This is a genomic window from Chitinimonas sp. (assembly GCF_036568685.1).
Taxonomy (GTDB): domain Bacteria; phylum Pseudomonadota; class Gammaproteobacteria; order Burkholderiales; family Chitinimonadaceae; genus Chitinimonas.
The window spans coordinates 1-46,189 of record NZ_DATCSC010000141.1; the positions used below are offsets into that span (position 1 = coordinate 1).

Here is a 46,189-nt window from a genome sequence, read left to right on the forward strand (position 1 = left end):
CCTGCCGGTACAAGCGAGGGTACTGTCACAGGCCGTCACCGACTTGCGCGGCTGCCTGCCCGCCCTGCCGGTCTACAGTAGCCCGGCGCGCCGTTGCCTGGCCTTGGCACGCCGGCTGCACCCACGCCCTACCGTGCTGACCGAACTCCAGGAGCTGGACTTCGGCCGCTGGGAAGGCCTGCCCTGGGACACAGTCCCCCGCGCCGAGCTGGACGCCTGGGCGCAGGACCTGTGGCACTATCGGCCCGGCGGTGGCGAATCGGCCGCCCTCTTGCGCGAGCGCTGGCATAGGGCGCTACGGCAACTGCGCCAGCAGGCCCCGCAGGGCGCGATCGTCGTAAGCCACGCCGGACTGATCCGGCTGGCCCTGGTCGAAGCCGGCCAGCTCGCGGAGGCCGAACGCTGGTCCGCCCCCATCGCCTACGCCACGCCCTACTCCCTAAACCTGAGCCAGGACTAAGCCCATGCCCACCTTGATGATCCAGGGCTGCACCTCGGACGCCGGCAAAAGCACCCTGGTGGCGGCCCTCGCCCGCCTCTTGTACCGTCGCGGCCTCAAGGTCGCGCCTTTCAAGCCGCAGAATATGGCGCTCAACAGCGCAGTGACCGAGGACGGCGGCGAAATAGGCCGGGCCCAGGCGGTACAGGCAGTCGCCTGCGGCATTCCCCCGCATACCGACCACAACCCGGTGCTGCTCAAGCCCAGCAGCGACTGCCGCGCCCAGGTCATCATCCAGGGTCGTGCCATCGGCAATCTCGACGCGGTCGACTACCACGCCTACAAGCAAGTGGCCCGGCAGGCGGTGTTCGAATCCTGGCGCCGCTTGGCCAGCCTGTACCAATGGGTGGTGGTAGAAGGCGCCGGCAGCCCGGCCGAGGTCAATCTGCGCGCCAACGACATCGCCAATATGGGCTTTGCCGAGGAAGCCGACTGCCCGGTCTGGCTGGTGGCCGATATCGACCGTGGCGGCGTATTCGCCCATATCGTCGGCACCCTGGCCTGCCTCTCGCAAAGCGAGCAAGCCCGGATAAAAGGTTTCATCATCAACCGCTTCCGCGGTGACCTCAGCCTTCTGCAGCCCGGGCTGGACTGGCTGGAAGCGCAGACCGGCAAGCCGGTACTGGCGGTACTGCCCTATCTGCACGGCCTCGATATCGCCGCCGAAGACGCCCTACCGCGCAACGCCGGCCAGGGCGGTGCCTACCGGGTAGTGATCCTGACCCTGCCGCATATTTCCAACCATACCGACTTCGACCCACTACGCCGGCTACCCGAGCTCGACTGCCGCTACGCCAACCCCAACCAGCCACTGCCGCCGGCCGAGCTCTATATCCTGCCCGGCAGCAAGAACACCCGCGGCGACCTGGCCTGGCTGCGCCAGCAGGGCTGGGATCAGCAGCTCGCCCGCCATCTGCGCTACGGCGGCAAAGTGATCGGCGTCTGTGGCGGCTACCAGATGCTGGGCGCCAGCATCGCCGACCCCTTGGGGCTGGAGGGTGCAGCCGGTGTAAGCGAGGGCCTGGGCTATCTGCCGGTGCATACCGAGCTGGCGGCGGAAAAGCAGCTGCTGCAGGTCAGCGGCAGCCTGGCGCTCGGTGGAGGCGTGCCGATACGCGGCTACGAGATCCACCATGGCAGCAGCACGGTCACGGACCCGGAGGTGGCTACCCTGCTGCATTTCGAGGACGGTAGAACAGACGGCCTGAGTTCGCGCGACGAGCAGGTGCTGGGCTGCTATCTGCACGGCCTCTTTGACGAACCGCAGGCGCTCAAGGCCCTGCTGGCCTGGGCCGGCTGCGAAGTCGGCAGCACCGCGCCCGATACCACCACCCTGCTGGAGCAGGAACTGGACCGGCTGACCGACGCGCTGGAGGCGGCACTGGATTGGGACAAGGCTGCCCAGGCCGGGTTGGTACTGCCATGACCCGGCTATGGCTGGCCATCCAGTTCCTGACCCGGCTACCCACGCCGGCCACGCCGGACTTCCGCCCCGAGCTGCTGGTCGAATCGGCCCGCTGGTTCCCCTTGGTGGGGTTGATTATCGGCGCCCTGCTGACGACACTGGCCTGGCCGGCCTGCCGGCTCGACCCCTGGCTGGCCGCCTGGCTGGCGCTGCTGCTGTGGGTATGGGTAACCGGCGGCCTGCACCTCGACGGCCTCGCCGACCTCGCCGACGGGCTGGGTGCGGCCCACCGCGACCGCGAGCGCTTGCTGGCGGTGATGCGCGACCCGCACCTGGGCAGCTTTGGCGTGCTGAGCCTTATTCTGCAGTGCGGTGGCAAGCTGGTGCTGCTGATGCTGTTGGCCCGCGCACAGGCCTGGTGGGCGCTGCTGTTGGTACCGGCCTGGGCACGGCTCGGGGTCCTGTACTGGCAGAGCCTGCCCGCACTCAGCACCGGCATGGCCGAAGCCTTCACCTGGCAACTACCCCGCCGCGCCCGCCTCGCCTGGCTGCTGGCACTGCTGGCCACCTCCGCCTGGTTCGCCCCCGCACTCCTACTCGCCCCCCTATGCATCTGGGCCTACCGGCACTGGCTGCAGCACACCCTCGGGGGTGTGAGCGGCGATTGCCTGGGGGCGGGGGTAGAAGTGTGCGAGCTGGCTTTGCTGCTGCTCTGCAGCATATCCCTGCTATTGCCACCCTGGCTCATCTGAGCAGCAAACCTACGGCCATGAGCTGACGAGCGTCAGCGAGGCTCCCTCGCTAGCGGCGAGGGCGGGGGGAGTGGGTGATATGAAAACAAAAGCGCGCAAGAACATCGAGTGCCTGTTAGCACCCGGCTGAGCGAAGTCGTTGCCACCTTTAGGTGGCTTACTACTTCGGCCTCCTCCTTGCGGGGACAGCCGGGTGGAGTGATGAGACTCCGAATACGCCACACGTTATCGTGTTCAACGGCGCGGGGCGCCTTATGGACGCCCCGCGCGCTGGGTCCGGGGCGGGGTGGATCACCTCCCGCCCAGACCTATCTCCATCCGGTGCTACTCGTAAGCCGTCAGCCGCAGCCGCTCCTGCGCGTCGAACTGTGCCTGCCGCAGTTGTTCAATGGCCGCCAGGCGTTCCGTCTCGCTCAGGCCTGCCTTGGCCTTGAGCGCCGCGAGATCGGCCTGGTAGCGCTGTATGCGCCCCTGCCAGGCCGCTTCCTCCCTATCCAGCGCGGCCAGCCGCTCGGCCGCCTCGGGGCCGACCGTCTCGGCCCGCAGCCGGTAGACGGCTGTATCGTCCGCCCCCTTGGCCCGCGCCGCCGCCACGCTGTCGGCCAAGGCCAGGTGCTGGACCGGTGCCTGGCGCGCGGCCAGGATCTCGGGCGGGGCCAGCCTATCCAGCTCGGCCAGGCGCTGGCGCTTCTGCCCGGCGCTGAGCGTTGCATCGGTCTGCACCATGCGGCGGGCCAGCGCGTCGTCGTCGTAGCGGTCCTGCCAGCCAAACAGGGCGGCTGCCTCTTGCGTACTGAAGTAGCGGCTGCGTAGCTGGCGTACCGCCGTGAGCCTCGCCTGCAGCGCAGCCATCGCATCACCGCTCAGGCGCGGGTCCTGTTCCAGCGCCTGCAGCGCGGTCTTGAATTCAAGATAACGCTTGAGCAGCCGCTTGGCCGCCAGCGCGGCCTTGGGTGGCAGCTGCTTGTCCAACTCGGCCTCAATATTGGTCACAACCTGCGACAGAGGCAGCTCACCTACCGCAGCCAGGTGGTAGTCGAACATGCGGCGCAGGCCTTCATCCAGCACCAGCTCGCCATCCTGGCTCAGGCTGCTGCCGTCGCCCGCGGTACCGGCAAACGAAGTCGGGGCTGCTGGCCGTGCCGCTTCGGCCGGTTTGGCCTGGGGTGAGCCACCCAAAAACAGCCAGGCCACCAGAGCAGATAGCACGAGCATGGCCGGCCACAAATAAGGTTTGATCTTGCTGGGGTACACACCTGCTCCTTGCAGGGACACCGTCCACCGTCGCACGGTGGACGGTGTGGCCTTACAGACCGGCGTTCTTCAGGCGGTTGGCCTGTTGCCGGTAGAGGGTGACCGGGTCGGTCTCGAACAGATTCACCAGGCCGAAGAAATGGTTGATCTCGTCGACATGGTTCATCTTGTAGTTGTCGCGAATCACCTGACCCAGGTGGCTGGAGCAGGTACCCACCAAGCCGTCGCTGGGCCCGCCATAAGCAAGGCCGGTCAGCGCCATGGCGGCATCGGACGCATCGAGGATGTTGGTGACGGTGCTGCTACCGCTCCAGGAGTAGTAGCGCACACCGTTGGCTACATAAGCCCCCTCGCCGCAATCGCTGGTCGGCACGCCACCCGGGAAGCGGGCGTTGAACTTGGCCATATTGGCGGTGGTCAGCGCATCGAGCGCAGCGATCGGGTCCTGTGGCAACTGGCTGCCGCCCGAAGCGACCGAGATCAGGGCTGCGAGACCCTTGGCCACCGAAGCGGCCAGGCTTTCCGAGACCGAACCCGGCGGTAGGGCACCGCGGGTGATATCGGCAATGCGCGAGCCCTTGTTCACCCCGCCCACGCTGGTGACCGAGGCCACCAGTTGCGGCGCTACGCCAGCCACATAACGCACGGTCGGGCCGCCATGGCTATGGCCGATCAGGTTGACCTTGGTCGCGCCGGTGATGGCCAGCACATTCTTGACCTGGGCCAAGAGCTGCTCGCCGCGCGCCTCGGTACTGTTGGTGGCCGACACCTGGGCGATAAACACCCGGGCGCCGTCCTTTTGCAGCTCGGCAGGGATGCGATAGAAGTAGTCCACCCCCAAGGCCTGATCGAAGCCAAACAGGCCGTGTACCAGCACGATGGGGTAGCGGGTCTGGGTATAGCCGCTAGATGCGGCCATTGCCGGCGCGGCGGGAGCAAACAGCAGCCCCAGCGCTGCCAGCCATGCAGCGTAACGTTTCATCGATGTTGTCTCCGTTTGTTAAGTGCTTGATCCGCCTCATAGCCGGGCGGTAACAACACCGTAGACAAGCACCGCTGAAAAATCTAGAGCAATCGCTCGATAGACTAAAAAGCCACAGTCGGAAATGAACAACCCCGCGGCGGGCGCGGGGTCGTGAATCGAGAAAGAATGGCTATTGCCGGCACGATCGAGCGCAGCGAGCTTCCCCGCCGGCGGAGCGGCTGCCAGAGTTCTTGGTGAGCTTGCGAACCTAGAACCTGTGCGTGCAAGGCTGCGAGAGGGGCAGGGGGTAAAACAGGGGAGAGCCCTTGCTTCAGGTATCTTGAAAGTCCAGCCCCCGGGTCCCCCAGGTGCCAGCGCAGAACTTTGTCATGGTGCACGGCTTACCAAGTACACCGGCTCTCACAGATTACATTTGACCCACTTCTGCCACTGAGCGAACAGACCGGGATTGAGCGCCGCCACCACCGAGCGCTGCCAGACGTCGTCCGCCCAGTAGTCCTCGTGGTAGAGGCTGGTCATGCTGCCTCCGGCCTCGGTCAGGATCAGGCAACCGGCGGCGTAGTCCCACAGCCGCTGGCCACCGTGCACATAGAGGTCGAAGCGGCCGGCGGCCAGATAGCACCAGTCCAAGGTGGAGGCTCCAAAGTTGCGCTGGCTGCCAAAGGGCGGCAGCGCCGCCAGCCGTTGCGGCAGCTTGCCGCTCAGCCATTTCACCTCCACCCCGGCAATCGCCTCGGGCATGGTGGGCACGTGCTGCTTGAGCGGCAGGCGCTGGCCGTTGAGGTAGGCCCCCTGACCCAGCAAGGCAGTAAAGAGTTCGTCCGTGACCGGGTTGTAAACCAGGCCCAGTATCGGCCGGCCAGCCTCCATCAGGGCGATGGAGATCGCGAAATAGGGCAGGCCGTGAAAGAAGTTGGTAGTGCCGTCGATGGGGTCGATCACCCACAGCCGCTCGTGGCCTTCCCACAACGCCTCCTGCTCGGCCACGCTCATTTCCTCGCCCAGCACTGGGCAGGGCACGATGGTCGGCAAGGCTTCCACCAAGGCGCGCTGGGTCTCGACGTCGGCCTCGGTGAACAGGGTGCCATCCTCCTTGCGGCTGCCCTTGCCCAGGCGCAAAAAGCGCGGCATCACTTCGGTGGCGGCAACGTGGCGCACGGTGGTGATCAGCTGTTCTAGGGTGGCGGTATCCGGCATGGGCGGGCTTGCTTCAGGCTACGGCTTAAAGCAGCCATTCTAACGGAGCACCCGCCGTAGAAGCAGCGCCGTCTACCCTAATAGGCCATGCTGTGGCGCACAAACCGCGCTGCCGCTCAGTCCCGCTCCGGCGGGCTGGGGCTGGGGCGCTTGCCCAGCTTGCGCTGCAAGGTGCGGCGGTGCATGTTGAGCGCGCGGGCGGTGGCGCTGATATTGCCTTCATGCTCAGCCAGCACCTTCTGGATATGCTCCCATTCCAGCCGGTCCACGCTCAGCGGCCGCGCCTCCAAGGGCAAGGCAGCATCGCCATCCAGCCGGCCAAAGGCGGCCACGATCTCCTCCATGCCGGCCGGCTTGGCCAGGTAGTGCACCGCACCCAGCTTGATCGCCTCGATGGCGGTGGCAATGCTGGCGTAGCCGGTCAGCATGACGATGCGGCAGTCGGGCAGGAGGGCATGCAGTTCGGCGATCAGCCGCAGGCCGGACTCCTCCCCCAGCTTGAGATCGACCAGGGCGTAGCCCGGCGGGGCGAGCCGCGCTTCGCGCAAGGCATCGGCCGTGTTGGCCGCCAGCCGTGCCTGCCAGCCCTGCCGGGCAAAGGCGCGCAGCAGCACCGCCCCCAGCGCTGCGTCGTCGTCGACGATCAGGATCTGCTTCATGCTGCCCTCAGCCTGACCTCGGCGCAGGTCCCACCCGCAGCACGCTTGAGCCAGTTCAGCTGGCCACCGGCGCGCTCCAGCGCCGATACCGCCAGGGTCACGCCCATACCCAAGCCCTGGGTCTCCAGCACCTGGCCGTCAAAGCCCGGGCCGGCATCTTCTATCCTTACCCGCACCAGGCTGCCTTGCCAGTCCAGTACCAGCCTTTGCCAGTCGGGGCTGGCGTCGGCGGCGTTGTCGAGCAGGTTCATCAACGCCTGCCGTAGCGCAAAGGGCAGCACCAGCTGCGGTGGCGTACCCTCACCCAGCACCGCGTACTCCACCCGCGCCTGTGGCCGCACCAGCCGCCAGTCGTCCAGTACCGTCAGCATGGCCGCATCGGCCGGTTGTGGTGGCGGTGTATCCGGGTCGGCACGCAGCCGGCCCAGCTCCGCTCGGCAGGCCTGCAGTTGCTGCTGCATCAGGCGCAGGTCGGCGGTCAAAGCCGCATCGCCGGCTCGCTCGGCCAAGAGTTCGTCCACCAGCAGGGTGAGGGTGGAGAGCGGCGTGCCCAAGCGGTGCGCCGCACCGGCCGCCTGGATAGCCAGACCCACCACCTGCTGCTGCCGCAAGCCGCCTTCGCGCGCCGCTGCCAACGCCCGCTCGCTGCTGCGCAACTGCAGGCCGATATGCGCCACCAGCACCGCCACGATCAGCGCAGCGGCCACAAAGGCCAGCCACATGCCCAGGGTGTGCAGGAAAAAGGCCTGCGCCAGGCTCGCCTCCGAGATGGGCAGTGGCTGGTACCAGGCCAGGAGCACGGTGTAGCAGACCAGCGTCAGCGTGGTCAGTGGCCACACAAAGCGGCCGGGCAGGCTGGCCGCAGCAATGATCAGCGGCAAAAGAAATAGCGCGGTAAAGGGGTTGGTGGCGCCACCGAGGAAGAACAGCCACAAGGCATGACCGATGATGTCCACGGCCAACTGACGGGCGATCTCGGCCGGGGGGATCTGGACGCCACGCTGACCCAATCTCAGGCGCAACAGCGAGAGACCGTTATAGGCCAGCAGCAAGAGGCAGATAAAGCCCAGGGTGAACCAGGGCACCGGCCAGTGGAAGACAAACAGCGCGCACAAGGTCGCAACCACATAGGCGCCGACGGTCAAGAGGCGCAGTTGCAGCAGGCGTTCGAGGATGGCGAGGCGGGCGGTGGGTAGCATGGCGGCATTGTAGCGCCGCCACTCCAGCGCTCAGTGCGACCGCTTGCCGCAGCTACCAGGCAAAGTAACGACCGCCTTCACGCTTGAGCCAGTCGCGCTTGTCCTTCCAGTCCGGACAGACCGAGGCGACCAGCGCCCAGAAGCGCGGCGAATGGTTGAGCTCCACCAGGTGGCAGAGTTCATGGATGACCACGTAGTCCAGTACCGGCAACGGTGCCTGCATCAACCGCCAGTTGAGGCGGATCGCCCCTTGTGAGGTACAGCTTCCCCAGCGCGTACCGGCGCTGGAGAGCTTGAATTCGCTATAACGCAGACCCAGCCGCTCGGCCCAGAGCGCCAGCCGCTCGCCCAGGAACAAGCGGGCCTCGCGTCGCATCAGCTTCTCCAGCGCCAGCGGCGTGGCGGCCGGGTCGTGGGTGGCCAGGCGCAGCTCGTCGGCAGTCACGCTGCCACGGCCATGGCCCAGGCTCAAGAGATGCGGCTCGCCCAACCAGTCGATCGCGGAACCCTCGCCCAGCGGCCCCGCTTGTGGGCGGCTGGCCACCTCGTCGAGCTTGGCAATGATCCAGCCAGCCTTCTGCCGCAGGATGCCGTCCAGCTCGGAGAGAGGGAAGCGATTGGGTACGACCACCGTCAGGCCTTCGCCGCTGATGCGCAGACCTACGCTGGCACGGGCGGAGCGCTTGAGCGCCACCGCCACCTCGCGGCCGGCGACGGTATAGATGCGGCGGGTTTCAGGCAGCGAGCGGGCCATGTACCTGTTGGGGTTCGGTGTTGTGCGGCCAGCAGGGGCCGACGCCGCTGATGCGGACCATCTCGGCCTCGATCCAGCCTTCCACCTCGGCACGCACCTGCTCCACCGTCTTGCCGGCGGTAGGGATGGCCGGGCCGATGGAGACCGTGGCGGTACCGGGATGCTTGAGGAAGCCATTGCGCGGCCAGAATTCGCCCGAGTTCACGGCAACGGGCACCACCGGCACCCCGAGTGCCGAAGCAAGACGGGCTCCGCCCTGCTTGTACTTGCCGCGCTTGCCGGCGGCAATACGGCTGCCCTCAGGGAAGATCACGATCCAGGCGCCGGACTTGAGCCGGGCACTGCCCTGTTCGATCAGCTGGCGGCCAGCTTCTGCCCGGTTGCTGCGGTTGATGGCGATGGGGCGCACGCTCCAGAGGCCCCAACCAAAGAAGGGTATCCACAGCAGCTCGCGCTTCACCACCCAGGCGGTAAAGGGCAAGAGGCGCTGCAAGGCCATGGTCTCCATGGCCGACTGGTGCTTGCTCATCACCACGGCAGCCTCCTTGGGGAGGTTCTCCGTGCCGATCACCTGGGTCTTGAGGCCGCAGGTGATCTCCAGCCAGCGCAGCGAAAAATCGCTCCAGTAGGTGACCAGCTTATAGCGGATACGGTAGGGCAAGGGCAGCGCAAACATGCAGGCAACCGCCACCAGCATGGTGTTGATTGCCCAGCCCAGCATGTACAAGGTCGAACGTAACCACAGCATCGGTGTCTGTCTCGCTTTCCAGTTTCAGCCACCCGGTAGGTGGCCGGCTCAGTCTTCTTCCTTGCCGATCAGGTAGAGGGCGGCATCCATCAGGTCGTAACAGACCCGGGTATGCTCGGGCAGGCCACCGGCGGCCAGGGTCTTCTCGCCCTTGCCGGTACGCACCAGGATGGGCTCGGCCCCCACCGCCTCGGCCGCCTGCAGGTCGCGCAAGCTGTCGCCCACCACCGGCGTGTCTTCCAGCCGGATATCAAAGCGCTGGGCAATATCGCGGTACATGCCCGGCTTGGGCTTGCGACAGTCGCACTTCATATCGGCCGTATGCGGGCAGAAGAAGATCGCATCCAGCCGCCCACCCACACCGGCCAAGAGCCGGTGCAGCTTGTCGTGCATGGCATTGAGTTCGGCCATGCCAAAGAAGCCGCGACCGATACCGGACTGGTTGGAGGCGATCACCACCCGCCAGCCGGCATGGTTGAGCAGGGCAATCGCTTCCAGACTGCCCTCGATGGGCACCCATTCGGCGGCCGACTTCACGAAGTCGTCCCTGTCGTGGTTGATCACACCGTCGCGGTCGAGGATGACGAGTTTCATGGCCAGGTCTTATTCCGCCAGCAGGGAAATATCCGCCACCCGGTTCATCAGGTCGCTCAGCGCGGCCAGGAGCGAGAGGCGGTTGTTACGCACTGCCACATCCTCGGCCATCACCATCACGCTGTCGAAAAAGGCATCGACCGGCGCTTGCAGGCTGGCCAGCTTCTTCAGCGCGGCCGTGTAGTCGCGTGCAGCCAGGGCACTTTCGACCGGACCTTGTACTTCTGCCAGGGCGCCGTGCAGCGCGCGCTCGGCCGCTTCTTGGAGCAGGCCGGCCGAGATCGCCGGCAGGCTGGTGCCTTCGGCCACGTTCTTCTTGAGAATGTTGCGGATACGCTTGTTGGCGGCGGCCAACGCGGCAGCCTCGGGCAAGGCCTTGAATTCGGCCACGGCGCTCAGGCGCGCGTTCAGCTCGTCGAAGCGGCTGGGCGCGTCGGCCAGCACGGCTTCGATATCGGCAGCCGGGAAGTCCGCAGCCAACAGGTTCTTGAGGCGCTCGAGCATAAAGCCGAACACGCCCTCCACCGTGCCCTCGGCCACCACGCCAACCGGGAAGGCGGCAGCGGTCTGGGCCAGCACGGTCTTCAGGTCCAGCGGCAAACGCTCCTCGACCAGCATGCGCAGCACGCCCAGGGCGGCGCGGCGCAGTGCATAGGGGTCCTTGTCGCCGGTCGGGATCAGGCCGATGCCCCAGATGCCGACCAGGGTCTCGAGCTTGTCGGCCAGCGACACCGCCTGGGCGATGGGGCCTTGTGGCAGGCTGTCGCCCGAGAAGCGCGGGTGGTAGTGGCCCTCAATGGCGTCGGCCACTTCGGCGGCTTCGCCGTCGAGGTGGGCGTAGTAGGTACCCATGATGCCTTGCAGCTCGGGGAACTCACCGACCATATCGCTCAAGAGGTCGGCCTTGGCCAGGTAGGCGGCACGGCTGGCGCGGGCCTGGTCGGCACCCAGGTCCGCAGCAATGGCGGCGGCGATGGTCTCGAGCCGGCCGACGCGCGCCAGCTGGCTGCCAATCTTGTTGTGGTAGACCACGTTCTCCAGCCGCGGCACGCGGCTGTCGAGGCGGTGCTTCTGGTCCTGCTCGTAGAAGAACTTGGCGTCCGAGAGACGGGCGCGCAGCACGCGGGCGTTACCGTTGATGATAAAGCTCGGGTCGGCCGTCTCGAGGTTGGAGACGATCAGGTAGTGGTTGGTCAGCTTGCCGGCAGCATCCAGCAGCGGGAAGTATTTCTGGTTCTGCTGCATGGTGAGGATCAGGCATTCCTGCGGCACCTTGAGGAACTCGGCCTCAAAGCTGCCCTCCAGCACCACGGGCCATTCCACCAGACCGGTCACTTCGTCGATCAGCGCGTCGCCACCGGCGATGGTGGCCTGGCGGGCGGCCGCCTTGGCGTTCAGCGCGGCGACGATGGCAGCGCGGCGCGCCTCGAAGCTGGCGATCACCTTGCCCTGCTCACGCAGGCTGGCGGCGTAGCTGTCAGCGTCGGCGATCTCGACTGCACCTTGCGACAGGAAGCGATGGCCACCGGTAGTACGGCCGGCGGAGAGGCCCAGCACCTCGGCCGGCACCACCTCGCTGCCATGCAGGGCCACGAGGCCATGCACCGGGCGGACGAATTGCACTTCGTTGCTGCCCCAGCGCATCAGCTTGGGGGCCGGCAGCTTGCGCAGGGCCTCGGTCAGGATGCCAGACAGCGCGGCAGCCAATTGGTCGCCGGCCACGCGCTGGGTCAGGAACAGGGCATCGGCCTTGCCGTCAGGCTTGCGCGTGAGGCTAGGGATGACGGCCTCGGTCAGACCCAGGCTCTCCAGCTTCTTCTTCAGCGGCACGGTGGGCCGACCGTCTGCGTCGAAGGCTACCGCCACCGACATCACCTTGCTTTCCACCTCACGCTCGGCCGCCTGGCCGAGCACGCCCTTGACCGCCACGCCCAGCCGGCGCGGCGAAGCAAAGACCTCGAAGTCCGGCTCGCCGGCCACAAGATGACGCTGCCGCAGCTCGGCGACGATGGTATTGGCAAACGAGGCGGCCAGCTTGGGCAGGGCCTTGGGGGGCAGTTCTTCGGTGAACAGTTCGATCAGCAGGGTTGGGCTCATGGCACTTCTTTGTTCATGTGTACTAAACGCAGGCGGCGCATATAGCGCTCGGGCCTGGCGCGGGTAAGGGGTGGCTATTCCTTCTTGCCGGCCGCTTTTTCGCGGGCAATCTTGCAGACCTGGGTGAAGAAGTCCTGCATATAGGCCTGCTTGGTGACCGAGTCGAACTCCCATTGGAAGCCGGCCAGGTCATGGCGCGAGACTTCGTCGCCATCCTTGTCGCGGAACTCGGCACCGATACCGGCCATCTCGCTCTTGGCGCAATCGAGCGCAAAGCGGCTGTATTCGGTCCGGTATTTGTCGCCTTCCTTGTTTTCCTGGTCCTTCTTGAAGCTGCGGCGCACCCAGACATAGACGTATTCGTCATGACCGCTGGGGTCGTCGTGGCCGATGGAGGCCCAGGAGACGTGGATATCGACGTCGGGCTGCTGGCCGTACAAGCGCCAGTCGGCCTCCTTGTCCGCAGGCACCGGCTCCGGCGGCTCGGTGTTCTTGGTGTCGAGGTAGCTGCCACCCCACTTACCACAGGCAGCCAGGGCAAGGGCCAGCAGCAGGATGGCAGCGCGCTTCATATCCGGTCCTCAGTCCTTCTTGAGCATGGGGAAGCCCAGCGCTTCACGGGCATCGTAGTAGGCCTGCGCCACACCGCGCGACAGGTTGCGAATACGGCCAATATAGGCGGCCCGCTCGGTCACCGAGATGGCGCCTCGTGCATCCAGCAGGTTGAAGCTGTGGCCGGCCTTGAGAATCATCTCGTAGGCAGGCAGCGGCAGGCTGGCTTCCAGCAGGCGCTTGGCCTCGCCCTCATAGTCGTTGAACTGCTTGAACAGCAGCTCGACGTTGCTGTGCTCGAAGGCGTAGCGCGACTGTTCCACCTCGTTCTGGAAGAACACATTGCCGTAGGTCACCGGAGTGCCGTCGGGCAGATAGGTCCAGACCAGCTCGTAGACGTTCTCGATGTTCTGCAGATACATCGCCAGCCGTTCAAGGCCATAGGTGATCTCGCCGAGCACCGGCTTGCAATCGAGGCCGCCAACCTGCTGGAAGTAGGTGAACTGGGTCACTTCCATGCCGTTGAGCCAGACTTCCCAGCCCAGACCCCAGGCGCCCAGAGTGGGGTTCTCCCAGTCGTCCTCGACAAAGCGGATGTCATGCACGGTGGGGTCCAGGCCCAGTTCCTTCAGCGAACCGAGGTAGAGCTCCTGGATATTGGGCGGGCTGGGCTTGAGCACGACCTGGAACTGGTGGTGCTGGAACAGCCGGTTGGGGTTCTCGCCGTAGCGGCCATCCTTGGGACGGCGGCTGGGCTGTACATAGGCGGCATTCCAGGGCTCGGGGCCGAGCGCGCGCAGGAAGGTGGCGGTATGGCTGGTGCCGGCACCGACTTCGGTGTCATACGGCTGCAACAGGGCGCAGCCCTGGCGGTTCCAGTAGTGCTGGAGGGTGAGGATGATTTGCTGGAAGGTCAGCATCGTGACGGCAACTCTGCGAAAGACAACGATATAAAGCGAGGATTCTACTTGAAGTTGGCGAATCCTCTAGCGAGCGGCTGCAACATATGCTTTTTCGCTGCATCCGGCGCAAATTGCCAGTATCGATAGGGAATTTAGCACCCTGGGCCCTGGAGGTATTAGCGGCTAATGCCGCGTATTCCGCGCAATGCGCGGTTTGGGGCGGGAGTGCGTCCTGCGGCCGCCTTCCTTTCTTTGCTTCGCCAAAGAAAGGAAGCAAAGAAAGGCGACCCCGGGTTCCCCGCCCCACTGCGCGGGGTTCCTTCCGCTTCTCGCCAGTCTCGGCCGGTGCGCGAAACTCGCCGGCTATGCCGGCTCAGACAACGCGCCCCGGACGGCCCCGATCCTGGCTGCGATGCTCAGCGGCTCTCACGGGGACCCCAAACCCCTCCGCAGCCAGCGTGGTGACAAACTGCACGATCCCCCTGCCGGCTCGGTATCATCGCGTCCGAACCCAACGCCGGACCCGCCTCGTGCTGCATCTCTACCAATCCAACCGGCTCGATACCCTGGCCACCCTCTTGCAGGGCGTGCTGTCGGTGCCGCCTGCCGACCCCTATGCGCGCGAGACCGTGATCGTGCAGGCACGCGGCATGGGGCGTTGGTTGAGCTTGCAGATCGCCGAGCGCTTCGGGGTCTGTGCCAATGTGGACTTCCCCCTGCCGGCCGGCTTTCTGTGGCGGCTGATCGAGACCGTGCTGGGTCCGCAACCGCGTAGCGGCCCTTTTGGCAGCGACGCGCTGTCCTGGCGCTTGCACGAGATGCTGCAGCACCCGCCCGAGGCGCTGGCGCCCTACCTGGCCGACGGCAATGAGCGCAAACGCTGGCGGCTGGCGAGCCGCATCGCCGACGTGTTCGACCAGTACCTCGTGTACCGGCCAGACTGGCTGGAGCAGTGGGAGGCCGGCCAGACCCTGAGCCTGGGCGCTGACGAAGCCTGGCAGGTCGAGCTCTGGCGCGCCTTGGCGCTTGATCGAAGCCATGCCCACCGGGCCGATCTGATGAAGGCCCTGATCCGCCGGCTGCAAGACCCGGCGCCGCTGCCCCTGCCCGAGCGGGTGGTACTGTTCGGCAGCAGCAGCCTGCCGCCCCTGCTATTGCAGATCCTGCAAGCCCTGTCGCAGCGTATCGACGTTGCCCTGTTCGCCCTCAACCCCAGCGCCGCGGCCTGGGGCGACATCAGCCAGCGCAGCGAGGCACAAGGCCCCGGTGAGCGGCTGCTGGCCGCCTGGGGCGCACAAGGCAGGGTGTTCTTTGACGAGTTGGCCGCGGCCGACGCGCTGACCGATCTGTTCGACGACACCGAACCGGCCGGGCGCCTGCTGGCACAGCTGCAGTACGACGTACTGACCCTGGCGCCACGCGAGCCGCTGACCTGGCGGCACGACGACAGCAGTCTTGCCATCCACGCCTGCCATAGCCCGCTGCGCCAGGTCGAGACACTCAAGGATGCCCTGCTGGCGCGCTTTGCCGCCGACCCCAGCCTGCAGCCGGCCGAGGTAGTGGTGCTGTGCCCGGATATCAACGGCTACGCGCCCTATATCGACGCCGTGTTCGGCCAGGGCGAACCGCATGTGCCCTACGCCGTGGCCGACCGTGGCGGCCTGGCCGCCTCACCCCTGCTGGCTGGCTGGCTGGAACTGCTGCGGGTGCCGGACGGCGAGTGGGAGGCCGACCGGTTGGCTGCCCTCCTGGACATACCGGCACTGGCCCAGCAGTTGGGACTGGAAGCGAGCGATCTACCACTGTTGCGCGACTGGATCGCCGCCGCCGGCATACGCCGCCTGCAGGAAGGTGACGCTTTCAGCTGGCAGGCAGGCATAGGCCGGGTACTGCTGGGTGTGGCCCTGCCGACCGAACACCCGCCCGAGCAGGGCCTGCCCCTCTTTGCCGGGCTGGTACCTCTGGGCGGGCTGGACCTACGCTTTGCCGCCCGTGCCGCCGGGCTGAGCCGCTTTGCCCGCCAGCTGGGCGAATGGCAGACCGCCTTGGCGGCACCGCGACCGCTGGCCGAGTGGGCCAGCACCCTGGCCAGCTGGCTGCCGCGCTGGTACGTCGAGAGCGAGGCCGACCAGGCCGCACTGGACAGTCTCTTGCACGCCTGCACCGAGCTGGCGAGCCTGGCCGAGCGCAGCGGCGTGGATCAGCCGGTAGGCCGGGTGGCAGTGCTGGAATGGTTCAGCCACCACCTGGAACAAGGTTCGGGCGCCGGTGGCTTTCTGACCGGCGGGGTGACCTTTGCCCAGCTCATGCCCATGCGCAACCTGCCCTTCCGGCTGGTGGCGGTGCTGGGCCTCGACGACGGCGCCTTCCCTCGCGACAGCCAGCCCGACGGCTTTGACCTGATCGCCCGCCACCCGCGCCGCGGCGACCGCGCCCGGGCCCTGGACGAGCGCTGGTTGTTCCTGGAAACCCTGCTGGCCGCGCGCGACGGCCTCTTGCTGTTCTATACCGGCCGCGATGCCCGCAATGATGGCGAGCTACCGCCCTCGACTGTGATCGCCGACCTGCTGGACGCCATAGACAGCGGCTGGGTCGACGAAGCCGGCCAGCCGCCCAGCCACAGCCTGCTGCAACACCATCCGTTGCAGCCCTTCTCGCCACAGCGCTTTGCCAGCGATGCGGCGCTACCGACCTTCGATGCCCGCTGGGCCGGCATTGCCCGGCTGGCCGGCCTGGGGCAGGCGCAGCCGCCGCACCTCGCCGGCCATGTATTGCCCGACGAGCGCCTGGACGAGGTGGCCCTGAGCGACCTGCTGGCCTTTGCCCGCGACCCGCATGGCTGGTTCCTGCAACGGCTGGGGGTGCGCTTCGAGCGTGGCATCGAGGCCCTGGCCCACCGCGAACTCTTTGGCCTGGAACGCGCCGACGAACGCGCCCTGCTGGCCCTAGCCGGCAGCCAGGCCGACGAGGCCGAGACCCTGGCCCTGCTGGGCAAGGGCGCGGCCCTGCTACCCGAAGGCCTGGCCGGCGAGATCTGGGCCGAGCGGGCGGCGCTACGCTTTGCCCCGGCGGTGACGCAATGGAATGCCCAGGGCAAGGATGAGCTGGCTGTCGACCTCAAGCTCGACGGTCTGCGCCTGCATGGCCTCTTGCGCGGCCTGGGGCCTGCTGGCCTGGGCCTGCGCCAGCCTGGCAAGCTGCGCGAGGGCGACCGGCTGGCGGCCTGGCTGCAGCACCTGGTGCTGTGCCTGCTGGCCCCCGGCGACTATCCGTCCCACACCCGGCTGGTGGGGCTGGAGCAGGCTGCCAGCTACGACGTGCCGCCGCAGGCAGCCGAACACCTGGCCGACTGGCTGGCCACCTACCGGCGCGCCCGGCGCCAGCCGCTGCCGCTCTTGCCGCGCAGCAGCCTGGCCTACGCCGAGGGCCTGATCGCCCGCAAGGACCCAGGCCCAGAGCGCGCCCTGGCCGCTGCGATCAAGGCCTGGGAAGGCAGCGAGCAGTATGCCGGGGAAGGTGCCTTCGACGGCGTACGCGCCATCTGGCGCGGCCAAGCACCTTTTCTGGGCCCGCTGGCAGAGGACTTCGCCGCCCTGGCCGAACAACTGCTGCTGCCCATGCTGGCGCACGAGAGTACGGAGAAGCTGCTATGAGCGCGGCCCGCGTATTCGACCCCCTGGGCGCGCCGCTCGATGCGCTCAACCTGATCGAGGCCAGTGCCGGTACCGGCAAGACCTGGACCATTGCCGCGCTCTACGCCCGGCTGGTGCTGGAGAAGCGGCTCAAGCCCGAAGACATCCTGGTGGTGACCTATACCAAGGCCGCCACCGCCGAACTGCGCGGCCGCATCCGCACCCGGGTGGCGCAACTGGCCGACGCCTTCGAGCGTGGCGAGAGCCAGGACCCTTTCGACGCCGAACTGCTGGCCGCCACCCCGCCCGAGCAGGTCTTTGAAGCGGCGCGCCACCTGCGGGCGGCGGTATCGGGCTTTGACGCGGCCGCCGTCTATACCATCCACGGCTTCTGCCAGCGCGCGCTGGGCGAGCATGCCCTCTTGGCCGGGCTGGAGCTGGAACGCGAATTCCTGGCCGACGAGGCCGAGCTGCTGCAAAAAGTGGCCGATGCCGCCTGGAAGGCCGAGCTGGCCAGCGCCAGCCCGGCCTGGCTCGGCTGGCTGCTGGCCAACCGGCAATCACCCGATGTCTGGCTGGCCGCATTACGCGGCTACCTGGCCCAACCGGGGCTGGAAGTGGCCACACCGGCCGACCCGCATACCGAGATGCTGGAAGCGCGCTACCGCGAGCGGCTGGATGCCCTGCGGCAGCGCTGGGCGCGGGAGGGCGAGGCGGCCCTCAGCTGGCTGTGGGCCCAGTCCGAAGCCGGCAATCTGAAGGGCTCGCACCGCAAGGATTGGCTGGCCGGCTCGGTTGCCTTCTGGCAGGACTGGTTACAGAGCCCGGCCCCGCCGGCCCTGGTGGAAGACGAAAAATCGCCCGGCCAGGCGGAGGGCAAGGTACGCCGGCTGTACGGGCGCGAACTCAGCGCTGCCCTGAAGGCCCCGCAGCCGGTACCTGAGGTGTATGCCCTGCTGGAGCCGCTGGTCGAGGCTGCCCTGCCCCTGCAACAGGCCTACGCCGCCCGGCTGGCGCGCACCCTGGGCCAGCTGGTGCCTGAACTGGCCGGCGACCTGGCCCGGCTCAAGGCCAGCCGGGCGGTGATGAGCTTTCATGACCTGCTGGTGGAACTGGACGCTGCCCTGGCCGGCGAACACGGCGCGGCCCTGGTGCAGGCGCTGCGACGGCGCTACCAGGCGGCGCTGATCGACGAATTCCAGGATACCGACCCGCTGCAGTTCCGCATCTTCAGCCAGCTGTTCGGCGACGGCAGCCAGCCGGCCTTCCTGGTCGGAGACCCCAAGCAGGCCATCTACGCCTTCCGTGGCGCCGAACTGCACGCCTACCTGGCCGCGCGCGAGCAGGTTGCGCCGGCGCGGCGCTACAGCCTGGCGACCAACCGCCGCAGCACCCCGGAACTGGTGGCCGCCGTCGGCCAGCTGTTCGGCCAGGCCGAGCGGCCCTTTCTGCTGGATGGGCTCAGCTATCCGCCTGTGGGTGCGCTGGACGACAAGCCACGCCTCTATCTCGACGGCCAGCCACAGCCTGCCTTGGGCTGGCAGTGGCTGGGCGAGGAAGCCCTGGGCAAGACCGCGGCGCGCCAGGCCGCCGTCGCCCTGGCCGCCCGCCAGATCGCCCTGCTGCTCTCCCCCGGCCGTGCCCGCCTGCAGGGCGGCACGACCGACCGGCCGCTGGCTGCAGGTGATATTGCCGTGCTGGCCGGCTCGCACGCCGAGCTGATGGCCATGCAGCAGGCGCTCGCCGCCGAGGGCGTGGCCAGTGTGCGTATCAGCCGGGAATCGGTCTTCCAGACCGAGGAGGCGCATGACCTCTTGCAGGTGCTCACCGCGCTGATCGAACCGAGCGAGCGCGCGGTACGCGCCGCCATGGCCACCACCTGCATGGGCCTCGACGCGGCGCAGCTGCATGGCCGGCTGGCTGACGAAACCGCTTGGGAGGCGACCCTGGCCGACTTCCGCCACTGGCAGACCCTGCTCCTGCAGCGTGGCGCCATGGCGGCACTGGAGGCCTGGCTGATCGACAGTGGCGCAGCCGAGCGCATGGCCGGCTGGCAGGATGGGGAGCGGCGGCTGACCAATCTCTTGCACCTGTTCGAGCTCCTGGAGTTGGCCCGCCGCGAACGCGCCGGCCTGGCCCCCTTGCTGGGCTGGTACCGACAGGCGCTGAGCGAAGCCGCCGGCGAGAGCGAGGAGCGGCTGATGCGGCTGGAAAGCGATGCCAGCCGGGTGCGGCTGGTGACCATCCACGCCGCCAAAGGCCTGGAGTACCCGGTGGTGTTCTGCCCCTTTCTGTGGGACGGCCAGCTGTTCCGTCAGAGCGAGCAGTGGGCGCTCTGCTACGAGGATGGCCGCACGGTGCTCGATCTGGGCTCACCGCGCTTCGAGGCCCGCCGCGCCCTGGCCAGAACCGAGAAGCTGGCCGAAAAGCTGCGCCTGCTCTATGTGGCCCTGACCCGGCCCTGCAGTGCGTGCTACCTCGCCTGGGGTGAGGTCAAGGACATGCAGAGCGCCGCCCTGGCCTGGCTGCTGGCCGGTGGGACCGAGCGCGTGCGCGCGGCAAGCGATTTGCACGCCGAGCTGGCCGACCTGATTGCGGCGGCCCCGGCCGGCAGCATGGCCTGGCAAGCACCGCCGTCGGCCGCCCAGGCCGCCGTGCAGCCAGCGCCGGCAGCACGCGAACCCAAGCTGGCCAAACTGCCGCGCCGGTTGAGCTGGCGCTGGCGCATGAGCAGCTTCTCGGCCCTGGTAGCCGGTGTGCATGCCGAGGCGCCCGACCATGACGCCAGCGTCAGCGCGCCGCTGAGCGCCTACGAACCGCTGCAGCCCGGCCCCTACGACAGCTTCCCCAGTGGTGCCCGCGCCGGCGTCTGCCTGCATGCCCTGTTCGAGAACTGGGAGTTCACCTCGCGTGACCGCGCTGCATTGGAGGCACTGGCCAGCCGCCAGCTGGCAGCGCATGGTTTCGATACCGCCTGGGCGGGCATGGCGGCCGACATGGTCGAGCAGACCGTGCAGGCGCCGCTGACCGCCTCGGGCGCAGCCCTGGTCGACGTCCCGGCCCAGCACCGGCTGGTGGAGCTGGAATTTACCTACCGCCTGCAGCCCTTTGCCTGGCGCCAGCTGGCTGCCCTCTTGGCCGACCCGGCCCACGGCCTGCCCGGCGTGTTTGCCGAGGCCGCGAGCGGTCTGCATGCCGAGGTCGCGGCCGGTTACCTCAAGGGTTATATCGACCTCAGCTGCCAGATAGACGGCCGTCACTACGTGGTGGACTGGAAGTCCAACCGCCTGGCCAGCTACACGCCGGACACCTTGCTGGCCACCATGAGCGAGGCACACTACTACCTGCAGGCCCTCGTCTATTGCGTGGCCCTGCATCGCTACCTGGCTTGGCGCAAGCCGGGCTATGACTACGAGCGCGACTTCGGCGGCGCCATCTACCTGTTCCTGCGCGGTATGCCGGCAAACGGCATCTGGTCCTACCGGCCACCGCGGGCCCTCCTGCAAGGGCTGGAAAACCTCTTGTGCGGACCATGATCAGCGTCAGCCCCCTGCTCCCTCCCTACGCTACCGAGCTGAGCCACTGGCTGGTGCAACGCTACCCGGCCGCGGCCGAGGCCGCCCTGCGCGCCGCCGGCCTGGTCGCCAGCCGCTTGGAGGAAGGCCATGTCTGCGTGCACCTGCCGAGCGAAGCCGGCCAGCACTGGCAAGGGCAGGCTTGGCCAGCCCTTGCCAACTGGCGGCAGGCCCTGCTGGACAGCGGATTTGTGTCTGAACCGGGCGGCTATACGCCGCTGGTGCTGGAGGGTGAACGGCTCTACCTCGCCCGGCTGCGCGATGACGAATACCAATTGGCAGCGTCCTTGCGCGAGCGCGCCGCGCCCAGCACGCTGGAGCCGGCCCGCATACGCAAGGTACTGGCGCCACTCTTCCAGGGCCAGGCCGAGGACGACGGGCAGCGGCTGGCGGCTGCCACCGCGCTCTTGAACCGGGTAGCCGTCATCTCGGGCGGACCGGGTACCGGCAAGACCACCACGGTGGCCAAGATCCTGGCGGCCCTCTTGCAGCTGGAACCGAACTGCCGCATCCGCCTGGCCGCCCCGACCGGCAAGGCTGCCGCGCGCATGGTGGAGGCGCTGGCCCAGGCCCGCCAGCGGCTGGACGTGGACCTGGTGACCCTGGCTGGCCTGCCGCAGGAGGCCACCACCTTGCACCGCCTGCTCGGCTATCGGCCGGACAGTGCCAAACCGCGCTACGGCCCTGATCAACCGCTGGCGCTGGACGTGTTGGTGGTGGACGAGGCCTCGATGATCGATCTGCCGCTGTTCAGCCGGCTGCTGCAAGCCCTGCCGGCACATGCCCGCCTGATCCTCCTGGGCGACCGCGACCAGTTGGCCTCAGTAGAGGCCGGCAATGCCTTTGCCGAGCTGGTGACCTTGGCGGCGCGCAGCCGTGCAGGCGCCAGCCGGCTCAGCCAGGCCACCGGCGCCAAGCTCGTGGCCGACCCGGTCGCCACGGCCCTGGGCGATGGCATCGCCCAACTGACCGTCAGCCACCGCTTCCACGGCGATAGCGGCATCGGCGAGCTGGCCCGCCGTAGCAACCACGGCGATGCCGAGGGCAGCCTGGCGCTGCTGCGCGAAGGCCGGCCTGACCTGAGCTGGGAGGCCGGCCGCCTGCGCGACTGGCTGCCCACGCTGCTGGCCCGCCTGGGCCCGGCGCTGCAGGACTACCGTACTGCGGTGGCCGAGAGCGATGTGGCTGCCGCCTTTGCCAGCTTCGACAAGCTGCGGCTGCTGTGCGCGCTACGCGATGGACCGGTCGGCGTGGACAGCATCAATCAGCTGATCGAAAGCCGGGTGTTCCGCCAGGACCCGCGCCGCCAACCCTGGTACCCCGGCCGGCCGGTCATCATCCGCAGCAATGACGCGGCCCTGGGCCTGGCCAATGGCGACGTGGGCCTGAGCCTGGCCGGGCCGGAGGGGCTGCGCGTCTACTTCCCGGCCGAGCGCGGCTGGCGTGCGCTGGCGCCGGCCCGGCTGCCAGCGCACGACACCGCCTTCGCCTTGACGGTGCACCAGTCGCAGGGCTCGGAGTTCGACACAGTCTGGTTGCTGCTGCCCGATGAGGATGCCGCCATCCTCAGCCGCAGCTTGATCTATACCGCAGTGACACGGGCCCGCAAGGCGGTGGCACTGTGGGGCTCGGGCAGCACCCTGGCCGCCGCAGTGGCGCGTGAAACACGCCGCGAAAGCGGTCTGGTCGCAAGGCTAAAGGCGGCCGAGCCCTTACCTTGAGCAGGTGGCGTCGTATTGCTGCGACAGTGCAAAGCATGCTGCCTCAATGCTTTGCTGCGCCGACCAACAGAAAGGCACGCCGGACATTCCCGCAAAGCCCGGCTGTCCCATAGACTGAGGGTAGGATTTCCGCCGACCAAGGGGCCACGATGTCCGGTAGTACACGCCGTCCATGCCATACCGCCCTCCGCCATGCCTTCAGCCTTGCGCTGGGTGTGGCGGCACTGTTTGCGCAGGCTGCCGGCAAAGAAAGCTGCCCCTTGCTGGTCGCCTCCGGCAACCCGGAATACCCGCCCTTTCTATGGCGCGACCCGGCCGACGATAAGCGATTGATCGGCGCCAATGCCGAACTGATGCAGAAACTGTCCGAGGCCATCGGTATCCCCATCTCAGTCCGCTACGTCGGCCCCTGGGGCCGGGTGCAGGAAGAGACCCGGCAAGGCAATGTGGACCTGATCGCCGGTGCCTTCTTCACCCTGCCGCGGCTGGAATACATGGACTACTTCCAGCCCCCCATCCACACCACCCGCACGGTGATCTGGACCCAGTCCAGCCGCAGCATCGACTACCGCAAGTGGGCCGACCTCAAGCCGCTCAAGGGTCTCACCGTCATCAACAACAGCTTTGGCGAAGCCTTTGACCGTTACGCCCAGCGCAATCTGCAGATCGACAAGGTCGCCAGCGTCGAGAGTGCGCTCAAGATGCTGGGCCTGGCACGCGCCGACTACGTGATCTACGAGGAAGCACCTGGCCTCGCCTATGCCGCCAAGCTCAATGTGAAGGGCCTCAAGGCCGCCTCGGTGCCGATCAGCAACGAAGACCTGTTCCTGACTATGTCGCACCGCTCGGCCTGTAACACCGGCAGCCTGCGCGGCAAGATCGCCCAGGTCATGCACCGCTTCCGCGAGGAGAAAGTCATGGAGGGGCTGGTCGAGAAATACATCCAGCTGTGGCGGAATTCGCCACGCTAGCGGCGGACTGCCATCCCGAATGGCACCGCACCGCCCTCGCTGGCGCTAGCAAATGAACTACTCAGCGCTCCCCAGGTTCCTGCGCTCGAATACATAGACCGCGGCGCCCAGCTCCGGCGGCAGCACCAACCGGCTCAGCTCAGGCCACTCGGCCCAATCAAAGCCGGTCTGCGCCCGGTAGTCTGTCCAGTTGCCGGTGATGAACTGGGAGCGGCTGCCGATCACGATATAGGTCTGCACGCTGCGGGTGCGGAAGACCTGTCGCTCGAAATGATTGTTCGACGGCGGCCAGCTGCACAGCACCACCTCGGGTGACTGCAGTTGCAAGGCTTCCTTGGCGTCCAGCCTCGCCACCTCGGCCGGGTAATCCACCGCACCTCGCCAGCTCCCGTCGTCGCTGGCGCTGACATTCACGCCCAGGTCGCGCAGAAAGCGGCTGAGGGTACCGTCACCGGCGGCGATCTCGCTGCAGCGGCGGCTGCCGATCAGCGCCGCCAGTGCCATCACCAGCTCACGGCTGTAGAAGCAGTAGATACCCCGCTTTTCCACCAAGGGCATCAGGTAACGGCGCTGCCAGAGCAGCGGCCAGACCAGCCGGAAGCGACGCAGGGATACCGGCTTGCGCACCAGGTCGCGCTCGAACAGGAGGCGCTGGGCCAGGAGGCCGTTGAAGAGATTGAAGCGCACCTTGCCCGCCGCCACGCCAGTAGCCTGGGCAAAGGCGTACTGGCGTATGGCCAGCTCGGTCATGCGGGCACGGACCTGCTGGGCGATGAATTGCTCGAAGGCCCTGCCCTCGCGCTCACCGCTGAGGAAGTTGGGCGTTACCTTGCTGCGCGCCGCACTTTTCTCGACCAGGCTCTTGAGCTCTCCGGCCTGGCGCCGCTCGAACACGCTGGCCAGCTCGGCCAGTACCTGCGCCCACTCAGCCGGATAGGCTGTACACAAGGCCGTCAACTTGGGGTTGCTCTGCAACCATTGCCAAATCTGCTGGGGGGTCTGGGCCGTCATGCGCTGAGCGTAACGAAGCCCGGACTGGGCAAGCAAGTCCGGGCTCCGGGGTCAGCCCGCAGTGTGGCTAGACCGCTTATTTACCCGCCGCCAAGCGTAGCGCCAGGGCGATGCCGCGTGCCGCCTGGCCGATCTCTTCCAACGAAGGGAAGCTCGGCGCAATACGGATATGGCGGTCTTGCGGGTCCTTGCCGTAGGGAAAGGAGGCACCGGCCGGGGTCAGGGTGATACCGGCCTCGCGCGCCAGCTCCACGGTGCGCTTGGCGCAGCCGGGCGGAGTCAGCAGATCGATGAAGTAGCCGCCCTCAGGGTGGGTCCAGCTCACGCCTTCGATGCCGCCGAGCACGGCCTGGAACTGCGCGTGCACCGCGTCGAACTTGGGCTTGAGCAGCTGGCGGTGTTGCTCCATCACGGCGGCCACACCGGCGGCATCCTTGAGGTAGCGCACATGGCGCAGCTGGTTGATCTTGTCCGGGCCGATGCTGCGCACCGAGCTGTGCTTCTGCCACCAGGCGACATTGGCCGGCGAGGAAGCCAGCGCCGCAATACCGGCACCGGCCAGGGTAATCTTGGAGGTGGAGGCAAATACGATGGCCCGGTCGGCATGGCCGGCCGCGGCGCAGGCAGCAACGATATTGGCCACCGTCAGCTTGCGCTCGCCCAGATGGTGGAAGCGATAGGCATCGTCCCAGAACAGGCGGAAGTCCGGTGCCGCGGTCTTCATGGCCGCCAGGCGACTCACCACCGCATCGCTATACACCACGCCACCCGGGTTGCTGTACTTGGGCACGCACCACATGCCCTTGATGCTGGCGTCCTCGGCTACCAGCCGTTCGACCAGGTCCATGTCCGGGCCGCCCTCGCCCATGGGTACATTCACCATCTTGATGCCCAGTGCTTCGCAGATGGCGAAGTGGCGGTCATAGCCCGGTACCGGGCAGAGGAAGGTGATGGGCTTGCCCACCCAGGGGGTGTGGCCGGGGGCACCATAGAGCAGGTTGAAGACAATGCTGTCGTGCATCAGCGCCAGGCTGGAAGCGCCGTCGACCACCACCTGTTCGGCCGGTAGCTCCAGCAGTTCGCCAAACAGCTTGCGTGCCTCAGGCAGGCCCACCGCACCGCCATAGTTGCGGGCATCGGTCCCGTCGGCCGCCTTGTAGCCATCCAATCGGGAGAGCAGATTCTCGGCCAGGTCCAGCTGGGCGGGGGACGGTTTGCCGCGCGACATGTCGAGCTTGAGCCCCAGCTGTTTGAAGGCTTGGTATTGGGCGGCGATATCGGCTTGGGTCATGGTGGCTACTCTTAGCAATGGAAAATTGGCTTGCAGCTCGGCGACACTCAGTTTGCGCAGTCAGCCGAGTACAGGGACTTGGCCAGAAAGAAATGGCTGATGCTACCGTCCTGCTCCTCCAGGCTGAACGATTCAGCCCGCGGGTTGCGTATACGATTGATATCCGGCGGCCAGGCCGCACCGCGATGGCCCTGCGGCAGCCAGACCATCTGTCCTTCGTGGACCCCCCAGGAGCCGGCATAGCGCTCCTGCCGGTTGCTGATGGCCAAGGGTTCGGCCTTGAATTCACCGTCCCCCTTGAGGGTGACGGCGTAGGCCGAAGCCCCGCGCAACGCCACCCAGACACCCAGGTAGCGACAGGGTGCATGCGGCAGGGCGTCGATCGCAGCCGTTCCGCCACGGCTACGCCAACGCTCCAGCCAGCCGTTGCGCTCACTCAGGCAGGCCGACAATTGCTTGGCTTCCGCCAGTGCGGTACGGCCTGGCGTGCTCGCCGCCATGACGTCGAGCTGACAATTGGCGACATTGCGCTCCAGCCGACTGCTACCGAATACCCCCACGACCAAGGCAAAGAGCAACAACATGATGCTGCCCCCTATCCATTGCGCCGTCAGCCGCCGCCCTCCCCGCATATTTTTCCATCCTGATCATATTGTTGTTTGATCTTGTGTATCCGGCCGGAACGCACGCCCCGGCCTCATTCCAACGCGCGGCCGCTCGCCGTGGTTTACAGCCGGGCAAAAACCCGTGCCGCGGCGGCCACCGTCTCGGCGATATCGGCATCGGTGTGCGCCGCCGAAACAAAGCCTGCTTCATACAGGGCCGGGGCGATATAGACCCCCTCGTCCAGGAGGCCGTGGAAGAAGGCGTTGAAGCGCGGCTTGTCGGTGGCCATCACCTCGGCATAGCTCTTGGGTGGCTCGGGTGTGAAGTAGACGCCGAACATGCCGCCGACCGCGTCGGCCGAGAAGGTCTGGCCGGCGGCGCGGCCGGCAGCCTGCAGGCCATCGGCCAGGGCACGGGTCTTGGCGCCCAAGGCGTCGAAGAAGCCCGGCTGGCGGATCAGCCCCAGGGTGGCGAGACCCGCAGCCACCGCGACCGGGTTGCCGGACAGCGTGCCGGCCTGGTAGACCGGGCCCAGCGGCGCGATCTTGGCCATCACGTCGGCCCGGCCGCCGAAGGCCGCCAGCGGCATGCCGCCCCCTACCACCTTGCCCAGCGTGGTCAGATCCGGGGTCACGCCATGCAGGCCCTGGGCACAACCGAGGCCAACGCGGAAGCCGGTCATCACCTCGTCATAGATCAAGAGCGCGCCATGGTGCTCGGTCAGGCTGCGCATGGCGGTGACGAACTCCTTGCTCGGTCGCACCAGGTTCATATTGCCGCAGAAGGGTTCGACGATGATGGCGGCGATCTGATCGCCCTGGGCGGCGAACACGGCCTCCAGCTGGGCCACGTCGTTATAGGGCAGCACCACGGTGTGCTCGGCCACCGCGGCCGGCACGCCGGCGCTGGAAGGGTTGCCGAAGGTCAACAGACCCGAGCCGGCCTTGACCAGCAGGCTGTCGGAGTGGCCGTGGTAACAGCCCTCGAACTTGATCAGTTTGTCGCGACCGGTATAGCCGCGGGCCAGCCGGATGGCGCTCATGGTGGCCTCGGTGCCGCTGGAAACCAGCCGCACCTGCTGCATGGAGGGCAAGAGCTCGCACAGCAGGTCGGCAAGGTCGATCTCTCGCTCGGTGGGCGCCCCGAAGCTCAGGCCGTCCACGGCCGCCTTTTGCACCGCCTCGATGACCTCGGGATGGGCATGGCCCAGGATCAGGGGCCCCCAGGAGCCCACATAGTCGGTATAGCGCTTGCCGTCGGCGTCCCAGACATAGGCACCGGCACCACGGGCAAAGAAGCGTGGCGTGCCGCCGACGGCGCCGAAGGCACGGACAGGCGAATTGACGCCGCCAGGGATATGGCGCTGGGCGCGTTGGAACAGGGCTTCGTTCTTGCTCATGATGTTTCCTGCTTGCGGTTTGCTATTGGGGCGGCGTAGGCCGCGATGGGTACCGGCGGCGGTGCGCTCATGCGCCGGCACACGGGCGATCAGCCGGGTGGGGGGCTCCGCCATTCAGGCGGCTCCCCAGCTCGGCCAGGGGTGTTTGCTCAGGTAGGCATTGGTGTAGCGCGGGTCCTCGGTGACCTCCACGCCCAGCCAGTCCGGCCGCTCATAGGCCTCGGCCTCGTCGCCGAGCTCGATCTCGGCCAGCACGAGGCCGGCGTTCTGGCCAAAGAACTCGTCCACTTCCCAGACATGCGGGCCACGTACGATGCGGTGGCGCTTCTTCTCCACCAACATGGGGCACATGGTGGCAAGTATGGTCTCGGCGTCGGCCAGCGGGATGGGGTATTCGAACTCATGCCGCGAGACATTGCTGATATTGGACTTGAGCGTCAGCCAGGCTTCATCGCCCTTGATCCGCACCCGCACCGTGCGCTCGCGCTCGACCGACAGATAGCCCTGCTTCAGCCATTCGCCCTCGGCGAGGCCGCGCCAGCTATCGTCCTTGAGGTGAAAACGCCGTTCTATTTCCTTGCCCACGACGGGCTCCTTCAACGTCAAAAGGGTTTGACCACCACCAGGATGACGATGGCGAACATGAGTAGCGTCGGAATCTCGTTGAACCCGCGGTACCAGACATGGCTATGCCGGTTCTGCCCGGCAGCAAAGGCCCGCACCAGCCGGGCGCAGTAGACGTGGTAGCCGACCAGCCCCAGCACCAGAGTGAGCTTGGCGTGCAGCCAGCCACCACCAAAGCCGTAGCCCAGCCATAGCCACAGGCCGAACAGTATGGCCAGGTGGGCGAGGCCGGTGGTGAAGCGCAACAGCTTGCGCTCCATCAGGCACAGCCGTTCATAGGTGGCGGCATCGCTGACGCTGGCATGGTTCACGAACAATCGTGGCAGATAAAAGAGCCCCGCCATCCAACTGATGACGAAGATGATATGAAAGGCTTTCACCCAGAGCATAGGACGTCTATCCGGTCATGCTGCCCGCCATGCCGGCGGGCAGCCGTTCAGCCCTTCTTGCGGGCGGTTTCGTAGAGAGGCAGGACCGTGGGCATCAAGGATTGCATATTGTTGATGCGGGTCTGGTTGGAGGGGTGGGTGGACAGGAATTGCGGCGGCTGGCCTTCGCTGGCCTCGCTCATCTTGTTCCACAGCGAGATCGCGGCACGCGGGTCGTAACCGGCACGGGCTGACAACTCCAAGCCGATCGCGTCGGCTTCGGATTCGTGCGTGCGACTGTGCGGCAAGGAGATGGCGATGGCACTGACCTGATCGGCCATGCCCATATATTGGTCGTACTTGCCCTTGGTGAAGGCAGACAGGAGCTGCAGGCCCATCTGCTTGGCGTAGGCCTCGCTCATCCGTTCGCGGCCATGTTCACGCAGCGCGTGCGCCATCTCGTGGCCCATGATGGCGGCGATCTCGTCGTCGCTGAGCTTGAGCTTCTCGATGATGCCGGTATAGAACATGATCTTGCCGCCCGGCGCACAATAGGCATTGAGCTCGGGGCTGGTTTCGACGTTCACTTCCCACTGCCAGCTGAGCGCATCGCGGCGGAACACCGCCACCTGCGGGATCAGCCGGTCAGCAATGGCGCGTACCCGCCGGGTGGCCTTGACGTCACTGTTGAGCCGGCCTTCCTTGCCCGCCTTGCTAATCGTATCGGCATAGCTCTGCGCCGCCATCTGGTTGACCTGCTCGTTGGAGAGCAGCGACACCATGGTCTGTTTGCGTTCCACACCGATCGCGCCACCGTCGGTGGTGCGTACCTGCTGGCAGGCCGCCAGCCCTGCCAACACCAGAAGTGCGGCAACCGACCGTTTGAACTTCATCTTGCTTCCCATCCTCATGCCTCAGCGGTTGTATTTTTCCATCGAGCTGATGCGTTCCATCTCATAGCTGCTCTTGGCAAGGTTGCGTGCCTCGTCATAGCGCTTCTCGCTCAAAAGCTTGCTCATCAGCACCTGCCGCTCACGTTCCATGCGCTGGCTATAAGCCTGCTGGTCGCGCTCGCGCTGGTAGTTCTGTTGCTGCTGCTCGCGGTCCTTTTCGTACTGGCGCTGTCGATCGCGGCGCTCGTCCTCATACTGCTGCTGGCGTTGCTCGGAGGCCACCTTGCGGTCCCAGTCGCGGTACTCGCGGTCCCGCTGGGCCTGCGCCCGCTCGGCCTCGTGTTCGGCCTGTTGCTGCTCCCAGCTCTGGCTGCCGGACCCGGCGGGTTGGGCTGCGGCGGCGTTGCCGACGTCATACTGCTGTACCGCTTCGTCACGCATCGCCATGGCGCGCGCCTGGGCACCGCGGAAGTCCTCCTGGTAGGCCTTCTCGGCAGCCTGCTGGCGCCAGATGGTGAACCCACCGGCGATGGCCACGATGCCCAGCACAATGAGCATGTTGTGGCGCATCCACTCCAGTACCGGCGAGGGTCCGTGGCTGGCGTGGTGCTCGGACTTACCCTTGTGCTTGCCAGCCGCAGGCGCGCCGACCTCGACCGTCTGGGCCGTGCCGGCACTGAGGCTGGCGTCGTAGACCGAGCGACGGACCGGATTGGATAACAGCTCATAGGCCTGGCTGAGCTGCTGCAAGCGTTGGGTGCTCATGGCACTGTCTATGCCGGCATGCGTCTTCTGCAAGGCACGGTAGGCCGCGTCAATCTGCGCCTGGGTCGCATCCTGCGGTAGTCCGAACAGGGCGTACAGCGTCTTGCCAGCGGGGCGGGTGGGCGTCGTCATCTCAGATTTCGACCATTTCAAAGTCTTCCTTGCGCGCGCCGCAGTCCGGACAGGTCCAGTTCATGGGCACGTCTTCCCAGCGGGTACCGGGCGCCAAGCCATCCTCGGGGCGGCCGGCAGCTTCGTCGTAGATGAAGCCACAGATCAGACACATATATTTTTTCATAACAGCGCAATCGGGTTAGCAGTAGGGATAGGCTAAAATTCTAACGCATCCGCCCTCACTCCATTCACTCCCCGCACAACCATGACCGACGCCCCCCCGATTATCCTGGTCTTCGCCGGCAACGACCCCTCCGCCGGTACCGGGCTGGCCGCCGACATCCTGACCCTGTCCTCGCTCGGCTGCCACCCCTTGCCGGTGGTCACCGCCATCATGGTGCAGGATACAGCCGGTGTGGAAGACACCCTGGTCATGGAAGCCGACTGGGTCTCCGACCAGGCCCGCTTCCTGCTGGAGGACATGCAGATCACCGCCATCAAGGCCGGCGTACTGGGCAGCCTGGAAAACCTGACCGTGCTGGCCGAGATTGCCGCCGACTATCCGGATATTCCGCTGATCCTTGACCCTTCCCTGCCGCAAGGCGGCAGTGACGAGTACGCCGACGAGGAAATGATCGGCGCCATGCGCGAGCTGCTCTTGCCGCACACCACGGTTCTGACCGCCAATGGCCTGGAGATCCGCCGCCTGGCGAGCGATGATCAGGACGAGCAGGACAGCATGACCATGGACGAGGCCGCCTTGCGCGTACGCCAGTTCGGCGTCGAGTACGTGCTGGTCAGCGGTACCCATGAGCACACCCCGAATGTGAGCAATGCCTTGTTCGGCCGCTCCGGCCGGATGCGGCTCGACAGCTGGGAACGTCTGCCAGGCAGTTACCACGGGGCCGGTGGTACCGTGAGTTCGGCGGTCGCCGCCTTTATGGCCAATGGCATGGAGGTATCGCAGGCAGTGCGCGAGGCACAGGAGTACACCTGGCACGCCCTCAAGAATGCCTACCGCCCCGGCATGGGCCAGTTCATCCCGGACCGGCTGTTCTGGGCCCGCGGCAAGGGCGAGGCCGGGCAGGAGCCGGCATGAGCCCCACGCTGCCGCGTGGCCTCTACGCCATTACCCCGGACTGGAACAACACCGAACAGCTGCTGGCAGCCGTGAGCGCGGTGCTGGATGGCGGCGCCAAGGTGCTGCAATACCGCAACAAGCGCGCCGACAAACACCTGCGGCGCGAGCAGGCCGGTGCCCTCCTGGCCCTATGCCGGCCACGCGGCGTGCCGCTGATCATCAACGACCATCTGGACCTCGCCGAGGCGATCGACGCCGACGGCCTGCACCTGGGTGGCGACGATGGCGCCCTGGCCGAGGCCCGCGCGGTACTCGGCCCCGCCAAGCACCTGGGCGCCTCCTGCTACAACCAGCTCTTGCTGGCCGAAACCGCGCTGGCCGAGGGCGCCAGCTATGTGGCCTTTGGTGCGGCCTATGTCTCGGGCACCAAGCCCGATGCGGTACAGGCACCCTTGGCGCTGTACAAGGCCGCCACCACCTCCCTGCCCTGTCCGGTGGTCGCCATCGGCGGCATCACCCCCGCCAATGCCGGTGTCCTCCTGGCCGCCGGGGTAGGCAACCTGGCGGTGATCGGCGCGTTGTTCGACGCCGCAGCGCCGAGCGAGCGCGCCGCCGAGTTCAGCCGCTTGTGGCCGGCCGCTTAATCTCCTCCTCCGCAACCGCCACCACTGCATCCGCCGCCGTCGCCACCCCCGCCGTCTCCACCGCCGCCATCGCTGTCGCCGCCGTGGCCACCATGATGGCCGTCGGCTGTGCCGCCACCCTCACTGCTGCAGCCACCACTGCTGCAATCCACGTCGCTGCCGCAAAAAGGCGAAGATGCCGAGCCATCCTGTACGGCTTGCTGGCAGTCCACCACGTAGTGAAATCCCCCCGGTATGGCCAGCGCCGCATCGAGCCCGAACAGGAGCGGTAAACGTCCGGGCTTGGCCGGGTTCAACCCCTCCAGGCGGCAACTGAGCTGCCAGCTGCGGCGTATGGCACGCCGCTGCTGGCCGGCGCCGGCCATGCCCGCGGCGGGCGTGTGGTGCAGAAAGCGGCCAAAGGCCCGGCGACAGAAGTGCTGGTAGTTGCGGGTATGCAGGATGAACTCGTGCCAGAGCATGTCCACCGCCTGCGAGGGCATGCCCAGGCGCTGACCCCGCGCCAGCAGCGAGATGGCAAAGAACTGCCGCAGGCCCTGCTCCACCTGCTTGCGCCCGCGCGCGTCCAGCATCGGGTAGCGGTCGGCCAGCTTCTGCTCCAGGCTGGCCGGAAAGACGTAGGTCTCGATAAAGCGCTTGCCGGCGGTTTGCTGCCACGCCTGCCAAAGCCGGTAGACCAGCCAGCCCAGCACCGGCAACAGGATCAGCAGCAGAATTGCTCGCAACATCACCCCTCCCTCAAATGACGATGACCGCTCCCTGGCGGGTAGCGGTCATTGTGCCGCAAGTGAGCCAACACCAAGGCGGCTAAAGCGGCGGAGGGATGGGGCTAAATCAGGGAAGCGCCAGGGGCTGAGCCCTCACCAGAGATGAGCGCCCCTCACCGCTTATTCTATTGCCACCACGTTCTAGAGCTTCTTGAGTTGCTTGGCGGCTTCCTTGGCGGCATCGGTACCCGGGTAGGAGGCAGTCAGCTCCTTCAGGGTCTTGGTCGCGCCCTTCTTGTCGCCCTTCTCCAGCTGCACGCTGGCGATGGCGCGTAGCGCGTCCGGCGACTTGGGGTCCTCGGGGAAGGTATCGACCAGCTTGCGCCAGCTTTGCTGGGCGGCTGCGCCGCTACCGGACTGGGCCTGCGCCATACCCAGCCAGAACAGCGCCCCTGGCGCGGCCTGGGTGCCCGCGTATTTGCTGCTCACATTGCTGAGCGCCTCAATGGCGGGCTTGAGCTTGCCGTCGCGGTATAGGTTGTAGGCGGCCTCGTAGGCGCTGGCGGCTTCGGCCTCCTGTTGGGCACGCTGGGCATCGGCACCGGCGCTGGCGGGCTTGGTCTTGCCCTCCTCGATATTGCGCAAGCGGGTATCGAGGTCCACGTAGAGGTCCTGCTGGCGCTTTTGCAAACTCTGCAGATTGAAGGTCAGCACCTCGAGCTGGCCACGCAGCTGGGCGATATCCTGGCTCAGCGTGCTGATCTGGCCGCTCAGGTCGAGCAGCTGCTTGCTGGTACGGCTGTCCATCTGGTCGATGCGCTCACCGACAGCGCCAAGCTTGGCCTCGTTCTGGGCACGCAACTCACCGATCTGCTTGCGGGCCTCGTCGTCATCGAACAGGCCGGCGTGGGCCGGGTAAGCGAGGGCGGCCAACAGGGCCAGGGGTAGTAGCCGTTTCTGCATAATCCGAATCCTGTCATGAAAAGCCCCGTGACAGGCACGGGGCGTGGAGCCTGTCAGCCAGCGCCGCTAGGGCGGTAGCTGCAGGCTCTAGAGTACAACAGGCAGCCGCCAAACGCGGCCTAAGCCTTATTCGCCGTCGTACACCACGTCGGCGCGACGGTTCTCGGCGTAGCTGGCTTCATCGTGGCCGGTCGCACGCGGCTTCTCTTCGCCGTTGCTGGTGGCTTCGATCTGCTTCTCTTGGGCGCCGACCACGGTCAGGGCCTTGCGCACGGCTTCAGCACGCTTCTGGCCCAAGGCCAGGTTGTATTCGCGGCTGCCACGCTCGTCGGCGTTGCCTTCCACGCGGACCGAACGGCCCGGGTTGGCGGCCAGATAGCGGCCGTGGGCTTCCACCAGGGCTTGCTGGTCGGCACGGATGTCGTACTTGTCGTAGTCGAAGTAGACGCCACGCTTGGACAGGATGTTGGACGGGTCCTTCAGCGGATCGACCTTGACGGCCTCAACCGGCTTGGCCGGCTGGGTGTTGGCAACCGGTGCAACCGGCTTGTCGACCGGCTTCTCTTCCACCGGAGCAGGCTTGGGGGTGCTGGCACAGGCGGCGAGCAGGCCGACGAGGGTAAGGCTGGCAAGGGTCTTGTTCATTTATATGCTCCTGAGCAGATTGGGTAGTTGGTTATGGATTGGAGGATAGCCGAGAAACGGCAATTTGCCCCGCGTACGGCCCCCAGGCCGGTTCACGGGCATCGCCACTGGCTGACAAGCGCTGCTTGTATTGTCCATCGCTGGACACGGTAGCCAATACGCCTCGGCCACCCGCTTCACTGGCAAACAGAATCAGCTTGCCATTGGGGGCAAAGCTGGGCGATTCATCGCTGCCGCTCGTCAGCGTCAGACTCTGGCGGCTGGCCAGGTCCATGGTGGCCACCACGAAGCGGCCATTCTCACGCCGGATAAAGGTGAGCGACTTGCCATCCGGGGAGAAGGACGGCGATACGTTGTAAGGACCTTCAAAGGTCAGCCGCTGCGGCTCGCCGCCACCCGACGGCATGGTATAGATCTGCGGGCTGCCGCCACGGTCCGAGGTGAAGGCTATGGTCTTGCCATCCGGCGAGAAGGCCGGCTCGGTGTCGATCGAGTTGGAGCGGGTCAGGCGGCGTGGCGCGCCACCGGCCACGTCGACCATATAGAGCTGCGAGATACCGTCGATGGTCAGGGTCACCGCCAGGCTGCGGCCGTCGGCCGAGAAGGCCGGGGCGCTGTTGCTGCCCTTGAAGGCGGCCACGGCACGGCGGCCGCCGGTATAGACGTCCTGCACGAAGACGATGGGCTTCTTGCGCTCGAAGCTGACGTAGGCCAGCTGATTGCCGTCGAGCGACCAGGTCGGGGACATGATGGGCTCGTTGGAGCCAATCACGGTCTGGGCATTGTGGCCGTCCGCATCCGCCACCTGCAGCTCGTAGCGCTTGCCCTGCTTGAGCACATAGGCGATACGGGTGGAGAACACGCCCTTCTCGCCGGTCAGCGCTTCATAGATCAGATCCGCCAGCTGGTGCGCGGCACGACGGGTCTCGCCCGCCTTGGCGCGTAGCTCGAAGCCGGCCAGCGGCTTCTGGGTCAGGGTGTCGAAGAGCCGCAGCCGAACCTGGATCGAGCCATCGGCATCGACGCGCACCGTACCGGTGCTCAGGGCATCGGCACCGCGCCCCTTCCAGCCGTTCAGCTCGCCGGCGGCCGGCACCTCGACCAGCGGCGTGTTGCCGGTTTCCACCAGGCGGAAACGGCCGCTGCCTTCCAAGTCAGAGCGGATCACCGCCGTCAGCGGTTCCTTGAGGCCGGCTTCGCCGGCCATCGCGGCAATCGCCACCGGGAGCTGGCGGGCGCCTGTGCCAGTCACCTCGATCGTCACATCGGCACGGGCCAGCGTCACCATGCCCAGCAGGCTGGCGAGGGCCATCGAAAAGAGAGCGCGTCTAGAGCAAGTCATGGAGTCGGTATTTGATCTTGTGAGTCATGAATATCGAAAAATCCAGCCCTTCCGGCAAGGCCGGATAGCTGCCCGCCTTCTCGATCGCCCGTTTCACGGCCTGATCGAAGGCCTTGTTGCCACTGGCCTTTACCACCTTCACCGTCTTGATACGCATGTCCGGCTGCAGGCTGACCTCGATCAGCACCTCGGGGTTGCCCTGCTTACCCTTGTAGACCATGCGTGAACGGATCAGCCGGCGCACCTTGTCGACGTACTGCGCCATCAGTTCTTCGCGCGACAGCGCCGGGGCCACCGGTGCTGGCGGCGGCACCGCCGCAGCCGGGGCTGCCGGTTCGGGTGCTACCACCACGGGGGTAGCCGGCGGCACCGGCGGCCTGGCGCAGCCAGCCAATATGGCAGCCGCCACCAAGCCGGCGCAAAGGGTCCGATAAGTCTTCTGTCTAGCCATCTCGTAAGCGGTATTTCAGGTTGTGCTTGCGGATCGAGCTCAGCTCCACCCCGGCCGGCAGCGGCGGGTATTGGCCCGTGCGCAGGATCGCGCGCTTCACGGCTTCGTCAAAGGTCGGATTGCCGCTCGATTTCTTCAGCTCGGCACTCAATATCGACATATCCGGTAACAACGTGACCACGAATTCGGCTTCCGGGTTCCCGGCACCGTCTTCCGGGTAGCTCATGTTGCGGCGGATCATGTTGCGCACCTTGGCGTAGTACGCCTCCATCACGCTGGCCTTGCCGGCCGCCTCGGCTGCCTGCTGGCGGGTGGCCAGCGCCGCGAGCGAGACGCTGGCATCGAGCGGCGGCTTCTCCAGCTTGCCGGCGATCTCGCTGAGTGTCTTGTTCTTGCCAGGCTCCACCTTGGTCTGCTTGGCCGGTGTAGGCTCAGGTTTCTTGGGCTCGACCTTCTTGGGCGGCTCCGGTTTTTTCGGTTCGGGCTTGGGTTCCGGCTTGGGCTCGGGCTTCTTGACCTCCACCTTCTTGACCGGCTTGGGCTGCTCGACCTGGATATCCGGCTTTACCACCGGCGTCGGTTCCGGAGCGGGCTCCGGCTCGGGCGGCGGGGTGGGCTTGCTCACCGGCTTGGGTTCCGGCTCGGGCGCGGGGGATGCCTCCATTGCGCCGGCCCACAGCTCGACCTGCATGGGCGCAGCCGGCCGGGTCTGCCACTGCACGCCAAAGTACAGCAGGCCGGCAATCAGGCCATGCATGGCGACCGCAAGGCCAAGAGAGAGGGCGCGATGTTCTTCGCGCGGCGCTGTCCGGTTCATTATTCGGTCGTTTTGACTTCCAGGCCCACCCGCTCGACGCCGCTCTTCTTGAGCGCATTCATCACCTTGATGATGGCGTCGTAGCGGACTTCCTTGTCACCACTGATCAATACCGGCCGTGCCTGGGCGATGGTCTTGGACTTCACCGCCGCCACCAGATCCTCGGTACTGGACAGCACGGTCTTGCTGCCGCCGTCCTCGAGCTTCATGCCCTCGTCGCGCTCTACCAGCACCTTGAGCGGTTTCACGTCCAACGCACGGTCGGCCTTGGCCACCGTGGGCAGGTTGACCACCCCAGGCTGCATCATGGGTGCGGCCACCATGAAGATCACCAGCAGCACCAGCATCACGTCGATATAGGGCACGACATTGATGTCGGCCTTGGCGCGGCGTTGTCTACGTGCCATTGCACACTCCTCAGTACTGGCGAACGCGGAAACCCCGCGCCCGCAGCAATTCCACCACGCTGTCCTGGCCGGCGAGATGACCGGCACCGATCACCACCAGCGGCGCCGGCGAGCCGGCCAGGCCGGCGATGCGCTCAGCCATGGTACGGTTGCGCTGCGCCAGCAGCTTGTCGTTGAGCCGCTTGCTGACCGGATCGTCCGGGGTGTATTCGTCGATGATGCGGCGCATGCTGTTGGTGCTGCCGATCTGCCAGGCATTGATCATGGCGTCGAACATGGGCTTGAACTGCTGCTTGGTGATCGGCTCCAGCGTACCCAGCAACACCCCCAGACTCTCGTCCTGCGGCAGGCTGTCAAAGAGCTCGAACTGGCTCTTCAGGGATTCCAGCTCCACCACCTTCTTGCGATCGGCGCGAGCCCGCTGCAGGAAGTGCATGTCGATGCCGTTTTGCGGCTGATAACCAAGCCGCTGCATCTCCAGCACCGACAAAGTCAGGCCCAAGAGCCAGGGCTTCATGCGGTCGGCCGCCACGCGCGGCAGGTTGACGCGCGCCAGGGCATTGTTGAGCTGGCGGTTCTGCACCGCACTCAGCATGCCGCCCAGGTTCTGGTCCGGCGGCAGCATGGCCATGGCCATCAGCGGCGCAATCGCCGCCGGGTCGGAGATGTCCGCCTCCACCGCCAGGGTGTCGGCTTCCTTGTAGGCATTCTCGATCGGCGTGGCCAAGGGGTAGAAGTCGGCCTTGCCGACGTGGATGGAACCGAGCAGCCAGACACGCTGGCCGTCGCGTTCGGCTTCCCACAGGAACAGCTTGGCGTGGGCGGAGAGTGCGGTGCAGGCCAGCGCGAGCAGCAACAGCGCCCGCAAGCTGGCCCAGCGTTTATACGGGTTCATTTGCCGACCTGCCGCTGCAGTATGTTGCTGAATTCCTCGATGAAACTGTCAAAGCGGTTGGCCAGACGGTCCACATCGTGCGAAAAACGGTTGTAGGCCACCACCGCAGGAATGGCGGCGAACAGGCCGATGGCGGTGGCCACCAGGGCTTCGGCAATGCCGGGCGCCACGTGCGACAAGGTGGCCTGGCCCACGTTGGCGAGGCCGCGGAAGGCATTCATGATGCCCCAGACGGTACCCAGGAGGCCCACATAGGGCGAGATGGCACCGACCGTGGCCAGGAAGTTGGTATGCGCGTCCAGCCGGTCCACCTCGCGCTGGCAGGCGGCCTTCATGGCGCGGCGGGTACCTTCCATCAGCACGGTGATGTCCTGGCCGGCCTGGCGGCGCAGCTTGAGGAATTCGGCAAAGCCGGCTTCGAAGATCTTCTCCATGCCCACGCCGCTACCGTCGCGGCTGACCTGCTGGTACAGACTGTTGAGGTCGGAACCGCCCCAGAAAGCCGTCTCAAAGCTGTCGGTCTTGTTGCGCGCATGACGCAGGCCAAACAGCTTGACGAAGATATGCCACCAGGACAGCAGGGACATCAGCAGCAAGATGCCCATGACGATCTGCACCACGGTACTGGCACCGCCGATCAGGCTGAAAATGGACAGGTTGTCGGTGGTCAGGGAAGCTTCCAAGAGCGGTTTTCCTTGTCGATGACGCAATACAAGCGCGCAATGCCGGCCGGCAAGCGCGCCATTATGGGTAGAGAAAGCTGATCGCTGGCTGAACGGCCCACTATGCCTCGGCCCCCGGGATGCCGAAATGCTGGTAGGCCAGTTGGGTGGCCATGCGTCCGCGCGGTGTACGCTGCAACAGGCCCTGCTGGATCAGATAGGGCTCCAGCACGTCCTCGATGGTATCGGCGGATTCGCCGATCGCCGCCGCCACGTTGTCGAGCCCCACCGGGCCACCGGCAAACTTCTCGATCACGGCCGAGAGCAGCTTGCGGTCCATCACATCGAGACCGGCATGGTCCACGTCCAGCATGGACAGCGCCGCGTCGGCCACTGCGCGGCTCACCCGGCCGTCGTGGCGGACCTCGGCGAAGTCACGCACCCGCCGCAGCAAGCGATTGGCAATCCGCGGCGTACCGCGCGAGCGGCGGGCCACCTCGAAGGCGCCCTCCGGGTCGATCTCCACGTTGAGCAGGGCCGCCGAGCGGGTAACGATGCGGGTCAGCTCTTCCGGGCTATAGAACTCGAGCCGCGCCACGATGCCGAAACGATCGCGCAGCGGGTTGGTCAACATGCCGGCGCGGGTGGTGGCGCCGACCAGGGTAAAGGGCGGCAGGTCCAGCTTGACCGAGCGGGCTGCCGGGCCTTCGCCGATCATGATGTCGAGCTGGAAGTCCTCCAGCGCCGGGTAGAGGATTTCCTCCACCACTGGCGAGAGGCGATGGATCTCGTCAATGAACAGCACATCGTGCGGTTCGAGGTTGGTCAACATGGCCGCAAGGTCGCCAGCCCGCTCCAGCACCGGGCCGGAGGTCTGGCGCAGATTCACGCCGAGCTCGCGGGCAATGATATTGGCCAAGGTGGTCTTGCCGAGGCCCGGCGGGCCGAACAGCAGCACATGGTCGAGCGCCTCGCCGCGCTTCTTGGCCGCCTCGATAAAGATCTCCAGCTGGCCACGGGCCTTCTCCTGGCCGACGTATTCGTCCAGCAACTTGGGCCGCAGGGCGCGCTCCAAAGCCTCTTCCTGGCTGGATTGCCGGCTGGGGGCGACGATGCGTTCGGGGGCACTCTGAAGATTGTCGGACTGGATCATGGCCTGCACTGCAGTGGCGTAAGGCCCACATTATAAGGACAAAGCGGCCGCCATTGCGGCGATGCGTCATTCCGCCAGTTCCTGCTGCAGATAGTCGCGCCAGTCATAGCGCTTGCCAGGGAAGTTGAGCCCGTAGCGTTGGCTGAGTGCCTGCACTCGGCCGCTACGCACGGCCTCCTGCAGGGCCCGGTCCAGCCCCTCCGCCAAGGCTGGGTCAACCCGCCCCGGTGCCAGCGCCATATAGCCGCCGGTCTGCTGGATGGCTGGCGCAAGCGCGGTCACCTCGCCATTGATACCCAGCTGGAGCAACACGATGCGGGCATTGCGCTCATTGCTCATCACCGCCTGTATGCGCCCAGCCAACAGCTTCTGGAAGGATTGCACCAGCGTGTCGGCCTCATCGAGCTGCAATTGTGATCGGACATACTCATAGCGCTGACCCAGCGTCCAACCGCGTACCACGCCCACGCTGTAGCCCCGCAGCGCTTGCAGGTCGCCCCGCCAGGCCGGTTGCGGCTTGTCACGCTGGACATAGACCAGCATGGCGTCGAGATAGAAAGGCAGGCCGACAAAGCGCATCTTGGCCTGTCGCTCGCGGGTGCGATAAGGGCCGATCAGGAGGTCGGCCTTACCCTCGACCACCAACGATTGCGCCCGCTTCCAGGGGTAGTGCTCGAAGCGGCAGCGGAAATCGAGCTGTCCGCCCAGCTCCTTGAGCAGGTCAACCGCCAAGCCGCGCGAGCCGTCCTTGCCCTGCTCATAGATAAAGGGAAAGTCGGCCCCTACGCAGCTGAGCTCGGTGGTGGCACGGGCCGGCACAAGGGCCAGCGTCAGTAGGCAGGTAAACAGGAATCGCCGCATAGTCCTGTTATAGGGTAAGGCGACCAGCTTCTCCGAGCCTGGGCATGCAGCGGCGCTCCGCCACTCCCCTGGCTCAGCCATGCACAGCGATCAACCCTTGGCGAGCGACTTGAGCGCCAGCCGGATGCCGTCATTGACCCCGACGTCCTCAGGCAAGAGCTTGACCGCAGCAGCGGCCTCCTTCTCGCTATAGCCCAGCGCCAGCAGCGCATTGCCGACGTCGTCGCGGGCGCTGATCGAGGCCGGGGCAAAGAGACCGCTATGCGCCTGCAGCTTGGTGGTGCCGGCGAGCTTGCCGCGCAGTTCCAGCACCAGCCGCTCGGCAGTCTTCTTGCCTATGCCCGGCACCTTGGCCAGACGCCCGGCGTCCTCACGCTCCACCGCGCCGGCCAATTCGTCCGCATCCATACCCGAGAGCACCGCCAAGGCGATCTTGGGGCCGATGCCGGTGACCTTGATCAGCTGCCGGAAGGTCTCGCGCTCAGCCCGGCTGGCAAAACCGAACAGGAGCTGCGCATCCTCCCGCACCACGAAGTGGGTATACAGCGACACCGCTTCGCCAGCGTGCGGCAGGACAAAGAAGGTGGACATGGGCACGTCGATCTCGTAGCCCACGCCCGCAACGTCGAGCAGGACTTGCGGGGGGTATTTCTCCAGCAGCTTGCCGGTCAGTTTGCCGATCATCCGTATGTAGTCTCAGTAAGGGATCAGGGTTTGAAGGTTGCCACCCACCCGCGCAAGGAGGGCGCCGTGGGTGTAAGTCCCTGCAGGGGCAACAACCACGCCGTCGCGGCGGCAAGGGTGGGGAATCGTGGTCTTCTTTTGCGTCCGCACTTATATTGCCACCCAGCGGCCGCGGCGTGATTTCATGCCGGTATGGGCCAGGCCACCGGTGGCGTGGTTGGCGTGCGCCAGCGCACAGGCCAGCGCGTCGGCGGCGTCGGATTGTGGCGCACCATTGAGCTGCAGCAGCCTTTGCACCATATGGCTGACCTGCTCCTTGGCGGCGTGGCCATTGCCGACCACCGCCTGCTTGACCTGCAGCGCGGTATATTCCGCCACCGGCAGGCCGGCCAGTACCAGCGCGGAGATCGCGGCGCCGCGTGCCTGCCCCAGGAGCAGGGTGGATTGTGGGTTGACGTTGACGAAGACCTGCTCGACCACCGCCTGCTGCGGTTGATAGACGCGACAGACTTCCGCCAGGCCGTCGAGCAACACCTTGAGCCGCTCCGGCAGACTGCCCTCACCGCTACGGATGCAGCCGCTGGCCACATACAGACGGTTCTGCCCTACTGCGTCGATGACGCCAAAGCCGGTGGTGCGCAGGCCAGGATCGATGCCGAGGATGCGAATGGGAGTTCCTTCATGTTGCGGTGGTATGCTGCTGATTATATCGTCCGTCACCACATAAAGACGCGCCCGCCAAGATGGTAAGGAAATACTTCCCCAGCAACCCCAGCCTGAGCACCGAAGCCATGATAGAGGGCTTCAAGCAGGGAAGCGCCGTCCTGGCCAACCTCCGTACCGTTGCCTTCTCCTTGCCGCTCAGCCGGGACCGGCTGCTGTTCCTGTCGCACTCCGCCTCGGAGCTCTACGGCGAGCCGGTGCACGTGCTGGCGCTGCACCCCAACTTCTGGCAGGAAGCCATCCACCCCGAGGACAAGCCCGCCGTCTGGCTGGGCGTGGATAAACTCCGCGAGACCGAACACGGCGAGAGCGAATTTATCTACCGCCTGGTCGCCAGCGACGGTGAAGTGATATGGGTGCTGCACCGCTGCCGCTTGGCCACCAGTGAATCGGGCGTGCCGCTGCGCATCGACAACCTGGTCACCCCCTGCCGCCCACCTGCCGCTCCAGCGAAGCGCAGCGAGATCGGCAATGCGGTGTTCGTGTCCGCGGGCGACGCGCTGATTGTGCGCGACGGCGGCACGCTGGACATACTCGATGCCAACGCCGCCACCTTGGCGCTGCTGGCCTGCAGTCGTGGTGAATTGCTGCGCCAGCGCTTGGCGGATTTTTCGGTCACCACCGAGGGCTTCGATAGCCGGGCCGAGGCACCTTACCTCGACGCCGCCCTGCGTGGCCGGCCGCAGCGCTACGAGTGGCTGCTGAGCCCACGCGAAGGTGAGCCACGCTGGGTGGAGGCCATGACCACGCCGCTACGCCATGCCGAGCGCGACTGCCTGCTGACCGTGTTTCGTGACATTGACAGCCGCCACCGTGAACAGGAGCGCCAGACCCTGGCAGCCGAGTTGGTGGAACGTGGCCGCGACCCGATCGCCTGGGCCAACCCGGCCGGCCAGCTGCAGAGCCTCAACGCCGCTGCCCGTGCCTGGCTGGGCCTGGGGAACGAGACGGTACAAGACCTCTTCATCACCGACCTCCTGCCGGCCTGGGCGCAGCCGCACTTCCTGCAAACCTGTTTACCGCTGGCCACCAAGGACGGCAGCTGGCGCGGCGAGATGTCGCTGGTCAGCCGCGACGGCCGCCACCTGCCGGTGCTGCTGACCCTGTTGGCGCACAAGCGGGGCGGGGCGCTCAAGGGTTATAGCCTGCTGGCACAGGATATCTCGGTCTGGAAGCTCAACGAGCAGCGCTACAAGCGCGACAAGGAAGCGCTGGAGAGCGACAAGCTGTTCAAGGACAAGCTGCTGGAGAACGTCAGCGCCAACCTGGTCGCGCCACTGGACCAGTTGCGTCAGATCGCCCAGATCATCGAGCGCAACCCGCTCGACGCCGAGCGCGCCCTGCCCCACCTCAAGCGCGCCATCGAGCAAGCGCACCGACTGGTCGGCGCCACCCACGAGTACCTCAGGGCCGGCGCCCAGCGCGACCTGCCCGAGCACGACCTGCCGGGCAAGACCAAATGAAAAAGCCGGCTTCAACGCCGGCTTTTTTATTTCTGATGGCCCATATTAGGTCCGCTACCACGCTACCTCATTTCATTATCGCCACGCGCAAAGGTCCAGGCGCGGGTGATGGAGAGGATATCGGCTGGTTTGCCGGTGTCGTCCAGAATGCCTTGCGGCAGCACCGGGAAGGGTGCCGCCATACGCAAGATGCGCTTGGCAGCTTCATCCAGATCGCGATTGCCCGATGAACGGTCTATGGTCACCGCCCCCAGGGAACCGTCGGCCTTGATCTCGACCGTGATCAGAAGCTTGCCCGAGAGGCGCTGGCCGCGACCATCGGTGGGGTAGTTGAGCGTGCCGATGCGTTCGACCTTGATCCGCCAGTCATCCACATAGCGGGCCTCGACCACGCCCTTGGCACGGGCACCGACGAAGGCTTTGCGTGGCCGGGTCTGGTAGGCCGCCAGCTCGCGGGCGATCTCGCCCTCCTTGCGGTCGATCTCGCTGGCCTGCTGGCGCAACGCGTTGAGATCAAGCGGGGTATCGGAAGGATGCGGGTTGGCGCGCGCAGCATCGGCCGAAAGCTTGGGGGTGTTCTGCACCTGGTCCAAGAGCTTGCGCAAACGGGCTTCCTGCTCAGTCTGGCGCTTGGCCGCCTGGGTCAGCTCGGGGCTGGGGTTCTCCACCTGCTGTGCCGGCAGCGGTGTCTTGATGTGGCGGTTGGCTTCGTCGGTATTGCCGCCACCATCGAGGTTGGCCTGCGCCAGCACGTCTGCCTTGGTCGGCGCGGTCTTGGAGCGCGCATTGACCAGCACGATCTCGAGCGGTGCGCGGTTGAACAGCGTGCGTGGGTCTGGCGGCGAGAAGCGCACCAGCACGATCGCCACCACATGAACGAGCACCGACACGCCCACGGTGAACGTGAACAGCTGGTTCCTGGGCCGGGAGATTTCGAGCGTATCGACGGACATCTGGATGGTATTTACAGGCAAGCTGAGCAGAAACGGGCCGCGGCGCAGTGTAGCACAGGCCTCGAAAGGGGCTCGGCGGTTAATTGCATCGTCATACGGACGGGACTAAGATCAACGATTAATCCAGCCAGCCTGCGGCCCGCCCCGTACCGGACCCCGCCAGGCGGCGCTTCCCGCGCCCCTCAGGGGCATCCATCGCCAGGAGATAAGAAAATGAAGCTGCTGTTCGCCACCCTCCTCACCGGGTTCGCTCTCTCCGCCCAGGCTGCGCCAGATGGCCAGGCCCTCGCCGCCAAGTACAACTGCCTGGCCTGTCACCAGGTCGCGACCAAGGTGGTTGGTCCGGCCTACAAGGATGTGGCCGCCAAGTACAAGGGCGACAAGGGTGCCGAGGCCCGCCTGATCGACAAGGTCAAGAAGGGTGGCGTAGGCGTGTGGGGCCAGATCCCCATGCCGGCGCAGCAGGTCAACGACGCCGATCTGAAAGTGATCGTGCAGTGGGTGCTGAGCCAGAAGTAGAACCGATCAAGCCGGCACGTCCGGCTTTTTGCATGGTCGTAGTCAAGCCGGGATAGCCTGAGGGATTTGGAGCAACAGTCCAATAATCACGGTTGCAAGGCGCGGGTCGGCCCGTTAAGCTCGCGCCCCGCAACTTATAGGAACAAGTCCGCCAATCCGGCCGGCCTGTCCGTCAACCAGCGTGGAGATGCCCACCATGGCCAAGAAACTCACCGAGGAAGATATCCTCAACTGGCAAGGCGACGACTACATGAACGAGGATCATCTCGCGTTCTTCCGTCAGCGCTTGCTCGATATGAAGGCCGAGTTGCTCGCCAACGCCAACGCCACCAGCCAGCACCTGCAAGAGCAGGAAGCCACCCCCGACCCGGCCGACCGTGCCACGCTCGAGGAAGAGTATGCGCTGGAGCTGCGCACTCGCGACCGCGAGCGCAAGCTGCTGCTCAAGATCGACTCCACCATCAAGAAGATCGATGACGGCGAATACGGCTACTGCGACGATACCGGCGAACCGATCGGTCTCGCCCGCCTCCTGGCGCGGCCGACCGCCTCGCTGACCGTCGAGGCCCAGGAACGCCGCGAACGGCTAAAGAAGCAATACGCTGACTGAACCCGGCCCCAGACAAAACCGCCAGCCTACGCTGGCGGTTTT

Annotated in this window: 46 protein-coding genes; 12 read left to right on the forward strand and 34 right to left on the reverse strand. The window is 66.3% G+C overall.

Going from position 1 to position 46,189, the window contains the following annotated elements; translation table 11 throughout:
• The 3 genes from VIM95_RS20415 to cobS all read left to right on the forward strand — a co-directional run.
• A partial coding sequence (locus tag VIM95_RS20415; RefSeq protein WP_331989415.1) for a histidine phosphatase family protein occupies window positions 1-460 on the forward strand: 460 nt, incomplete at its 5' end.
• Window positions 461-464: 4 nt separating this feature from the next.
• Complete coding sequence (locus VIM95_RS20420) at window positions 465-1,925, forward strand: cobyric acid synthase (protein ID WP_331989417.1); 1,461 nt, start codon at window positions 465-467, stop codon at window positions 1,923-1,925.
• A complete protein-coding gene (cobS, locus tag VIM95_RS20425) occupies window positions 1,922-2,656 on the forward strand; it encodes an adenosylcobinamide-GDP ribazoletransferase (protein WP_331989419.1) in 735 nt (244 codons plus the stop codon). Before VIM95_RS20420 ends, cobS begins: the two co-directional genes overlap by 4 nt.
• A 324-nt stretch (window positions 2,657-2,980) precedes the next feature.
• Here the strand turns inward: cobS and VIM95_RS20430 are convergent, their stop codons facing one another.
• The 11 genes from VIM95_RS20430 to glyQ all read right to left on the reverse strand — a co-directional run bounded on the left by VIM95_RS20430 (window position 2,981) and on the right by glyQ (window position 13,615).
• Window positions 2,981-3,910 (reverse strand): lipase secretion chaperone, encoded by a 930-nt coding sequence (locus tag VIM95_RS20430; protein WP_331989421.1) that lies wholly within the window; start codon window positions 3,908-3,910, stop codon window positions 2,981-2,983.
• Between the two features lie 52 nt (window positions 3,911-3,962).
• Window positions 3,963-4,892 (reverse strand): triacylglycerol lipase, encoded by a 930-nt coding sequence (locus VIM95_RS20435; RefSeq protein ID WP_331989423.1) that lies wholly within the window; start codon window positions 4,890-4,892, stop codon window positions 3,963-3,965.
• A 402-nt stretch (window positions 4,893-5,294) separates the two neighbouring features.
• On the reverse strand, window positions 5,295-6,092 hold the full coding sequence (locus tag VIM95_RS20440) for an inositol monophosphatase family protein (protein ID WP_331989425.1): 798 nt from the start codon (window positions 6,090-6,092) through the stop codon (window positions 5,295-5,297).
• Window positions 6,093-6,208: 116 nt separating this feature from the next.
• Window positions 6,209-6,751 carry a response regulator transcription factor gene (locus VIM95_RS20445; RefSeq protein ID WP_331989427.1) on the reverse strand — a complete coding sequence of 181 codons (543 nt, stop codon included), beginning with the start codon at window positions 6,749-6,751 and terminating at the stop codon, window positions 6,209-6,211.
• On the reverse strand, window positions 6,748-7,950 hold the full coding sequence (locus VIM95_RS20450; RefSeq protein ID WP_331989429.1) for an ATP-binding protein: 1,203 nt from the start codon (window positions 7,948-7,950) through the stop codon (window positions 6,748-6,750). Before VIM95_RS20450 ends, VIM95_RS20445 begins: the two co-directional genes overlap by 4 nt.
• 52 nt (window positions 7,951-8,002) lie before the next feature.
• Entirely contained in the window at window positions 8,003-8,704 is a 702-nt protein-coding gene (locus tag VIM95_RS20455; protein ID WP_331989431.1) for a SprT family zinc-dependent metalloprotease, read from the reverse strand.
• Window positions 8,685-9,452, reverse strand: coding sequence for a lysophospholipid acyltransferase family protein (locus VIM95_RS20460; RefSeq protein ID WP_331989433.1), 768 nt, complete (start codon window positions 9,450-9,452; stop codon window positions 8,685-8,687). Before VIM95_RS20460 ends, VIM95_RS20455 begins: the two co-directional genes overlap by 20 nt.
• A 48-nt stretch (window positions 9,453-9,500) precedes the next feature.
• Entirely contained in the window at window positions 9,501-10,046 is a 546-nt protein-coding gene (gmhB, locus tag VIM95_RS20465; protein ID WP_331989435.1) for a D-glycero-beta-D-manno-heptose 1,7-bisphosphate 7-phosphatase, read from the reverse strand.
• Between the two features lie 9 nt (window positions 10,047-10,055).
• Window positions 10,056-12,143, reverse strand: coding sequence for a glycine--tRNA ligase subunit beta (glyS, locus tag VIM95_RS20470; protein WP_331989437.1), 2,088 nt, complete (start codon window positions 12,141-12,143; stop codon window positions 10,056-10,058).
• A gap of 74 nt (window positions 12,144-12,217) precedes the next feature.
• Complete coding sequence (locus tag VIM95_RS20475; RefSeq protein ID WP_331989439.1) at window positions 12,218-12,715, reverse strand: surface-adhesin E family protein; 498 nt, start codon at window positions 12,713-12,715, stop codon at window positions 12,218-12,220.
• A 9-nt stretch (window positions 12,716-12,724) separates the two neighbouring features.
• Window positions 12,725-13,615, reverse strand: a complete 891-nt coding sequence (gene glyQ / locus VIM95_RS20480; protein ID WP_331989441.1) for a glycine--tRNA ligase subunit alpha — start codon at window positions 13,613-13,615, stop codon at window positions 12,725-12,727.
• Between the two features lie 512 nt (window positions 13,616-14,127).
• Here glyQ and recC point away from each other — a divergent pair.
• From recC to VIM95_RS20500, 4 genes are all read left to right on the forward strand, one after another.
• The gene (gene recC / locus VIM95_RS20485) at window positions 14,128-17,250 is read left to right on the forward strand and encodes an exodeoxyribonuclease V subunit gamma (RefSeq protein ID WP_331989443.1); all 3,123 of its coding nucleotides are present in this window, start codon (window positions 14,128-14,130) and stop codon (window positions 17,248-17,250) included.
• A complete protein-coding gene (recB, locus tag VIM95_RS20490) occupies window positions 17,247-20,765 on the forward strand; it encodes an exodeoxyribonuclease V subunit beta (protein ID WP_331989445.1) in 3,519 nt (1,172 codons plus the stop codon). The genes recC and recB overlap by 4 nt, the downstream gene beginning before the upstream one ends.
• On the forward strand, window positions 20,762-22,525 hold the full coding sequence (gene recD / locus VIM95_RS20495) for an exodeoxyribonuclease V subunit alpha (protein WP_331989447.1): 1,764 nt from the start codon (window positions 20,762-20,764) through the stop codon (window positions 22,523-22,525). The genes recB and recD overlap by 4 nt, the downstream gene beginning before the upstream one ends.
• Before the next feature lie 149 nt (window positions 22,526-22,674).
• On the forward strand, window positions 22,675-23,496 hold the full coding sequence (locus VIM95_RS20500; protein ID WP_331989449.1) for a substrate-binding periplasmic protein: 822 nt from the start codon (window positions 22,675-22,677) through the stop codon (window positions 23,494-23,496).
• A gap of 57 nt (window positions 23,497-23,553) precedes the next feature.
• Here VIM95_RS20500 and VIM95_RS20505 read toward each other — a convergent pair whose 3' ends face one another.
• From VIM95_RS20505 to VIM95_RS20545, 9 genes are all read right to left on the reverse strand, one after another.
• Complete coding sequence (locus tag VIM95_RS20505) at window positions 23,554-24,507, reverse strand: hypothetical protein (RefSeq protein WP_331989451.1); 954 nt, start codon at window positions 24,505-24,507, stop codon at window positions 23,554-23,556.
• Window positions 24,508-24,583: 76 nt separating this feature from the next.
• Window positions 24,584-25,798 carry an aminotransferase class I/II-fold pyridoxal phosphate-dependent enzyme gene (locus VIM95_RS20510; RefSeq protein ID WP_331989453.1) on the reverse strand — a complete coding sequence of 405 codons (1,215 nt, stop codon included), beginning with the start codon at window positions 25,796-25,798 and terminating at the stop codon, window positions 24,584-24,586.
• A gap of 47 nt (window positions 25,799-25,845) precedes the next feature.
• Entirely contained in the window at window positions 25,846-26,382 is a 537-nt protein-coding gene (locus VIM95_RS20515; RefSeq protein WP_331989455.1) for a hypothetical protein, read from the reverse strand.
• A gap of 143 nt (window positions 26,383-26,525) precedes the next feature.
• Window positions 26,526-27,803: a glutamate-1-semialdehyde 2,1-aminomutase gene (gene hemL / locus VIM95_RS20520; RefSeq protein WP_331989500.1), complete on the reverse strand. Its 1,278-nt coding sequence runs from the start codon at window positions 27,801-27,803 to the stop codon at window positions 26,526-26,528.
• Window positions 27,804-27,917: 114 nt separating this feature from the next.
• Complete coding sequence (locus VIM95_RS20525; protein WP_331989457.1) at window positions 27,918-28,388, reverse strand: CYTH domain-containing protein; 471 nt, start codon at window positions 28,386-28,388, stop codon at window positions 27,918-27,920.
• A gap of 17 nt (window positions 28,389-28,405) precedes the next feature.
• Window positions 28,406-28,816 (reverse strand): CopD family protein, encoded by a 411-nt coding sequence (locus tag VIM95_RS20530; protein ID WP_331989459.1) that lies wholly within the window; start codon window positions 28,814-28,816, stop codon window positions 28,406-28,408.
• A gap of 47 nt (window positions 28,817-28,863) precedes the next feature.
• The gene (locus VIM95_RS20535) at window positions 28,864-29,688 is read right to left on the reverse strand and encodes a M48 family metallopeptidase (protein ID WP_331989461.1); all 825 of its coding nucleotides are present in this window, start codon (window positions 29,686-29,688) and stop codon (window positions 28,864-28,866) included.
• A 21-nt stretch (window positions 29,689-29,709) separates the two neighbouring features.
• Window positions 29,710-30,585: a J domain-containing protein gene (locus VIM95_RS20540; protein ID WP_331989463.1), complete on the reverse strand. Its 876-nt coding sequence runs from the start codon at window positions 30,583-30,585 to the stop codon at window positions 29,710-29,712.
• A 1-nt stretch (window position 30,586) separates the two neighbouring features.
• Window positions 30,587-30,751 carry a rubredoxin gene (locus VIM95_RS20545; RefSeq protein WP_331989465.1) on the reverse strand — a complete coding sequence of 55 codons (165 nt, stop codon included), beginning with the start codon at window positions 30,749-30,751 and terminating at the stop codon, window positions 30,587-30,589.
• Window positions 30,752-30,832: 81 nt separating this feature from the next.
• Here VIM95_RS20545 and VIM95_RS20550 point away from each other — a divergent pair, with 81 nt between their 5' ends.
• Window positions 30,833-31,666 (forward strand): hydroxymethylpyrimidine/phosphomethylpyrimidine kinase, encoded by an 834-nt coding sequence (locus VIM95_RS20550; RefSeq protein WP_331989466.1) that lies wholly within the window; start codon window positions 30,833-30,835, stop codon window positions 31,664-31,666.
• Window positions 31,663-32,292, forward strand: a complete 630-nt coding sequence (gene thiE, locus VIM95_RS20555; protein WP_331989467.1) for a thiamine phosphate synthase — start codon at window positions 31,663-31,665, stop codon at window positions 32,290-32,292. The genes VIM95_RS20550 and thiE overlap by 4 nt, the downstream gene beginning before the upstream one ends.
• Here thiE and VIM95_RS20560 read toward each other — a convergent pair.
• From VIM95_RS20560 to ruvC, 13 genes are all read right to left on the reverse strand, one after another.
• Complete coding sequence (locus VIM95_RS20560; protein ID WP_331989468.1) at window positions 32,289-33,020, reverse strand: hypothetical protein; 732 nt, start codon at window positions 33,018-33,020, stop codon at window positions 32,289-32,291. The two genes, thiE and VIM95_RS20560, sit on opposite strands and share 4 nt — an antisense overlap.
• 180 nt (window positions 33,021-33,200) lie before the next feature.
• Window positions 33,201-33,962: a YbgF trimerization domain-containing protein gene (locus VIM95_RS20565; RefSeq protein ID WP_331989469.1), complete on the reverse strand. Its 762-nt coding sequence runs from the start codon at window positions 33,960-33,962 to the stop codon at window positions 33,201-33,203.
• A gap of 126 nt (window positions 33,963-34,088) precedes the next feature.
• On the reverse strand, window positions 34,089-34,607 hold the full coding sequence (pal, locus tag VIM95_RS20570; RefSeq protein WP_331989471.1) for a peptidoglycan-associated lipoprotein Pal: 519 nt from the start codon (window positions 34,605-34,607) through the stop codon (window positions 34,089-34,091).
• 31 nt (window positions 34,608-34,638) lie between these two features.
• Window positions 34,639-35,919, reverse strand: a complete 1,281-nt coding sequence (gene tolB / locus VIM95_RS20575) for a Tol-Pal system beta propeller repeat protein TolB (protein ID WP_331989473.1) — start codon at window positions 35,917-35,919, stop codon at window positions 34,639-34,641.
• Between the two features lie 16 nt (window positions 35,920-35,935).
• Entirely contained in the window at window positions 35,936-36,301 is a 366-nt protein-coding gene (locus VIM95_RS20580; RefSeq protein ID WP_331989475.1) for an energy transducer TonB, read from the reverse strand.
• Window positions 36,302-36,392: 91 nt separating this feature from the next.
• Entirely contained in the window at window positions 36,393-37,217 is an 825-nt protein-coding gene (locus VIM95_RS20585; protein WP_331989477.1) for an energy transducer TonB, read from the reverse strand.
• Window positions 37,217-37,624, reverse strand: coding sequence for a protein TolR (tolR, locus tag VIM95_RS20590; protein WP_331989479.1), 408 nt, complete (start codon window positions 37,622-37,624; stop codon window positions 37,217-37,219). The genes VIM95_RS20585 and tolR overlap by 1 nt, the downstream gene beginning before the upstream one ends.
• A gap of 10 nt (window positions 37,625-37,634) precedes the next feature.
• The gene (locus tag VIM95_RS20595) at window positions 37,635-38,519 is read right to left on the reverse strand and encodes a TraB/GumN family protein (RefSeq protein WP_331989481.1); all 885 of its coding nucleotides are present in this window, start codon (window positions 38,517-38,519) and stop codon (window positions 37,635-37,637) included.
• Window positions 38,516-39,175 carry a protein TolQ gene (tolQ, locus tag VIM95_RS20600; RefSeq protein ID WP_414648558.1) on the reverse strand — a complete coding sequence of 220 codons (660 nt, stop codon included), beginning with the start codon at window positions 39,173-39,175 and terminating at the stop codon, window positions 38,516-38,518. The genes VIM95_RS20595 and tolQ overlap by 4 nt, the downstream gene beginning before the upstream one ends.
• Window positions 39,176-39,302: 127 nt before the next feature.
• Window positions 39,303-40,334: a Holliday junction branch migration DNA helicase RuvB gene (gene ruvB / locus VIM95_RS20605; RefSeq protein ID WP_331989485.1), complete on the reverse strand. Its 1,032-nt coding sequence runs from the start codon at window positions 40,332-40,334 to the stop codon at window positions 39,303-39,305.
• A gap of 66 nt (window positions 40,335-40,400) precedes the next feature.
• Window positions 40,401-41,195, reverse strand: a complete 795-nt coding sequence (locus VIM95_RS20610) for a substrate-binding periplasmic protein (RefSeq protein ID WP_331989487.1) — start codon at window positions 41,193-41,195, stop codon at window positions 40,401-40,403.
• A 90-nt stretch (window positions 41,196-41,285) separates the two neighbouring features.
• Window positions 41,286-41,879, reverse strand: coding sequence for a Holliday junction branch migration protein RuvA (gene ruvA, locus VIM95_RS20615; RefSeq protein ID WP_331989488.1), 594 nt, complete (start codon window positions 41,877-41,879; stop codon window positions 41,286-41,288).
• 150 nt (window positions 41,880-42,029) lie between these two features.
• On the reverse strand, window positions 42,030-42,599 hold the full coding sequence (ruvC, locus tag VIM95_RS20620; RefSeq protein ID WP_331989490.1) for a crossover junction endodeoxyribonuclease RuvC: 570 nt from the start codon (window positions 42,597-42,599) through the stop codon (window positions 42,030-42,032).
• 23 nt (window positions 42,600-42,622) lie between these two features.
• Between ruvC and VIM95_RS20625 the strand changes: the two genes are divergently transcribed.
• Entirely contained in the window at window positions 42,623-44,065 is a 1,443-nt protein-coding gene (locus tag VIM95_RS20625) for a PAS domain-containing protein (RefSeq protein WP_331989492.1), read from the forward strand.
• A gap of 62 nt (window positions 44,066-44,127) precedes the next feature.
• Here the strand turns inward: VIM95_RS20625 and VIM95_RS20630 are convergent, their stop codons facing one another.
• Window positions 44,128-45,018 (reverse strand): TonB family protein, encoded by an 891-nt coding sequence (locus VIM95_RS20630; RefSeq protein ID WP_331989494.1) that lies wholly within the window; start codon window positions 45,016-45,018, stop codon window positions 44,128-44,130.
• Between the two features lie 213 nt (window positions 45,019-45,231).
• Here VIM95_RS20630 and VIM95_RS20635 point away from each other — a divergent pair, with 213 nt between their 5' ends.
• A complete protein-coding gene (locus VIM95_RS20635) occupies window positions 45,232-45,537 on the forward strand; it encodes a c-type cytochrome (protein WP_331989496.1) in 306 nt (101 codons plus the stop codon).
• Between the two features lie 196 nt (window positions 45,538-45,733).
• Window positions 45,734-46,147 carry an RNA polymerase-binding protein DksA gene (gene dksA / locus VIM95_RS20640; RefSeq protein WP_331989498.1) on the forward strand — a complete coding sequence of 138 codons (414 nt, stop codon included), beginning with the start codon at window positions 45,734-45,736 and terminating at the stop codon, window positions 46,145-46,147.
• Window positions 46,148-46,189: the final 42 nt, after the last annotated feature.

Excerpts from the sequence above, each read along its gene's own strand:
- ruvA (WP_331989488.1), bottom strand. The coding sequence starts at position 41,879 with ATGATCGGCAAACTGACCGGCAAGCTGCTGGAGAAATACCCCCCGCAA.
- dksA (WP_331989498.1), top strand. The coding sequence starts at position 45,734 with ATGGCCAAGAAACTCACCGAGGAAGATATCCTCAACTGGCAAGGCGAC.
- recB (WP_331989445.1), top strand. The coding sequence starts at position 17,247 with ATGAGCGCGGCCCGCGTATTCGACCCCCTGGGCGCGCCGCTCGATGCG.
- recD (WP_331989447.1), top strand. The coding sequence starts at position 20,762 with ATGATCAGCGTCAGCCCCCTGCTCCCTCCCTACGCTACCGAGCTGAGC.
- VIM95_RS20455 (WP_331989431.1), bottom strand. The coding sequence starts at position 8,704 with ATGGCCCGCTCGCTGCCTGAAACCCGCCGCATCTATACCGTCGCCGGC.
- VIM95_RS20535 (WP_331989461.1), bottom strand. The coding sequence starts at position 29,688 with ATGAAGTTCAAACGGTCGGTTGCCGCACTTCTGGTGTTGGCAGGGCTG.
- VIM95_RS20585 (WP_331989477.1), bottom strand. The coding sequence starts at position 37,217 with ATGAACCGGACAGCGCCGCGCGAAGAACATCGCGCCCTCTCTCTTGGC.
- VIM95_RS20530 (WP_331989459.1), bottom strand. The coding sequence starts at position 28,816 with ATGCTCTGGGTGAAAGCCTTTCATATCATCTTCGTCATCAGTTGGATG.
- VIM95_RS20635 (WP_331989496.1), top strand. The coding sequence starts at position 45,232 with ATGAAGCTGCTGTTCGCCACCCTCCTCACCGGGTTCGCTCTCTCCGCC.
- glyQ (WP_331989441.1), bottom strand. The coding sequence starts at position 13,615 with ATGCTGACCTTCCAGCAAATCATCCTCACCCTCCAGCACTACTGGAAC.
- VIM95_RS20540 (WP_331989463.1), bottom strand. The coding sequence starts at position 30,585 with ATGACGACGCCCACCCGCCCCGCTGGCAAGACGCTGTACGCCCTGTTC.
- VIM95_RS20460 (WP_331989433.1), bottom strand. The coding sequence starts at position 9,452 with ATGCTGTGGTTACGTTCGACCTTGTACATGCTGGGCTGGGCAATCAAC.
- VIM95_RS20610 (WP_331989487.1), bottom strand. The coding sequence starts at position 41,195 with ATGCGGCGATTCCTGTTTACCTGCCTACTGACGCTGGCCCTTGTGCCG.
- VIM95_RS20545 (WP_331989465.1), bottom strand. The coding sequence starts at position 30,751 with ATGAAAAAATATATGTGTCTGATCTGTGGCTTCATCTACGACGAAGCT.
- VIM95_RS20510 (WP_331989453.1), bottom strand. The coding sequence starts at position 25,798 with ATGACCCAAGCCGATATCGCCGCCCAATACCAAGCCTTCAAACAGCTG.
- VIM95_RS20500 (WP_331989449.1), top strand. The coding sequence starts at position 22,675 with ATGTCCGGTAGTACACGCCGTCCATGCCATACCGCCCTCCGCCATGCC.
- VIM95_RS20445 (WP_331989427.1), bottom strand. The coding sequence starts at position 6,751 with ATGAAGCAGATCCTGATCGTCGACGACGACGCAGCGCTGGGGGCGGTG.
- VIM95_RS20475 (WP_331989439.1), bottom strand. The coding sequence starts at position 12,715 with ATGAAGCGCGCTGCCATCCTGCTGCTGGCCCTTGCCCTGGCTGCCTGT.
- gmhB (WP_331989435.1), bottom strand. The coding sequence starts at position 10,046 with ATGAAACTCGTCATCCTCGACCGCGACGGTGTGATCAACCACGACAGG.
- cobS (WP_331989419.1), top strand. The coding sequence starts at position 1,922 with ATGACCCGGCTATGGCTGGCCATCCAGTTCCTGACCCGGCTACCCACG.
- VIM95_RS20560 (WP_331989468.1), bottom strand. The coding sequence starts at position 33,020 with ATGTTGCGAGCAATTCTGCTGCTGATCCTGTTGCCGGTGCTGGGCTGG.
- VIM95_RS20625 (WP_331989492.1), top strand. The coding sequence starts at position 42,623 with ATGGTAAGGAAATACTTCCCCAGCAACCCCAGCCTGAGCACCGAAGCC.
- VIM95_RS20505 (WP_331989451.1), bottom strand. The coding sequence starts at position 24,507 with ATGACGGCCCAGACCCCCCAGCAGATTTGGCAATGGTTGCAGAGCAAC.
- VIM95_RS20550 (WP_331989466.1), top strand. The coding sequence starts at position 30,833 with ATGACCGACGCCCCCCCGATTATCCTGGTCTTCGCCGGCAACGACCCC.
- tolB (WP_331989473.1), bottom strand. The coding sequence starts at position 35,919 with ATGGCCCTCGCCAGCCTGCTGGGCATGGTGACGCTGGCCCGTGCCGAT.
- VIM95_RS20595 (WP_331989481.1), bottom strand. The coding sequence starts at position 38,519 with ATGAACCCGTATAAACGCTGGGCCAGCTTGCGGGCGCTGTTGCTGCTC.
- VIM95_RS20565 (WP_331989469.1), bottom strand. The coding sequence starts at position 33,962 with ATGCAGAAACGGCTACTACCCCTGGCCCTGTTGGCCGCCCTCGCTTAC.
- VIM95_RS20420 (WP_331989417.1), top strand. The coding sequence starts at position 465 with ATGCCCACCTTGATGATCCAGGGCTGCACCTCGGACGCCGGCAAAAGC.
- VIM95_RS20515 (WP_331989455.1), bottom strand. The coding sequence starts at position 26,382 with ATGTTGTTGCTCTTTGCCTTGGTCGTGGGGGTATTCGGTAGCAGTCGG.
- ruvB (WP_331989485.1), bottom strand. The coding sequence starts at position 40,334 with ATGATCCAGTCCGACAATCTTCAGAGTGCCCCCGAACGCATCGTCGCC.
- VIM95_RS20630 (WP_331989494.1), bottom strand. The coding sequence starts at position 45,018 with ATGTCCGTCGATACGCTCGAAATCTCCCGGCCCAGGAACCAGCTGTTC.
- VIM95_RS20435 (WP_331989423.1), bottom strand. The coding sequence starts at position 4,892 with ATGAAACGTTACGCTGCATGGCTGGCAGCGCTGGGGCTGCTGTTTGCT.
- VIM95_RS20450 (WP_331989429.1), bottom strand. The coding sequence starts at position 7,950 with ATGCTACCCACCGCCCGCCTCGCCATCCTCGAACGCCTGCTGCAACTG.
- thiE (WP_331989467.1), top strand. The coding sequence starts at position 31,663 with ATGAGCCCCACGCTGCCGCGTGGCCTCTACGCCATTACCCCGGACTGG.
- pal (WP_331989471.1), bottom strand. The coding sequence starts at position 34,607 with ATGAACAAGACCCTTGCCAGCCTTACCCTCGTCGGCCTGCTCGCCGCC.
- tolR (WP_331989479.1), bottom strand. The coding sequence starts at position 37,624 with ATGGCACGTAGACAACGCCGCGCCAAGGCCGACATCAATGTCGTGCCC.
- glyS (WP_331989437.1), bottom strand. The coding sequence starts at position 12,143 with ATGAGCCCAACCCTGCTGATCGAACTGTTCACCGAAGAACTGCCCCCC.
- VIM95_RS20440 (WP_331989425.1), bottom strand. The coding sequence starts at position 6,092 with ATGCCGGATACCGCCACCCTAGAACAGCTGATCACCACCGTGCGCCAC.
- hemL (WP_331989500.1), bottom strand. The coding sequence starts at position 27,803 with ATGAGCAAGAACGAAGCCCTGTTCCAACGCGCCCAGCGCCATATCCCT.